At 41.2% G+C, this 57,671-nt stretch carries 54 protein-coding genes, 1 tRNA gene and 1 other annotated feature (2 of these 56 cut by a window edge); of the genes, 48 read left to right on the top strand and 7 right to left on the bottom strand.

The annotated features are described in order from the left end of the window. The 4 genes in view from pstC to pstB (CSV68_RS00505) are tightly spaced (at most 43 nt apart) and all read left to right on the top strand, a layout consistent with a single transcriptional unit that may run on beyond the window. Window positions 1-147 carry the end of a phosphate ABC transporter permease subunit PstC gene (gene pstC / locus CSV68_RS00520; protein WP_099632845.1) on the top strand. It extends 786 nt beyond the left edge of the window, so the window shows 147 of its 933 coding nt (coding positions 787-933); its start codon lies off the left edge, out of view; its stop codon occupies window positions 145-147. Beyond that, window positions 147-1,031 (top strand): phosphate ABC transporter permease PstA, encoded by an 885-nt coding sequence (gene pstA / locus CSV68_RS00515; RefSeq protein WP_099661225.1) that lies wholly within the window; start codon window positions 147-149, stop codon window positions 1,029-1,031. The genes pstC and pstA overlap by 1 nt, the downstream gene beginning before the upstream one ends. A 43-nt stretch (window positions 1,032-1,074) precedes the next feature. After that, window positions 1,075-1,875: a phosphate ABC transporter ATP-binding protein PstB gene (gene pstB / locus CSV68_RS00510; protein WP_199174997.1), complete on the top strand. Its 801-nt coding sequence runs from the start codon at window positions 1,075-1,077 to the stop codon at window positions 1,873-1,875. A gap of 11 nt (window positions 1,876-1,886) precedes the next feature. Beyond that, on the top strand, window positions 1,887-2,663 hold the full coding sequence (gene pstB, locus CSV68_RS00505) for a phosphate ABC transporter ATP-binding protein PstB (RefSeq protein WP_099661223.1): 777 nt from the start codon (window positions 1,887-1,889) through the stop codon (window positions 2,661-2,663). A 92-nt stretch (window positions 2,664-2,755) separates the two neighbouring features. Here the strand turns inward: pstB (CSV68_RS00505) and trhO are convergent, their stop codons facing one another. Next, window positions 2,756-3,730 (bottom strand): oxygen-dependent tRNA uridine(34) hydroxylase TrhO, encoded by a 975-nt coding sequence (gene trhO / locus CSV68_RS00500; RefSeq protein ID WP_099632849.1) that lies wholly within the window; start codon window positions 3,728-3,730, stop codon window positions 2,756-2,758. A gap of 402 nt (window positions 3,731-4,132) precedes the next feature. Here trhO and CSV68_RS00495 point away from each other — a divergent pair, with 402 nt between their 5' ends. Together CSV68_RS00495 and CSV68_RS00490 are read left to right on the top strand one after the other, a co-directional pair. Beyond that, window positions 4,133-5,509, top strand: a complete 1,377-nt coding sequence (locus CSV68_RS00495; protein ID WP_099661222.1) for a polysaccharide deacetylase family protein — start codon at window positions 4,133-4,135, stop codon at window positions 5,507-5,509. Window positions 5,510-5,701: 192 nt separating this feature from the next. Further along, window positions 5,702-6,517: a DUF368 domain-containing protein gene (locus CSV68_RS00490; RefSeq protein WP_099632851.1), complete on the top strand. Its 816-nt coding sequence runs from the start codon at window positions 5,702-5,704 to the stop codon at window positions 6,515-6,517. A gap of 49 nt (window positions 6,518-6,566) precedes the next feature. On the opposite strand, the gene CSV68_RS00485 is transcribed toward CSV68_RS00490, so the two are convergent. Further along, window positions 6,567-7,991, bottom strand: coding sequence for a catalase (locus CSV68_RS00485; RefSeq protein WP_233190372.1), 1,425 nt, complete (start codon window positions 7,989-7,991; stop codon window positions 6,567-6,569). A gap of 335 nt (window positions 7,992-8,326) precedes the next feature. Between CSV68_RS00485 and CSV68_RS00480 the strand changes: the two genes are divergently transcribed. From CSV68_RS00480 to cydC, 5 genes are all read left to right on the top strand, one after another. Further along, window positions 8,327-8,821 (top strand): hypothetical protein, encoded by a 495-nt coding sequence (locus CSV68_RS00480; protein WP_099661221.1) that lies wholly within the window; start codon window positions 8,327-8,329, stop codon window positions 8,819-8,821. Window positions 8,822-9,321: 500 nt separating this feature from the next. Next, window positions 9,322-10,725: a cytochrome ubiquinol oxidase subunit I gene (locus tag CSV68_RS00475; protein WP_099661352.1), complete on the top strand. Its 1,404-nt coding sequence runs from the start codon at window positions 9,322-9,324 to the stop codon at window positions 10,723-10,725. Beyond that, a complete protein-coding gene (gene cydB, locus CSV68_RS00470; protein WP_099661220.1) occupies window positions 10,712-11,728 on the top strand; it encodes a cytochrome d ubiquinol oxidase subunit II in 1,017 nt (338 codons plus the stop codon). The genes CSV68_RS00475 and cydB overlap by 14 nt, the downstream gene beginning before the upstream one ends. Continuing rightward, window positions 11,728-13,449, top strand: coding sequence for a thiol reductant ABC exporter subunit CydD (gene cydD, locus CSV68_RS00465; protein WP_099632855.1), 1,722 nt, complete (start codon window positions 11,728-11,730; stop codon window positions 13,447-13,449). The genes cydB and cydD overlap by 1 nt, the downstream gene beginning before the upstream one ends. After that, window positions 13,446-15,173: a thiol reductant ABC exporter subunit CydC gene (gene cydC, locus CSV68_RS00460; protein ID WP_099632856.1), complete on the top strand. Its 1,728-nt coding sequence runs from the start codon at window positions 13,446-13,448 to the stop codon at window positions 15,171-15,173. Before cydD ends, cydC begins: the two co-directional genes overlap by 4 nt. Before the next feature lie 151 nt (window positions 15,174-15,324). Here cydC and CSV68_RS00455 read toward each other — a convergent pair whose 3' ends face one another. After that, on the bottom strand, window positions 15,325-15,813 hold the full coding sequence (locus CSV68_RS00455; protein ID WP_099632857.1) for a DedA family protein: 489 nt from the start codon (window positions 15,811-15,813) through the stop codon (window positions 15,325-15,327). 17 nt (window positions 15,814-15,830) lie between these two features. Further along, window positions 15,831-16,610, bottom strand: a complete 780-nt coding sequence (gene asd / locus CSV68_RS00450) for an archaetidylserine decarboxylase (RefSeq protein ID WP_099632858.1) — start codon at window positions 16,608-16,610, stop codon at window positions 15,831-15,833. Between the two features lie 56 nt (window positions 16,611-16,666). On the opposite strand from asd, the gene pssA reads away from it, so the two are divergent. The 3 genes from pssA (at window position 16,667) to recQ (ending at window position 19,527) form a co-directional block, all read left to right on the top strand. Then, window positions 16,667-17,200, top strand: a complete 534-nt coding sequence (gene pssA / locus CSV68_RS00445; protein ID WP_099632859.1) for a CDP-diacylglycerol--serine O-phosphatidyltransferase — start codon at window positions 16,667-16,669, stop codon at window positions 17,198-17,200. Window positions 17,201-17,306: 106 nt separating this feature from the next. After that, on the top strand, window positions 17,307-17,723 hold the full coding sequence (locus CSV68_RS00440; protein ID WP_099632860.1) for a hemerythrin domain-containing protein: 417 nt from the start codon (window positions 17,307-17,309) through the stop codon (window positions 17,721-17,723). Between the two features lie 31 nt (window positions 17,724-17,754). After that, on the top strand, window positions 17,755-19,527 hold the full coding sequence (gene recQ, locus CSV68_RS00435; protein WP_099661351.1) for a DNA helicase RecQ: 1,773 nt from the start codon (window positions 17,755-17,757) through the stop codon (window positions 19,525-19,527). 695 nt (window positions 19,528-20,222) lie between these two features. Here the strand turns inward: recQ and CSV68_RS00430 are convergent. Next, on the bottom strand, window positions 20,223-21,392 hold the full coding sequence (locus tag CSV68_RS00430) for an MFS transporter (protein WP_099661219.1): 1,170 nt from the start codon (window positions 21,390-21,392) through the stop codon (window positions 20,223-20,225). A gap of 157 nt (window positions 21,393-21,549) precedes the next feature. Between CSV68_RS00430 and CSV68_RS00425 the strand changes: the two genes are divergently transcribed. The 5 genes from CSV68_RS00425 to CSV68_RS00405 all read left to right on the top strand — a co-directional run bounded on the left by CSV68_RS00425 (window position 21,550) and on the right by CSV68_RS00405 (window position 27,194). Continuing rightward, window positions 21,550-22,536, top strand: coding sequence for a diaminopimelate dehydrogenase (locus CSV68_RS00425; RefSeq protein WP_099661218.1), 987 nt, complete (start codon window positions 21,550-21,552; stop codon window positions 22,534-22,536). 48 nt (window positions 22,537-22,584) lie between these two features. Next, a complete protein-coding gene (locus CSV68_RS00420) occupies window positions 22,585-23,670 on the top strand; it encodes a M42 family metallopeptidase (RefSeq protein WP_099632863.1) in 1,086 nt (361 codons plus the stop codon). A 147-nt stretch (window positions 23,671-23,817) separates the two neighbouring features. Continuing rightward, a complete protein-coding gene (gene argF, locus CSV68_RS00415) occupies window positions 23,818-24,783 on the top strand; it encodes an ornithine carbamoyltransferase (protein WP_099661217.1) in 966 nt (321 codons plus the stop codon). 105 nt (window positions 24,784-24,888) lie between these two features. Continuing rightward, window positions 24,889-25,347, top strand: a complete 459-nt coding sequence (locus CSV68_RS00410; RefSeq protein WP_099661216.1) for a small multi-drug export protein — start codon at window positions 24,889-24,891, stop codon at window positions 25,345-25,347. 224 nt (window positions 25,348-25,571) lie between these two features. After that, a complete protein-coding gene (locus CSV68_RS00405; RefSeq protein ID WP_099661350.1) occupies window positions 25,572-27,194 on the top strand; it encodes a long-chain fatty acid--CoA ligase in 1,623 nt (540 codons plus the stop codon). 281 nt (window positions 27,195-27,475) lie between these two features. Here CSV68_RS00405 and sspI read toward each other — a convergent pair whose 3' ends face one another. Then, entirely contained in the window at window positions 27,476-27,691 is a 216-nt protein-coding gene (gene sspI / locus CSV68_RS00400) for a small acid-soluble spore protein SspI (RefSeq protein WP_099632866.1), read from the bottom strand. An 83-nt stretch (window positions 27,692-27,774) separates the two neighbouring features. Here sspI and CSV68_RS00395 point away from each other — a divergent pair, with 83 nt between their 5' ends. From CSV68_RS00395 to pheT, 3 genes are all read left to right on the top strand, one after another. Beyond that, on the top strand, window positions 27,775-28,545 hold the full coding sequence (locus CSV68_RS00395; RefSeq protein WP_099661215.1) for a TrmH family RNA methyltransferase: 771 nt from the start codon (window positions 27,775-27,777) through the stop codon (window positions 28,543-28,545). A 53-nt stretch (window positions 28,546-28,598) separates the two neighbouring features. Beyond that, window positions 28,599-28,836: a binding site (T-box leader), on the top strand. 73 nt (window positions 28,837-28,909) lie between these two features. Continuing rightward, on the top strand, window positions 28,910-29,947 hold the full coding sequence (gene pheS, locus CSV68_RS00390; RefSeq protein ID WP_099632868.1) for a phenylalanine--tRNA ligase subunit alpha: 1,038 nt from the start codon (window positions 28,910-28,912) through the stop codon (window positions 29,945-29,947). 12 nt (window positions 29,948-29,959) lie between these two features. Continuing rightward, window positions 29,960-32,371 carry a phenylalanine--tRNA ligase subunit beta gene (gene pheT, locus CSV68_RS00385; RefSeq protein WP_099661214.1) on the top strand — a complete coding sequence of 804 codons (2,412 nt, stop codon included), beginning with the start codon at window positions 29,960-29,962 and terminating at the stop codon, window positions 32,369-32,371. A gap of 63 nt (window positions 32,372-32,434) precedes the next feature. On the opposite strand, the gene rnhC is transcribed toward pheT, so the two are convergent. Beyond that, window positions 32,435-33,364, bottom strand: coding sequence for a ribonuclease HIII (rnhC, locus tag CSV68_RS00380; protein ID WP_099632870.1), 930 nt, complete (start codon window positions 33,362-33,364; stop codon window positions 32,435-32,437). Window positions 33,365-33,538: 174 nt separating this feature from the next. Between rnhC and zapA the strand changes: the two genes are divergently transcribed. From zapA to CSV68_RS00250, 26 genes are all read left to right on the top strand, one after another. Beyond that, window positions 33,539-33,799 carry a cell division protein ZapA gene (gene zapA / locus CSV68_RS00375; protein ID WP_099629713.1) on the top strand — a complete coding sequence of 87 codons (261 nt, stop codon included), beginning with the start codon at window positions 33,539-33,541 and terminating at the stop codon, window positions 33,797-33,799. Window positions 33,800-33,809: 10 nt separating this feature from the next. Continuing rightward, a complete protein-coding gene (locus CSV68_RS00370; RefSeq protein ID WP_099632871.1) occupies window positions 33,810-34,349 on the top strand; it encodes a CvpA family protein in 540 nt (179 codons plus the stop codon). Window positions 34,350-34,435: 86 nt separating this feature from the next. After that, window positions 34,436-36,142: a DNA polymerase/3'-5' exonuclease PolX gene (gene polX / locus CSV68_RS00365; RefSeq protein ID WP_099661213.1), complete on the top strand. Its 1,707-nt coding sequence runs from the start codon at window positions 34,436-34,438 to the stop codon at window positions 36,140-36,142. Window positions 36,143-36,158: 16 nt separating this feature from the next. Further along, entirely contained in the window at window positions 36,159-38,516 is a 2,358-nt protein-coding gene (locus CSV68_RS00360) for an endonuclease MutS2 (RefSeq protein ID WP_099661212.1), read from the top strand. Window positions 38,517-38,579: 63 nt separating this feature from the next. Further along, window positions 38,580-38,993 (top strand): DUF350 domain-containing protein, encoded by a 414-nt coding sequence (locus tag CSV68_RS00355; RefSeq protein ID WP_029052954.1) that lies wholly within the window; start codon window positions 38,580-38,582, stop codon window positions 38,991-38,993. Between the two features lie 435 nt (window positions 38,994-39,428). Continuing rightward, window positions 39,429-41,132 carry a long-chain-fatty-acid--CoA ligase gene (locus CSV68_RS00350; RefSeq protein ID WP_099661211.1) on the top strand — a complete coding sequence of 568 codons (1,704 nt, stop codon included), beginning with the start codon at window positions 39,429-39,431 and terminating at the stop codon, window positions 41,130-41,132. Between the two features lie 89 nt (window positions 41,133-41,221). Further along, window positions 41,222-41,806: a fatty acid metabolism transcriptional regulator FadR gene (locus CSV68_RS00345; RefSeq protein ID WP_099661210.1), complete on the top strand. Its 585-nt coding sequence runs from the start codon at window positions 41,222-41,224 to the stop codon at window positions 41,804-41,806. A 26-nt stretch (window positions 41,807-41,832) separates the two neighbouring features. Next, the gene (locus CSV68_RS00340) at window positions 41,833-42,606 is read left to right on the top strand and encodes an enoyl-CoA hydratase (protein ID WP_099632876.1); all 774 of its coding nucleotides are present in this window, start codon (window positions 41,833-41,835) and stop codon (window positions 42,604-42,606) included. 23 nt (window positions 42,607-42,629) lie between these two features. Further along, on the top strand, window positions 42,630-43,403 hold the full coding sequence (locus CSV68_RS00335) for an electron transfer flavoprotein subunit beta/FixA family protein (protein WP_099632877.1): 774 nt from the start codon (window positions 42,630-42,632) through the stop codon (window positions 43,401-43,403). A gap of 36 nt (window positions 43,404-43,439) precedes the next feature. Further along, a complete protein-coding gene (locus CSV68_RS00330; RefSeq protein ID WP_099661209.1) occupies window positions 43,440-44,414 on the top strand; it encodes an electron transfer flavoprotein subunit alpha/FixB family protein in 975 nt (324 codons plus the stop codon). Between the two features lie 85 nt (window positions 44,415-44,499). Then, the gene (gene trxA / locus CSV68_RS00325; RefSeq protein ID WP_029052960.1) at window positions 44,500-44,814 is read left to right on the top strand and encodes a thioredoxin; all 315 of its coding nucleotides are present in this window, start codon (window positions 44,500-44,502) and stop codon (window positions 44,812-44,814) included. A 52-nt stretch (window positions 44,815-44,866) separates the two neighbouring features. Further along, a complete protein-coding gene (gene uvrC / locus CSV68_RS00320) occupies window positions 44,867-46,669 on the top strand; it encodes an excinuclease ABC subunit UvrC (protein WP_099661208.1) in 1,803 nt (600 codons plus the stop codon). Window positions 46,670-47,063: 394 nt separating this feature from the next. Next, window positions 47,064-47,672 (top strand): succinate dehydrogenase cytochrome b558 subunit, encoded by a 609-nt coding sequence (locus CSV68_RS00315; RefSeq protein WP_099632880.1) that lies wholly within the window; start codon window positions 47,064-47,066, stop codon window positions 47,670-47,672. Window positions 47,673-47,721: 49 nt separating this feature from the next. Beyond that, the gene (gene sdhA, locus CSV68_RS00310) at window positions 47,722-49,476 is read left to right on the top strand and encodes a succinate dehydrogenase flavoprotein subunit (protein WP_099661207.1); all 1,755 of its coding nucleotides are present in this window, start codon (window positions 47,722-47,724) and stop codon (window positions 49,474-49,476) included. Continuing rightward, window positions 49,473-50,267, top strand: a complete 795-nt coding sequence (gene sdhB / locus CSV68_RS00305; RefSeq protein WP_198166058.1) for a succinate dehydrogenase iron-sulfur subunit — start codon at window positions 49,473-49,475, stop codon at window positions 50,265-50,267. The genes sdhA and sdhB overlap by 4 nt, the downstream gene beginning before the upstream one ends. 282 nt (window positions 50,268-50,549) lie before the next feature. Further along, on the top strand, window positions 50,550-50,999 hold the full coding sequence (locus tag CSV68_RS00300) for an acyl-CoA thioesterase (protein WP_099661206.1): 450 nt from the start codon (window positions 50,550-50,552) through the stop codon (window positions 50,997-50,999). Window positions 51,000-51,074: 75 nt separating this feature from the next. Beyond that, window positions 51,075-51,287 (top strand): helix-turn-helix domain-containing protein, encoded by a 213-nt coding sequence (locus CSV68_RS00295; protein ID WP_085428963.1) that lies wholly within the window; start codon window positions 51,075-51,077, stop codon window positions 51,285-51,287. Between the two features lie 192 nt (window positions 51,288-51,479). Continuing rightward, a complete protein-coding gene (locus CSV68_RS00290) occupies window positions 51,480-51,887 on the top strand; it encodes a MarR family winged helix-turn-helix transcriptional regulator (RefSeq protein WP_099633021.1) in 408 nt (135 codons plus the stop codon). 9 nt (window positions 51,888-51,896) lie between these two features. Then, window positions 51,897-52,685 carry a glutamate racemase gene (racE, locus tag CSV68_RS00285; protein WP_099632883.1) on the top strand — a complete coding sequence of 263 codons (789 nt, stop codon included), beginning with the start codon at window positions 51,897-51,899 and terminating at the stop codon, window positions 52,683-52,685. Window positions 52,686-52,814: 129 nt separating this feature from the next. Next, window positions 52,815-53,573, top strand: a complete 759-nt coding sequence (gene rph, locus CSV68_RS00280) for a ribonuclease PH (protein WP_029052969.1) — start codon at window positions 52,815-52,817, stop codon at window positions 53,571-53,573. Beyond that, window positions 53,570-54,184: an XTP/dITP diphosphatase gene (locus tag CSV68_RS00275; RefSeq protein WP_099661205.1), complete on the top strand. Its 615-nt coding sequence runs from the start codon at window positions 53,570-53,572 to the stop codon at window positions 54,182-54,184. Before rph ends, CSV68_RS00275 begins: the two co-directional genes overlap by 4 nt. Continuing rightward, on the top strand, window positions 54,181-54,672 hold the full coding sequence (locus tag CSV68_RS00270; RefSeq protein WP_099661204.1) for a metallophosphoesterase: 492 nt from the start codon (window positions 54,181-54,183) through the stop codon (window positions 54,670-54,672). The genes CSV68_RS00275 and CSV68_RS00270 overlap by 4 nt, the downstream gene beginning before the upstream one ends. Window positions 54,673-54,745: 73 nt before the next feature. Then, a tRNA-Arg gene (locus CSV68_RS00265) sits at window positions 54,746-54,819 on the top strand. Between the two features lie 734 nt (window positions 54,820-55,553). Then, entirely contained in the window at window positions 55,554-56,339 is a 786-nt protein-coding gene (locus CSV68_RS00260) for a 2,3-dihydro-2,3-dihydroxybenzoate dehydrogenase (protein WP_099661203.1), read from the top strand. 18 nt (window positions 56,340-56,357) lie between these two features. Further along, window positions 56,358-57,572 carry an isochorismate synthase DhbC gene (gene dhbC / locus CSV68_RS00255; RefSeq protein WP_099661202.1) on the top strand — a complete coding sequence of 405 codons (1,215 nt, stop codon included), beginning with the start codon at window positions 56,358-56,360 and terminating at the stop codon, window positions 57,570-57,572. Between the two features lie 44 nt (window positions 57,573-57,616). Continuing rightward, window positions 57,617-57,671: the beginning of a (2,3-dihydroxybenzoyl)adenylate synthase gene (locus CSV68_RS00250; RefSeq protein WP_099661201.1), read on the top strand. Its footprint extends 1,562 nt past the window's final position; 55 of the gene's 1,617 nt are visible here — the first part of the coding sequence; it begins with the start codon at window positions 57,617-57,619; the stop codon falls past the right edge of the window.

The following is a 57,671-nucleotide window of genomic DNA, read 5'->3' as shown; positions in this document are numbered from 1 at the left end:
ACTAGTATTTTAACAATGGGCATGGGATATACCGTGATGGGACAAGCAGAAAATAATGCGCTTTGGTCACTAGCACTTGTACTTTTACTAATGTCGCTTTTCTTCACGATCGCCGTGCGAATGATTGGAAAGGGGAAAAGTAGCTAATGTCTGCTAAAAGGAAAGATCAACTCGCCACGGCTGGATTATATGTCATTGTAGGCATCATCATTACAGTTCTGGCAGGATTGCTTGGATTTGTCTTTGTAAAAGGTGTTCCTCAACTTAGCTGGCAATTCATCACGTCTCCACCTCAGATTTTCAAAGAGGGTGGCGGGGTGGGACCTCAACTATTTAATTCCTTTTACTTATTAGTTTTGACACTTATAATTTCGGTGCCGATTGCAATTGGGGCAGGTATTTATTTAGCGGAGTATGCAAAAGACCACTGGCTCATTCGTTGTATTCGCGTACTGATTGAAGTGCTGTCTTCATTACCTTCCATAGTGGTAGGATTATTTGGATTTCTCTTCTTCGTTTTGTATATGGGCTGGGGCTTTTCCATTTTGTCAGGTGCCTTCGCACTTTCGGTATTCAATTTGCCGTTACTCGTGCGGGTCATTGAGCAGTCTATTCATAACGTGCCGAAATCACAGCGCGAAGCAGGCTGGGCGCTTGGTTTTTCAAAATGGGAAACCATTACGACCATCATACTTCCGGCGGCACTACCTGGCATTGTGACCGGTATCATACTGGCATCAGGAAGAGTATTCGGAGAGGCGGCCGCCTTGATTTATACAGCAGGAATGAGCACACCAATTATAGATTTCACCAACTGGAATCCGTTGTCACCAACATCTCCTTTACATCCATTTAGACCGGCTGAAACCATGGCGGTTCACATTTGGAAAATTAATGGGGAAGGAATTATGCCGGACGCAGCGGCAATCTCTGACGGTGCGGCGGCATTATTGATCATCTCAATTTTATTCTTTAATTTCACATCACGCTTTATCGGGAACTTATTGTTTAAAAAAATGGGTGCTAACTAAAAGGAGGATCTTTATGCAATCGGTCGCTTTACAGCCTGTCACAATGAAGACGAATAGGATTAAACAAGCTGACAGTCCCGACTTACAATACAGTTCCGTGTTACAAACTACTAATTTATCGGTATATTATGGCGGGCATTGTGCTGTGGATCAAGTCAGTCTATCATTTCCAAAACAATCCGTTACGGCATTAATCGGTCCGTCGGGCTGTGGGAAATCCACTTTTCTGCGTTCTATTAATCGAATGAATGATGATGTCGACTCCTGTCGTACAGAAGGAGCAATCTATTACGAAGGGGTAGATCTGCACTCACCCCATGTAAATTTACATGAAATACGTAAACAGATTGGAATGGTATTTCAAAGACCCGTACCGTTTGCCAAATCTATTTTTAAAAACGTAGCAGCTGGACCCATGCGCTACGGAGTGAAAGATAAGAAGGAATTACAAAGAATTGTAGAAGAGAATCTGAAAAAAGCAGCACTATGGGAAGAAGTAAAAGATCAATTACATACATCTGCTTTGCGCCTTTCAGGTGGGCAGCAACAACGTCTTTGTATCGCCAGAGCACTTGCACTGCAGCCAAGCGTTTTATTACTAGATGAACCTGCATCTGCACTTGACCCAGTCTCGACAGCAAAAATCGAAGAACTGATATCACAATTAAAAAAAGACTATACGATTGTAATCGTTACACATAATATGCAACAAGCCGCACGAATCTCGGATGAAGTAGCGTATTTTTATATGGGGCGTGTCATTGAGCATGGACCCACTGAACAAGTTTTTACTAATCCACGTCATGAACAAACCGCACATTATATTAACGGACGCATTGGATAGGGGAGATTGAAATGAATGTAGCGGAAACTATCGAACAATCAGTCATACAAACAGAAAATCTGCAATTCTATTATGATACCCACCATGCACTAAAAGATATCAATCTGAAGTTTGAAGAAAAGAAAATCACTGCGCTCATAGGGCCGTCAGGATGTGGAAAATCAACTTTTTTGCGGACAATGAACCGTATGAACGATTTAATTCCTGGAGTGAAGACCGAAGGAGCAATTTGGATCGGTAAAGAAAATATAATAGAATCATCTATTGATCCAGTAGAATTGCGAAAGAAGGTTGGAATGGTATTTCAACATGCCTCGGTCTTTCCGTTTTCGATTTATGAAAACATTGCATATGGGCCTCGTATTCATGGAGAAAGAAATAAAAAAGTACTGGATGAAATTGTGGAAGAGAATCTGCGCGCAGCTGCTTTGTGGGACGAAGTAAAAGATCACTTAGACCAGTCTGCTACAGGACTTTCAGGCGGGCAACAGCAACGCTTAACCATTGCACGAACTTTAGCGACCAAGCCGGATATATTATTGATGGATGAACCTACTTCAGCTCTAGATCCAATCTCTACTGCTAAAGTGGAGGAACTAATCCAAACGTTAAAAGAGCACTATACGATCATCATCGTCACGCATAATATGCAACAAGCTGCACGAATATCTGATTTCACAGCTTTCTTTCTAAATGGTGAAGTAAAAGAGTATGGGCAGACAGCCACAATATTTAACAACCCATTAAATTCTGAGACGAAAGATTATATTGCAGGCAAGTTTGGTTGAAGGGTTGCAGAGCAACAAATGGAAAGTAGTGTAAGTCGTTACATAATAAAGAAAAAGCCAGCTCCTATAAAAGGATGCTGGCTGTTCATGTATTAAGAAATGGTTTCGTGCGTGCGTGCTTCTTCAATTTTTGCCATTCGTGCGTCGTATTCATCCACTGTCATATCGTGTTCCACAAAATAACGGTTACGAGGATGTGTACGGCAATCGTCTGAACAACTGCGCATATAGAAGTGCTCGTTCTCTTCCGAGCATAGAATCTTCGCATTACACTCAGGGTTTGCACAGTTTACATAGCGTTCACATGGTGTGCCATCAAAATGATCGCGGCCTACGATGACGTGTTCTACTTGGTTAATTGGAACTGCAATACGCTCATCAAATACGTAGCATTGACCGTCCCATAACTGTCCTTTTGCTTTAGGGTCTTTACCGTAAGAAACGATACCGCCGTGCAAATGGGCTACATCTTCGAATCCTTCACGTTTCAACCAGCCAGTGAACTTCTCACAACGAATCCCACCCGTACAATACGCAAGAATTTTCTTACCTTCAAGTTGTTCTTTGTTTTCAATTACCCATTCAGGAAGATCACGGAAGTTTTCGATATCCGGGCGGATTGCGCCACGGAAATGACCTAGGTCATACTCGTAATCATTACGAGCATCTAATACAATTGTGTTCTCATCTTGCATTTGCTGTAAGAACTCTTCAGGTTCTAAATATTCACCCGTAATTTCCAACGGATTGACATCTTCAGGTAAGCTAAGATTGACAATCTCTGGACGGAAGCGAACGTGCATTTTCTTGAATGCGTGGCCATCTGTTTCATCAATTTTAAACCATACATCAGCAAAACGTGGATCGGCTTTCATATGCTCCATATACGCATCCGTTTGTTCGATTGTTCCGGAACAAGTACCGTTGATGCCTTCTGCTCCTACAAGGATACGTCCTTTTAATCCAGTTTCCTTACAGAATTCCAAATGTGAAGCCGCAAACTCTTCAGGTTCCTCAATCGTTACATACTTATAAAACAATAATACTCGATAGTCTTTCTTTTCCATGTAAATTACCGCCTTCTGTTTGATCTTTGCAATAGACAACAGCCGAGATCGGTGTGTACAAAGGGATCGTGTGTCCCTTGAACCCGAATTTGCAAGAATCGGGCCCAGAATAGTATAGCATAATTTCATTTTCGAGCAAAGGATTCAAAAAGCTATTTCACCAAAATGCCCTTTTTGAAAGCGAAACACAACTAAACACCGCTTTGTATCATGACTAATTTGTTGTATACTAGGAGATGGAAATACTTTCATACATGTCGATTATAATTAAAGATAGCTCATTGTAAAATGTATGAGTTGAATACAGAATACTTTTTGATCGTAAAGGGTATAGTAGTTCTGTCGCTAGTAAACTGTAATGTTCAATCAGTGCTAGGCAGTGAGTAGTAAAGGAGTCCTTTCATGAAAGATTCAAATAAAAGACGTCGATCAGTATGGATCGATAGTGCGTTAATTATCACAATCATAACATTGGTATCTATTACGCTACTATTAATAGTGAATGTAATGAAAACTAAAGATACTAGCTCTACTAAACAGGTAACACATGAAGTCATACCTGCACCGAAGCAGAAAGTGTCGGTAGAGTCGAGTACATCACCCTACCCAGGTATAAAAATTTTATCTGAGAAAGCCAGTGAATCACAGTATCCTTTTGTCATTCGTTATCCGCAAACAGAGTACGATGGCTTTAATCAGCAAGTGTTAGACTCTGTAGAGGAATTGAAAACGGCCTATGCCAATAAACAACAAAAGAAAAATAGAGTGTCTAAGTTAGATGTATCTTTTGAAACACTCCAGCATCTTTCGGGAAATTATTCTTTTGTTATGCAAGCTGTTACGTACTTTGCTGATCAAGATAGTCACAAGGAAATACAAACATTTCATATCAATCCTGAAACAGGGGACGAACTAACGATTGAAGATATTGTAGATCATGATCTGGAAAAGCTAAAACGAATGGCGAGTGTAGTGCGTAACGAAATATATCATAGTCCGTCACTGCAAGATGATGTGATTAAGGAAAGTGTATGGCAACCTACTGAACCAATGTGGGTAAACTATCGTAACTTCGCTTTAACAGACGATTCATTAATTCTTTATTTCGGAACTGGTGAATTTACAAAGAAGCAAGCTGGACCGGCAACAGTAGAAATCCCACTACGAAAATTGAATTCCTTCTTAGCAAAGGAATTTCAAGTGGCGACTGAAGACGAGAAGAAAGATAAAACCATTGCTTTGACGTTTGATGATGGTCCCGATCCAAACTATACCGTCAGGATTTTAGAGACGCTCGAGAAATATAATGCAAAAGCTACATTCTTTATGCTGGGCAATAGAGTTCATTCATATCCTTCAATTGCCAAGAAGGTAGCTGAAGCTGGACATGAGATAGGTAACCATTCTTGGAATCATCCTTCCTTGACAGGGGTTACTGATGTTGCACTTCAAAGTGAAGTGAAAGGTACATCCGATATCATTGAAGCGATAACAGGACAACCTGCAACTGTTTTCAGACCACCATATGGGGCTGTTGATGATCGAGTACGAGAAAGTACGAAATTACCTGTAGTGTTATGGAATGTGGATACATTGGACTGGGAGCATCATGATCCAGAGCTGTTATTAGAACATGTCACGGAAGCTACCCGTGCAGGAAGTATTATTTTAATGCATGATATTCATAAATCCACAGCGGATGGACTAGACGCGGTACTCGAAAATCTACAGTCTCAAGGCTATAAATTTGTAACAGTATCTGAAATGGATGATTATTAATGTGAAGTTGTTTCATTGTTTTTGTCTAACAATGGAACAACTTTTGTTTTGTAAAGTCCTATTTACGTAAAGAAGTTCATATGCTGTCCAAATAGCTGTAACATATAAAGAAAATAAGTAGTGGTGAACTATTATTAGTACAACACAGCATGATATACTAAACGGAATGAAATCATTGGGGGAACAATTAGCATGGAATGGAGAAATTTATACCGCGGTTTTTTAATGGGCATCAGTGACCTGGTTCCCGGAGTAAGTGGCGGAACGATAGCATTTATATTAGGGATTTATGATCAATTACTTATTTCGATAAGTGGATTTTTTAGTAAAGACTGGAAGAAACATATTGGGTTTCTCCTTCCTCTTGGTATCGGGATGGGAGCGACGATCATTCTATTCAGTAAAGTGATCTCGTATTTACTGAAGCATTATCATGAACCAACGCAATATTTCTTTTTAGGATTAATTGTTGGTGTCATTCCATTTGTTTCAAAGCAAGCAGGACTGAGAAAAAACTTTAAATTTCATCATGTTTTGTTGATGGTAGTAGTGGCAGCAGCATTAGCTTCTACAGCTTTTATGAATCCTATTGATCCCATTACGATTACACATCTAACAGTGAAAAATACCATTATCCTTTTCCTATCAGGCTGGGCAGGTAGTATGGCGATGCTGTTACCAGGTGTCAGTGGATCATTTATTCTCCTGTTGTTAGGCGTTTATGCCTCAGTCATTACGGCAATATCAGACTTTAACATACCAATTATCATCGCGACGGGTTGTGGGATAGTCTTTGGGTTTGTAATTAGCAGTAAATTAATACGCTATCTTCTTGCCAATTTCCATACCGGAATGTTTGCCATCATCATGGGATTAATCATCGGTTCGATTTTTGTGATTTACCCTGGTATGCCTGAAAGTGGTACACCGTTTGTCATGAGTGTTATCGCCATCGTCCTTGGCCTCTTAATTGCCAATATATTAAATGGTGTAGGGGATAAAGCATAAAATACAAAAACCGCTTGGAGATTTGCTCCAAGCGGTTTTTTATATGATTTTATTGTTCTACAATTGTTGTTGTATTTTCAATATCTACATCAGCCATCGGAATATCCAATGCTTTCGCTACACCTTCACCGTATTTCGGGTCTGCTAAGTAACAGTGACGAATATGCTTGATTTTGATCTCTTTCGGAGCGTCACCCATATTCCGTGCAGTGTTCTCAAATAAACGCTGCTGCTCTTCTAAGTTCAAAATATTGAACAACTTACCAGGCTGTGTGAAGTAATCATCGTCATCTTCACGGAAGTCCCAGTGATCGGCGTCGCCGTGAATTTTTAGTGGTGGCTCTTTGAAGTCTGGTTGTTCTTGCCACTCACCATAGCTGTTTGGCTCGTAGTGAGTAGTAGAGCCCATATTGCCATCCACACGCATTGCACCATCGCGGTGGAAACTATGGAACGGACATTTTGGTGCGTTAACAGGAATCTGGTGGTGATTGACACCTAAACGATAACGTTGCGCATCGCCATAAGAGAATAGACGAGCTTGTAACATTTTATCAGGTGAGAATCCAATACCCGGAACGACCGCTGCTGGTGTAAACGCAGCTTGTTCTACTTCAGCAAAGTAGTTTTCAGGGTTGCGATTTAATTCAAATTCACCGACTTCAATTAGTGGAAAGTCTTTTTTATACCAAACTTTTGTTAAGTCGAATGGATTGTATGGCATTTCCATTGCTTGTTCTTCTGTCATCACTTGAATGTACATTTTCCATTTAGGGAAATTGCCATTGTCGATATTAGATAGCAAATCGCGTTGTGAACTTTCACGATCTGATGCAACTGTTGCTGCAGCCTCTTCATCTGTCATGTTTTCAATACCTTGCTGGGAACGGAAGTGGAACTTCACCCAGTGGCGTTCATTGTTTTCATTGATCATACTGAATGTATGGCTACCAAAACCGTGCATTTCACGGAATGAACGAGGTATACCGCGGTCGCTCATGACAATAGTGATTTGGTGTAATGCTTCAGGAAGTCCAGTCCAGAAATCCCAGTTGTTTGTTGGACTACGTAAGTTTGTACGTGGATCACGTTTTACTGCGTGATTCAAGTCAGGGAATTGCAATGGATCACGGAAGAAGAATACAGGCGTATTGTTTCCGACCATGTCCCAGTTTCCTTCTTCAGTATAGAACTTCAAAGAAAATCCGCGGATATCGCGCTCTGCATCTGCTGCACCACGTTCACCTGCAACAGTGGAGAAACGTGCGAACATCTCCGTCTGTTTACCAATCTCTGAAAATAACTTTGCTTTCGTATACTTTGTAATATCATGCGTTACAGTGAAAGTACCGTAGGCTCCAGATCCTTTTGCGTGCATACGACGTTCAGGAATCACTTCACGGTCGAAGTGCGCTAATTTTTCAAGTAACCATACATCTTGTAATAGAAGTGGACCTCTTGGACCCGCTGACATAGAGTTTTGGTTATCAACTACAGGTGCACCCGCAGCAGTCGTCAATTTTCTTTTTTGAGAATTATTATCATTGTTGTTCAAAATACATTCCTCCTCGATTGTTGGTTTATAACCTATAAACACTATTATACCAGAGCTAAATTTAAAAAGAAAGCCTTATTTATAATAGTTATTAATTAATAATAGTTATTATTAAGTATAGGTTATTATGTACTGTATATTCATCATAATTTGTTACCAACTATTTGTCTAGAAATACGAATTAGATTAAGTATAATTGTAGAATGATGTATAATAATGATAGAAAATGTTTTGCATAGAAAGGACATCAATATATGAGCACTATGAAAAAATGGTTTCTTTATGCCATTGTACTAAGCTGTTTATCAGTAGTATTAGTTGCATGCAATGATAAAGAAGAAACAGCACCACCAGCGACATCAACCGAACTGACTCCTGAAATTCCAGAAGAAGAGGAAGTCATCGTTGCAGCAGTGGATGATGAAGAATTATATCAAAAAGTAGTGAGTCAGCTAGAACAGGTGGGTTTAACAGTAAGCGAACCAGATGAAGCTGCGATTGATATGTTCAGAGCGGAAAGTGGCATGGTATTAACGATCAATGGAGACGCTTTACTTCCATTACATCTCTATAAACTAGATCCATCTGACAAGCGCCTTGATATAGTTGAAGAAACCGGCAATCTTCCGGTGTATATCGGCAGTAAGACCGAGCAGTTGGCCGTAAAAAAGGTAGATCACTTCATTATATATCTCCACAAAGGACATCCTGATTATGATGAGATTATGAAAACAATAGATAACATCTAATTAAAACGACTGGCTTCCTATTTAATAAAGGGGAGCTGGTCGTTTTTTCACATTGGAGGATTATCGTATTGTAAGGGGGCATAGTGAATTTACAAATGATCATAGTAACGTCTTACCCGCTCAAAGCTTTCGTCAATCGCTCATAGTTCTTGCATACCCGCTCTATGGCATGTTCTAACCGCTCATACCTACGAAACACCCGCTCTATAATACTCGTTACCCGCTCAATTTAGTCCTTTTCCTAATAATGGAATATAAAGCACTCGCAACTACAACAGAAATCCCAGCTTACAACCGTAGAGTGTAAGAGGAAAATCACTGAAATCGGGTCGAATCTCCATCTTATCTGCGTTGTTACAAAGCCGCCATAACTTCTAGACGATTTCGTCATAAGTTTGCAGGTTTGTAACAGGAATATCGTACATAGTTCACGAACTAATTTTCGTTCTGCGTTATTCTAGGTAGTAGAAAGACAGTTCGAAAGGAGATCAACAAAAATGATGGAAGAAGTTTTATTAGCGAGAATCCAATTCGCATCTACCACATTGTTTCATTTCATTTTCGTCCCTTTGTCCATCGGCTTGGCGCTGATTATCGCGATCATGCAGACGATGTATGTAGTGAAGAAAGATGAAATCTACTTAAAAATGACGAAGTTCTGGAGTGTTTTCTTTCTGATCAACTTCGCGATCGGTGTAGTGACTGGAATCATTCAAGAGTTTCAATTTGGGATGAATTGGTCAGCTTACTCTAGATTTGTTGGAGACATCTTTGGTGCTCCACTAGCTGTTGAAGCGTTACTAGCATTTTTCCTAGAATCTACGTTTATCGGAATTTGGATCTTTGGTTGGAACAAGCTACCGAAGAAATTACACTTAGCTTGTATTTGGTTAGTATCTATCGGAACGGTCATGTCCGCATTCTGGATTCTGGCAGCTAACTCATTCATGCAAAATCCAACAGGCTATGTATTACAAAATGGCCGTGCGGAAATGAATGATGTGGTCGCCTTGCTGACAAATGAAAAGTTATGGGTTGCGTTCCCACATACGATTTTCGGAAGTTTTGCTACCGGTGCATTTTTCGTAGTCGGTGTTAGCGCATGGTATTTGATTAAAAAACGTAATGTAGACTTCTTTAAAAAGTCTCTGGCAATTTCATTAGTCATCGGTATGTTGTCAGGTCTCGGAATTGCATTTACGGGTCACGCACAAGCTCAGTACTTGATGCATGCACAACCAATGAAGATGGCAGCGGCAGAAGCGCTATGGGAAGATAGTGGAGATCCGGCTGCATGGACATTGTTTGCAAAGATTGATGTGGAAAATCGAGAGACAACGAAACGAATTGATATACCTTATATGTTGAGCTATTTAACATACAGTGAGTTTAAAGGGAAAGTACAAGGTATGAACGCGTTGGAACAACAAATGATTGAACAGCACGGAGAAGGGGAGTATCTTCCACCTGTTAAGACGACATTCTGGAGTTTCCGTATAATGGTGGTTACAGGCGGTACACTACTTGGGTTAGGTGCACTTGGTTTGTTCCTAATGTTCCGAAAGAAAATTGTGGAGTCCGTGTGGTTCTTACGACTTCTAGTAGTGGGGATCTTCCTACCGTTTATAGGGAACTCATTTGGTTGGATCATGTCTGAAATGGGACGACAGCCATGGGTAGTCAACGGTTTGATGAAAACGGCGGATGGTATTTCACCAAACGTTTCAGCAGGGCAGATTCTGTTTTCACTCATATCCTTCTCTACTATATATACGATCCTTGGAATCATCATGGTCGTATTGTTCGTGAAATTCATCCAGCGTGGTCCGGAAGAACAACCGGAAGAGGATGTATCAGCAACAGATCCGTTTGAAACAGGAGGTGCGGGACATGCCGTTAAGTGATATTTGGTTTATATTGATCGCTGTCCTATTCATAGGGTTTATCTTCTTAGAAGGATTTGATTTCGGTGTCGGAATGAGTACGAAATTCTTGGCACGTAATGATTTGGAAAAAAGAGTTGTCATGAATACGATTGGACCTGTTTGGGATGCGAATGAAGTATGGCTAATTACTGCGGGTGGTGCGATGTTCGCTGCATTCCCACACTGGTATGCAACAGCATTTAGTGGATTTTATTTACCGTTTGTTATTTTATTGCTAGCCTTCATCATACGGGGCGTAGCATTCGAGTTTCGTAATAAGGTTGATTCGAAAGCCTGGGTCAAGACGTGGGACTGGGCAGTATTCATCGGTAGTATTTTACCGCCATTCCTATTTGGTGTATTCTTCACGAGTTTAATTCGCGGATTACCGATTGATGGAGATATGAACATGTATGCAAGCTTTACCGATTTTATAAATGTCTACACAGTGATTGGTGGTGTAACGTTTGTTCTGTTATCGTATCTCCATGGTTTGCTGTTCATCGGCTTAAAAACTATAGGGGAGTTACGTGAGCGAGCGAATGCAACTGCACGTAACGTGTATGCATTGACTGGTGTATTCCTCATATTGTTTATCATCTTTACGTATTTGGATACAGATGCCTTTACAGATCATGGAGCTATTTTGATTCCAACGTATGGTCTGGCAGTTATATTGTACGGTTTACTGTTCTTCTTCTTAAAATCAAAACGAGAAGGACTGAGCTTTACGATGACTGGTTTAGTGTTAATCATTATCATGGCTAATTTTTTCATCGCGCTATTCCCGAATGTCATGATCAGCTCAATGGATCCTGCATTTAATATGTCGATTGCCGATGCGGCTTCAGGAGACTATTCATTGAAAATCATGACAATCGTAGCGTTTACTATGGTGCCAATCGTTTTGGCGTATACAATTTGGAGTTATTACGTGTTCCGTAAACGGTTGACGGGTGATAAGGAGCATCTAGAATACTAATGGATAAATACTTGCTTCAATACAAAGGAAGTAAACAAGTGATGGTATGGATTGGACTACTTACTGTAGTTCAGTCCATCGCCATTGTTATTCAAGCGATCTATTTAGCAAAAGCGATTACACAATTGTTCCAAGGTGCAGACTGGAGTGAAGCACTTCGGTCATTTGTGATTTTTGTCGTAGCAAACAGTGTACGTCATGTGATCCAATGGGCGAAGGAACGTATTTCGTATCGCTTTGCCGATCTAACAGCAAAGGATTATGAGCAACAATTATTAAAAAAAATCTTTGATTTGGGTCCTCAAGTAGTGGGGAAATATGGTTCTGGACATTTAGTGACACTTGGTTTAGAAGGTGTTCCGAAGTTCAGAAAGTATGTAGAATTGCTCATACCACGGACGTTAGCGATGGCTATTGTTCCGTTTGTCATTGTCGGATATGTCTTTACTTTAGATATTATGTCGGCTGTGACACTCATTATAGTTTTGCCGATTCTCATCATTTTCTTAATTCTGATCGGATTGGTTTCGAAGAAGAAAATAGATGAGCAGATGGATACGTACCGCTTACTTTCACGGCACTTTGTCGATTCATTACGGGGAATTGTGACACTGAAATACTTAGGACGTAGCCGAGCACACGAGGAATCTATTGCTATAGTCAGTAATAAATATCGTATCGCGACGAATCGATCATTGCGCTACGCGTTTCTGTCTTCGTTTTCATTGGATTTCTTTGCTAGTCTTTCCGTAGCAGTAGTGGCGGTTGAACTGGGTCTGCGTTTGATTAATGGACAGATTCTTCTTGAACCGTCACTTGCTATTTTGATTTTGGCGCCAGAATTTTTCTCGCCTGTTAGAGAGTTAGGGAATGACTTCCATGCTACAGCTGACGGCAAGGATGCAAGCTTACAAATCCACAGTATTTTAGAAGAGGAAACAGTTGTTCAGCCAGTGATTGTTTCGCCGATTGCTACTTGGAACGACAAGTCAAAGATCGAGTTACGAAATGTCGAAGTCAAAATCGATGAACAAACTATTTTTGAAGGGTTGGATTTAGAGTTACAAGGATTCACAAAAGTTGGCGTCATTGGTCATTCAGGAGCGGGAAAATCGACACTTATTGATGTCTTATCCGGTTTCACATTACCGACTGATGGAAGTTGCGTACTGGACGGACAAGAATTACCGCATTTAGCTATTGCTGATTGGCAAAAACAAATCGCTTATATTCCACAACATCCTACGATTTTTCCGGATACTGTTATCGGAAATATTCGCTTCTATGAACCAGATGCTACATTGCAGGAAGTACAAGATGCGGCGGAGCGGGTAGGTCTGGATCTTTTGATCGCAACGTTCCCAGCAGGTTATGAAGAACGGATCGGAGCGGGTGGAAGAGTTCTGAGCGGTGGAGAAGAACAACGGATAGCGCTAGCTCGTTCGTTACTGCAACGTCGTCAAATATTATTATTCGATGAGCCGACTGCACATTTGGATATTGAAACAGAGCATGAATTAAAGCAGATGATCTTACCACTTCTTGAAGATAAACTCGTTGTGTTTGCTACGCATCGCATTCATTGGATGCAAGAAATGGATACGATTGTAGTCCTGGAAAATGGTAAAGTGGTAGAAACGGGCTCTCACGAACAATTATTGCAACAAGACGGAGCCTATTGTCGTTTACTTGAAGCGCGTGGAAGGGGGCATGCTGTATGAACTTGTACCAACAACATATACTTCCCTATGCCCGTAAATATAACAAAACCATACTATCTACTATACTTCTCGGAACACTGACTATTCTTTCAGCTGCGATGTTGACCTTTACATCAGGATATTTAATATCCCGTACATCCGAAAGGCCTGAAACGATATTACTTGTTTATATTCCGATCGTGGCAGTTCGGACATTCGGTATTTCGCGTGCAGCCTTACGATATGTAGAGCGTTTGCTTGGCCATAATGCCGTATTGAAAATTATTGCCGATATGCGGGTACAGCTATATCACGTACTGGAGCCGCAAGCATTATTCATTCGTTCACGTTTTCAGACGGGCGATTTACTTGGTGCACTAGCGGATGATATTGAACATTTACAGGATGTCTATATCCGTACGTTGTTTCCGACTGTCATTGGATTATTCTTATTCAGTTTCTCTGTGATTGTACTGGCTGTCTATGACTGGAAATTTGCGCTTATTATGGCTGTGTTACTAGCCATCGTGACGTTTATGTATCCTATGCTTTCACTTTATATGATGAAGAAAAACCAGTTGCAATCGAAAAAACTTCACAGTCAATTGTATAATACGATGACAGAAGGTATTTTTGGTTTACGTGATTGGATCATCAGCGGCAGAAAACAACAATTCCTTGCGTCATTTAAAGAAGAAAGTCATGCAAGCCACGCCATTGATAAAAAACTGGCGTATTGGCAACAATCTCGGACGATGCAATTGCAAGTTTTCTCAGGATTACTAGTCTTAGTCGTCGGAGTTTGGGCAGGACAGCAAGCTGCAGCAGGTTCGTTGGCACCTACGTATATCGCTGCATTTACATTGGTTACGTTGCCGATTTTAGAAGGCCTGATCCCAGTGTCATTCGCGATCGAACGTTTACCTGCTTATGAAGCTTCTTTGCAGAGGATTGACGCTATTCATCAGCAAAACACTGCAGAGGAGCCAATCGCAATGGAGCTTAGTCGAGCAGATCAAGTTTCTATCGTTCTCGACAATGTTGGTTATCGTTATGAAGGTCAGAAAGAAAATGCAGTTCAAAATATTTCACTGACGATTCAACCAGGAGAAAAAGTGGCAGTACTAGGAAAGAGTGGTGCAGGAAAGTCCACTCTTATACAGTTATTACTTGGCACCGTTCAACCGACAGAAGGACAGGTACATGTCAATGAACAAGCCGCTTCACTCTATGGAGATTCTATATTTGAAATTATGAGCGTTTTGAATCAAAAGCCATACCTTTTCGCAACAACAGTTCAAAATAATATAAAACTTGGTGACGCATCTGCTACTTTCGAAGATGTGCAGCGGGTAGCTGAACAAGTTGGTTTATTTGAGTATTTGCAATCACTTCCAGAAGGCTTGAAAACTCAAATGGAAGAAACAGGACAACGATTCTCAGGTGGAGAGCGTCAACGGATTGCTTTGGCACGAATTTTATTGAAACAAACGCCAGTTGTCATTTTAGATGAGCCGACTGTCGGTTTAGATCCGGTGACAGAGCACTCTCTTGTAGAAACACTTCATCACTCTTTAGAAGATAAAACGGTCGTATGGATCACACACCACTTAATGGGCATGGAAAAAATGGATCGTATTATTTTCATGGATGGCGGGGAAGTCATTATGAACGGAACACATAAAGAATTATTAGCTACAAACGAAAGATATCAGCAGCTATATGCATTAGATCAAGGTATATAAACTTCTTGAATTACGGTGACTATCATGAACCAGTGAAAAAACGACGATGCCCTTTCTGTAACAGAAAGCACATCGTCGTTTTAATCTTTAGATTCAGTGTAGAAGAGGCACTGTACCCCCATTCCACTCTCTACTAACATCTTTCTATCGCTTAGAAAAAAGGTAGATGGATGAAATAGCCAAGTAACAAGCAAATCGTAGTTGAGACAATGACACCCGGTATAGCAAACAACACATATCGTTTAACACTCATACCGCTCATTCCCGAAACATAACAAATGAAATGGCGCATACCAGGAACAAAGTAACCGAATGTCACCGTCCAGGAGCCGTAAGTCATAAACCATCGCTCGACCTTGTGCATACGATGGGGCGTGAGGAATAAGTGATTTCCAAAACGATGAATCAATGGTTTACCAAGTTTTCTGCCAATCATATAGGTGAACAATGTTCCGACCATGACTCCAGATAGTGTGAAAATGATTGTGAAGACAAACTGGAACGTACCTGCTGAAGTTAAATAACCGGCGAATGCTACAAGCACTTCATCCGGCAAAGGAAGCCCGAAAATACCAAGAGCCAAAAAGAAAAATATAGAAAGATAGCCATACTGCACTATATATTCTTGAAGATGTTCCATCAGAAAACCTCATCTACTTAAGATTGCCATTCTCCGATCCTATCACCAACTTGAACTTCCGTAAACGACATTTTTTCTGGCTTAAATACGTCATTTTGTTCAATGAATAAAATAACAGTAGATCCAAATGCAAAATGACCAAAATCTTGCCCTTTTTCACAAGTAGTTTCAGAATTTGCAATGCGGACACTGTTTACATTTAAGGCGCCTACTTTGACGACAGCTACATGTCCGAAATCAGTCAAGAGTTCCGAAATGACCCTATGGTTAGAAGAAAACACATCGTTACGCATACGAATTCCTAAATCATTTACTGGATATGAAGTAGAACCTAATGCATAGCGATTTATCAACGTTCCAGAAATAGGATAATGGAAATGATGATAATGTCTAGGAGAAAGATAGAATAGATAATAATAGCCATTCGTATAGCGAGCAGCTTTTTCTGTGCCGCCAAGCAATGAAGCTAGACTGTATGTTTTATCTTTCACGCTAAATTGTTGTTGTGTATCAATAATGCCTGAGTCGCTCAAAACACCGTCAACTGGAGAGATTAACGTCTTTTGATTGCTATCAATTGGTCTCTTACCAGTCTGTAATGAACGGGTGAAAAAGTCATTGAGACTTTTATAATGTTCTATTGGGTATTCCGCTTCGTCTATTTGAATATGATAGAATGACGCAAAAGGCTTTATTAACGGTTTACTAATACGTGAGGTAGTGACTTGTTTAAGCAAAGCCGAACTGACCGGTGATCCAGTTAATTCAACAAATGATTTAAAAATACGTGTTTTCATCTTTTCTTCCTTTCATTTAAAGCATATACTAAAGAAGTGTACGAGGAGGTCGTAACTTGTTTTCATCTAGATATTTTAATTATACTAAACTAAAATCCCAATTGGCGAATATCATAACACTTTTTAATTTAAGTTTAGGGATTATAGCGATATTACTTGTGCTTCAAGGTCATGCACATATGAGTCTGATGTTCATATTCTTCGCTGCATTATTTGATCGGTTCGATGGAATGGTAGCCAGGCATTATCAGGCAGAGTCGGCATTTGGTAAAGAACTTGATTCGCTCAGCGATTTAGTTTCATTCGGCGTAGCACCTGCTATTCTACTCTATGACACCGCGTTGACTGATACGATGTGGATTGGTTTGTCCGCTGTAATTTTTTATATTTTAGCAGGCGCAGTCCGTTTAGCCCGCTATAACGTCGAAGAGTTCGATGGCTCCTATTATGGCCTGCCTATAACAGCGGCCGGTGTTTTACTTACATTGAGTTACTTCGTAGTTCCGTATTTAATTGCACCTTACATTGTGATTTATATGTGTGTACTTGCATGGCTTATGGTCAGTCGTATTCGTATAGCGAAAGTGTGAAAAGTGTCTTGCAGAGAATTTTCTGTAAGGCTCTTTTCATTGTAGGAAGCTATCACTGACTCAGAAATTCTGTTATGCTTAAGGAAAACTAGAAGGAGTGGTCAGTATGTCAGGACCCGCATTAAGACAGCTTCATTCACATAAAGCAATTCATGAAGGTGGACTTTCTGGTGCCGTAATGAAAACAGATGATTTACTAGAATATGTAGAACAAGGTGAAACGGAAATGGTTCAGCAGGCTTGCGATCATTTACTAGATTATTGGAAGACACGCGTGATCAGTCATGCGGATGCTGAAGAAGAAGGCTTTTATAAACAAGTTCTAGAAGAGAAGCCAGAGCTTGCGCGAGACATTATCCAGCTTACCCGTGACCACGATTTGATGCGAATACTCGTTGCAGATATCGAGGCATTACGTGAGGAAGATCCAACCGTCACAACTGAAATTATGCAGAAATTCAACGGTTTGATCGTGGTGAATGAATTACATAGCAGAGAAGAAGAACGTTTATTATTTCAATAACAAAACTAGTAACTAAGGGAAGGTGGTGGCGATCATTCAAAATCCGTTAGATATATTGGAAAAGTATTTTGGTTATTCAGCATTTCGAGAAGGGCAGCAGCGAGTTATTGATCAAGTACTACAAGGTGATGACTCACTTTGCGTCATGCCAACAGGTGGTGGTAAGTCGGTCTGTTATCAAGTACCTGCGCTAGCGATGGAAGGAACTGTTCTTGTCATTTCGCCGCTGATTTCTTTGATGAAGGACCAAGTCGATGCATTGCATCAGTTGGGTATTCCAGCAGCGTATATTAACAGTACATTATCATCAGAAGAATATTTTGGCACGATGGATAACGCACTTGAAGGAAAATATAAACTGTTATATGTGGCTCCAGAGCGATTGGATTCCGAATCCTTTCTTAATCAATTACAGCGGATGACGATTCCGCTAATTGCGATCGACGAAGCGCATTGTATTTCACAATGGGGACATGATTTCCGGCCGAGTTACCGAAATATCCATCGTATCTTTGATTATTTAAACAACCGGCCCATTGTTCTTGCACTAACCGCAACGGCTACACCCGAAGTACAGGATGATATATGCCAGCAATTGCATATCCCGCCTGTAAGTCGCGTCGTAACTGGTTTCGAAAGAAGCAATTTGGTGTTCTCTGTAGTCAAAGGTCAAAATCGAGACCAATTTGTTAAAGAATATGTTCAGAAAAACAAAAATGAATCGGGCATTATTTATGCCGCGACTAGAAAAGCAGTGGAGCAAGTTTATGTATTACTTGAAAAAAGTGGTATCCCAGCTGCAAAGTATCATGCAGGATTACCCATTGATGAACGCCAACAGCAGCAAGATCGATTCATCATGGAAGATGCACGCGTGATGGTCGCAACTAACGCGTTCGGTATGGGAATCGATAAATCCAATATTCGCTACGTCATTCATTATCAAATGCCGAAGAATATGGAAAGTTATTATCAGGAAGCTGGAAGGGCAGGGCGTGATGGGCTCGACAGTGATTGTTATTTGTTATTCTCTTCGCAAGACGTCTTAACACAACGCTTCCTCATCGAACAGTCTCCAGATCCTTCCCGTGTATCGAATGAAATCAAAAAGATGCAAGTGATGGTAGATTACTGCCATACGGAAGGTTGTCTGCAAAAACACATCATCAAGTATTTTGGCGAAGATGATGTGGAAGATTGTGGTCGTTGCGGCAACTGCACCGACACGCGCGAACAGTTTGATGTAACAGTGGATACGCAAAAAGTGCTTTCCTGTGTTATCCGTATGGGGCAACGCTTTGGTAAGACGATGGTTGCGCAAGTACTGACAGGATCGAGAAATAAGAAGCTCAAAGAATTAAACTTTGATGAGCTAACGACATATGGATTGATGAAAGGACGCAATGCCAAAGACGTGGCAGATTTCATCGAATTTTTGATTTCAAAGAATTACCTACAAGTTGAAAGTGGGCCGTATCCAACTATTTTCGTCAGTGAAGATGGGAAAGATGTCTTACTAGGAAAAGTAAAAGTCTGGCGTAAAGGCGAGATGGTGACAACTATCGTCGCTAAGGACGATCCGTTATTCAATGAACTTCGAGCGATGCGCTTGAAACTAGCACAAGAAGCTGGTGTCCCACCATTCGTTATTTTCTCGGACAAGACATTACGCGACATGGTAGCGAAAATGCCTGCTACCAATGAAGAGTTATTAACCGTGCAAGGGGTAGGCGAAACAAAGCTTGAACGTTACGGCGAAGTGTTCCTTGAGATTATCGATTCATTTTCAACACAGCAAGCGTAAATAGGAAACATCACAAGAAGTCGTTGCTTTACGACTTCCTGTGATGTTTTTTAAAATTTAAGATTATGATAATGAAGTAAAAAGAATAGGAGTGGTGTTGGGTTTGGGATTGGCGGTAGGAAGGACTGCTTTCCTGCGGGGTCTCAAGGCTCATGCTATTCCCGCGGGAGTCTCCACTCCGTAGCGCCAATCCCTTGCAGTGTAAGAAGATAATACTTTTTATTGCATATTGAAATAAGTGTTTTAATGAATTTTGAACTTCTAGATTTGAATTTAAATAAGTTAAGATAAAATAATAATTCACACGCTACCTTCATTGAGTGATACAAGTATCTCCACTATCAATGTAGGATGGAAGCGGAAGTTGGGGGCGAAGTGCAAAGATGTGCTCCTAACGCTTCGCTTTTACTCGCAAAAGCCGTTCTTCGTAACGGCTCTTCCCGATGGATCAGCCCGATCAGGTGAGACAACCAAAGAGAGCAAAGCGAACTGGTTGGCTCACCGCGGGCCCATGGGAAAGCGTCCCCCAACTGGAGCTTCCATACCTTCGTACTAACTAAGTAACTCACTTTTTCCCCGCGCTTGCTTTTGAACTTAACGAGTTTAAAAATCACTTATTAATCGACAATCTCCATATAAAAAGGTATGCCCATTAAAGTCAAATGACTTCAACAGACATACCTTTTTTATACTATTTACTGTGCAGAGCGTTGACCCTCGACTGGACGAGTATCTTTTCGCAAACCGATTAATGTGAAAATGGCTGCGATTAACAAAATCGCACTTGCAAGCATGAAGGCATGATGGAATTCCAAGTCCAATATACCAATAGCGCTAGATCCTACTACTACGCCAAAGGAGAAGAATGCATAGAAGAATCCATACGCTTTCCCTCTTGTTTCGGGTTCCGTGGAATCAATTAGCAATGAGTTAATAGAAGGGAACAGGAATGCGAACCCAGTTCCATAGACGACCATCGCCAGCATCATCAAAGATAGTTCGTCAACTTGTGATAAGAACAACATACTGCCACTCATCAAAATCAAGCCGACTGCCAATGTGACCATCGGACGGGCGATATCAAAAATACGGTTGATCGGCAAAACGAAAATCAACACAGCGACTAGACCGAAAACACTTAGCAGCATACCCGTCGTTTTTGCATCAAACTGAAGGTACTCGACTTTTAGTGGGAGTACTAAGGCTAACACACCTTGTGAGAACATCAGGAAGAATGCGCCAAGAAAAGCTCGGATGATACCTGGGTGGCGGAAAAACGCTAACGGCTTCACTGCTTTTTGTTTCGCTGTTTTTACTTTTCTTACGTATGTAAACGAACGTAAAAAAATAACGGCGCCAATGGTTAGCAAAACCATGAAGACCCCATTGATGGCCATGATGGTCACAACGCTTGTCTTAACGGAAACGATTCCGCTATAGGCAGGTCCGAAAATGGCAGCAAGTCCGACAAACGCACCAGAGATCGCAGCATTTCTACCCCGCTTAGAACGTTCGGAACCGTTAGCTAGAAACGTGAAGGCAGCTGGAATGATTAAACCTTCCGTTAAGCCGTGCACAAAACGAATGCCGATTAATGATCCTGAACCAGAAATCAATCCATATGAGAACAACGACAAAGCGGATGTGAACAAACCAAATAATAAAATATAGAATGGTCCTCTACGATCTGTCAAAATACCTGAAATGATATTACCGAAAATATTCGCAAACGAGTAAATACCGACCGATAATCCGACGATAAAAGCAGAAGCACCGAGACCTGTAGCGAACGGACTCATGATCGGCAACTGTGAAAATAAATCAAAGAACGAGAAGAAAACAATTAGATAGACAAAAAAGCGCATAAAAGATCCTCACTTTACAAAAAATTCAACTACTATCTATTTTAACATGAAACTTTTCGAATAGAACCGAACTGCTCAAAGATAAATATTCGCAATCTATCATCCTTCACGGTAAAATGAAAAACGTAAACAACAAAGCATAAGGGGATGAGTGATCTTGACGAAAGAAATTCGAGTAGGAATCGCTGGTTACGGTAATTTAGGGCGTGGAGTAGAGTCAGCAATCAGTCAAAATAAAGATATGACATTAGTTGGTGTATTCACGCGCAGAGAGCCGAAAGACGTACAATTACTTTCAGAACAAGTACCTGTTCTTAAGCTGGATGAAATAGAATCATTTAAAGAGGATATTGATGTCTTGATTTTATGCGGTGGTTCTAAAAATGATTTGCCAGAACAAGGGCCAGCCCTTGCGAAACACTTTACAACGGTAGATAGCTTTGACACGCATGCCAAGATTCCAGAGTACTTCGCGGCAGTTGATGAAGTAGCTAAAGAGGCAGGAACAACAGCTATCATTTCTGTTGGATGGGATCCGGGTTTATTTTCGATCAACCGTTTAATGGGTGAATCCATTTTGCCAGAAGGTGAAACGTATACGTTCTGGGGTAAAGGATTAAGTCAAGGTCACTCCGATGCAGTGCGTCGTGTTGACGGCGTAAAAGCAGGCGTTCAGTACACATTGCCAGCTGAAGATGCGATCAATCGTGTGCGTAACGGTGAGCACCCTGAGCTTTCGACAAAAGATAAACATACACGTGAATGCTATGTCGTTCTTGAAGAAGGAGCTAGTGCAGATCAAGTACGTGAAACGATTGTTACGATGCCTGATTACTTCGCAGATTACGATACGATCGTTCATTTCATTACGGAAGAAGAACTTCGTCTGGACCATGCGAAGATGCCACATGGCGGTTTCGTCATTCGCAGTGGCAACACGGGTAAGCACACAGATCAAGTCATAGAATTCTCGCTTAAATTAGATAGCAATCCCGAATTTACATCAAGTGTCCTTGTCGCATATGCAAGAGCGGCTTATAAATTGCAGCAAAAAGGCGATACTGGAGCGAAAACAGTTTATGACATCGCACCCGGCTTGTTATCACCTAAATCACCTGCAGCTATTCGTAAAGAATTACTGTAATACCTGGTAAATTATTTTGGAATGTAGAATGAGGAGGCAGAATCTTTTATGAAACTGGATGAGACATTAGAGATGCTAAAAGATTTAACAGATGCACGAGGAATTCCGGGCAATGAGCGCGAAGCACGGGATGTCATGACGAAGCACATCAAACCCTATGCAGATGAAATTGATCATGACGGACTAGGTTCACTGATCGCTAGCAAAGAAGGCGATGCAAACGGGCCGAAGATCATGATCGCTGGGCACTTGGATGAAGTAGGCTTCATGTTGACACGAATCGATGATAAAGGCTTCGTATACTTTCAGACAGTAGGTGGCTGGTGGTCACAAGTTATGCTGGCACAACGCGTTTCCATCGTGACACGTTCAGGTGAGACGATTACAGGCGTAATTGGTTCAAAGCCGCCACATATTCTGCCACCTGAAGCTCGCAAGAAACCTGTCGATATTAAAGACATGTTCATTGACGTAGGCGCAGAGTCAAAAGAAGAAGTTCTGTCATGGGGCATTCTCCCAGGAGATATGATCGTGCCTTACTTCGAATTCACTGTTATGAAAAATGAAAATTACTTACTGGCAAAAGCATGGGATAATCGGATCGGCTGTGCCATCGCCATTGAAGTGATGAAGCGGTTGAAAGATGAAAAGCATCCGAACCGTTTGTATAGTGTTGGTGCGATTCAAGAAGAGGTTGGTTTGCGTGGAGCGAAAACCGCAACGAATAAAATTCAGCCGGATATCGGTTTCGCGGTTGACGTAGGTATTGCAGGGGATACACCGGGTATTACAGCAAAAGAATCTGTTGGTACAATGGGTGACGGTCCACAGATCTTGTTGTATGACGCTTCAATGGTATCTCATAGAGGATTACGCAATTTCGTAGTCGATACAGCAGAAGAGCTTAATATTCCGTATCAATTCGCAACGATGTCCGGTGGCGGAACGGATGGTGGGTCAATCCACGTGAGCGGAACAGGGATCCCTACATTGGCTATCTGTATCCCAACTCGTTACATCCACAGTCATGCGGCAATGCTTCACCGTCAAGACTTTGAGAATACAGTGAAACTGTTAGTTGAAATTGTTAAGCGTTTGGACGCAGAAGCAGTGAAAAACATCACATTTGAATAAATTATATGATCACTCAGCGGTGCCGAAAAAGCATCGCTGTTTTTTAATGAAATAATATGATAAGTTATAAAAATTCATTTGACTTCATAAATATACAATTGTATACTAGTTTATACACACTTCAAATGGATGGTAGGGGATCAATAAATGGTAAAGACAAATCAAACAACGACAAGTATAGACAAAGATAGCTTAAAAGGACGCGACTTTCTAACACTACTCGATTATTCTAGCGAAGAAATCGCGTATCTCATACAACTGGCATATGACATGAAGCAAGATACATTGGCAGGTAAGACGCCGGACATCTTAGCGGGTAAAACACTCGGCATGATATTTGAGAAGAATTCCACTCGTACCCGTATTTCATTCGAAGTGGGCATGATTCAATTAGGCGGACATGGTCTGTTCATGAATGCTCGAGATTTGCAGATTGGACGCGGGGAATCTGTTTCAGATACTGGGAAAGTATTATCCGAGTTTTTAGACGGCGTGATGATTCGTGCGAAGTCTCATAAAATGGTGGAAGAGTTGGCAGAACATACTTCAGTTCCAATTATAAACGGGTTGACTGATCTATTTCATCCGTGCCAAGCGATGGCAGATTTACTTACAATCAAAGAAGTGAAAGGCGATTTGAAAGGCTTAAAACTCTCTTATATTGGAGACGGGAACAACGTAGCACATTCATTAGTCATTGCTGGTGCGCATATGGGCATGCACGTTTCTGTGGCGACACCTAAAGGCTATGAATACCACTCAGGCTTGTTTGAAAAGGCGAAGAAAATTGCCGAGTCAAATGGTGGAAGCGTGACGTCAACGTATGATCCAGTTGAGTCTGCCACAGATGCAGATGCAATTTATACGGATGTTTGGACAAGTATGGGGCAAGAGGAAGAAGCAGCGAAGCGTTTAGTCGATTTTAAAGATTTCCAAATTAATGATCACTTAGTCGGTCATGCAAAGAAAGATTATGTGTTCTTGCATTGTCTTCCAGCACACCGTGAAGAAGAAGTATCGACTTCTGTGATCGATGGTAATAACTCGTATGTATTCCAGCAAGCCGGAAATCGTCTGCACGCACAAAAAGCAATTCTTGCATCGTTACTATAATAAATCGATCAACTGCTTTCCATTTATTTGGAAAGTGGTTTTTTTTATGTTCTGCTATCTTTCGTTTGATATACTGAATGGAATCGAAATAGGGGAGGAAAATAGTTGATTACATATTTGCTTGTATTTCTTGCCGGTGCAGCACCGGGATTTGAAGTTCTAGTGGCGGTTCCTTTAGGGATTCTGCGTGGGATGTCCCTAGCAACTGCTGTCGTGGTTGGTTTTGCAGGAAACGCTTTAACAATAGTATTGGAAATTTTAGTTTTTCAGAAATTAAAAAAATGGTGGGAAAGTAAGAAGAAAACCGACGTGAAAACACCTTCAAAGCGTACAGCTCGTGCGGAGAAAATTTGGACACGCTATGGTGTTCCAGGTCTAGCTTTGCTTGGGCCTGTTTTAATTGGCTCCCATCTGGCGGCGTTCCTAGCACTTGCCCTAGGCTCATCTAAATCACATACCGCCATCTGGTTGTTGCTAAGTCTAGCTATCTGGTCGATTGTATTTGGCACGCTAACCGTTCTCGGAGTAGATGCATTCTTTTGGACGCGTCAAAAAGTGGGATAAGCGATATACTACCGATTTATGTAGACAGAATAGTTAGACAACGTATATACTATATTCAGAAAGTAACGTTAGTAAGTATTCATAGAGTAATTTGTTTGCGCATAGAGTACATCCTGAGAATCATTCCATCTGCGCATTGATTTCATTGAAATGAATAGTACATGCTTTGAAACGTGCACGACGGATTGATAATTTCACTTCTAACGAAAGAGGAGCGGATGGATATGATGCAAACACCACTAATTCTATCTACATTTATCACACGGGCAGAACGGTTTTTTCCGAATAAGATGGTCATTTCACGAACAGGAGAACAGCGCATACAGCGTTTTACGTATCGTGAATGGGCAAAGAGAACGCGGAAACTATCAAATGCACTGACGCAGCTAGGCATGGAGCATGGTACGAAAGTTGGCACATTTGCATGGAACCATCACCGGCATTTAGAAGCTTATTTCGCGGTGCCTTGTACGGGTGCAATCCTTCACATGATCAACATTCGCTTATCGCCTGAACATATTATGTATATTATCAATCACGCAGAAGATGAAATTTTGCTCGTGGATGCAGAGTTTTTCCCTCATCTTGAAAAAATGGCGCCGATGCTAAAGACGGTAAAACATTTTGTGATCATGGGCGACAGTAAAGATATACCTGAGACTACATTAGAAAATGTGCATTCCTATGAAGCGCTTTTAGAAAATGCGTCAGATGAGTACGATTATCCACAAGACTTGGATGAAAATACTCCAGCGGGTCTGTGCTACACATCAGCTACTACAGGATTACCGAAAGGCGTTATATATACGCATAGAGGATTGGTTCTGCAAAGTTACGCACTTGGATTATCGGATGCAATGGGTGTGTGTGAACGGGATATTGCCATGTCTGTTGTACCGATGTTTCATGTTAATGCATGGGGAATTCCTTTCGCTGGCGTTTTCTATGGCACGACACAAGTCTTGCCCGGTCCAGGGTTTAATCCAGCCGTTCTACTCGATTTAATTGAAAGTGAAAAAGTAACAATTACTGCAGGCGTTCCGACGATTTGGCTCGCTGTACTGAAAGAATTGGAGCAGAATCCACGAGATATCTCTTCACTGCGTGGTATTGTTTGTGGCGGCTCTGCTTCGCCAAAAGGCTTAATTCGAACGTTTGAAGAGAAGTACAAAGTTCCATTCATTGTCGGCTACGGCATGACGGAAACTTCGCCGCTTGTCAGTTTATCAGTGCTAACATCTTCCATGGATAATTTGACGACAGATGAGAGAATCGATATGCGTGCGTTGCAAGGGTTGGTTATGCCGGGACTCGATATCCGTGTAGTCAATGAAAACGGAGAGGTACCGTGGGACGGTGAAACGATGGGTGAGTTGACTGTCAGAGGCCCGTGGATTGCTAGTGAATATTACAAAGATGAGCGAACGGAAGAAGCCTTTAAAGATGGTTGGCTGTATACAGGTGATATTGCAGTGATGACAGAGGACGGCTATCTGAAGTTGACGGATCGCACGAAGGATTTAATCAAGAGCGGTGGCGAATGGATTTCTTCTGTTGACTTGGAGAACGCGTTGATGTCACATGATGATGTGTATGAGGCAGCAGTGATCGCTGTTCCGCATGAAAAGTGGATGGAGCGCCCGTTGGCTTGTGTCGTGTTGAATGAGAATGTGGCAGAGGATGACGCGAAGGTACAGGAGTTGAAAGATTCGCTAAAGGTGCAGTTTGCGAGTTGGTGGATTCCGGATGAGATTTTGTTTGTCAAGGAGATTCCAAAGACGTCTGTTGGGAAGTTTTTGAAAGCGGCTTTACGGGATCAGTTGAAGGAGCATTATACGAAGAAGTAAGTAAAGATTAGTGAGACTGGATAGGGAAAGGCGCCGTTGATCGACGTTTCAGGCGGACGCTTTCCCGAGGGCGTGGCTTGAGCCTCCTCGTCACTAGCGTTCCTGCGGGGTCTCAAGGCACACGCTGATCCTCCGGGAGTCGCCGCCTTACACTTACGATCAACTAGTTTAGTTTTCTTTATGTGTGATTATAATTAGATAAAACAAAAACAAAAACAAAAACAAAAATCAAAAGCCCTTCACTAAATTAGAGAAGTGAAGGGCTTTTGTTTGGTTTATCTTTATTGTGCTTGTGCGAATGCTTCGGATAGTTCGTTGGTGATTTCTGCTTTTTCTGTTTCGTCTGCGCGTTTCCATAGTTGCTCGAAAAACACACCTAATCCTGGTAATAGATGTTCTTCGCCTCGTTGAATGGCATCGTCGATCACACCTCGTACGTCAGTGGAGCTATTGTTTGTCATGTTTGCTGAGATGGCATCGCGTATTTGGAAATTCATGTTCTTCAGCCTCCTTTATTCTCATCTTTTCCACAAAAGTCGCTAAATATACGCTGGTTTGATACACTAAAAAGAAAAAAAGGATGTTCAGCCTCTTGAATAAACGAATTGAATCAACTCAGAACTCATTAGTGAAACATTGGAAGAAATTAGTTACGACTCGAAAGGAACGAGATCAGACGAAAGAGTTTCTCGTGGAAGGTTTCCATCTTGTCGAAGAAGCTATTAAACAGCCGGATTTAGTTATTCAATTACTTGTACGCGAAGATATTGAAATTCCGACACATTGGACGGCACCGATTATTGAACTGACAACTGCAGTTGCAAAAGAAATTTCTGAAACAGAGCAGACACAAGGTGTTTTCGCTTATTGTAGACAGCCTCAGTACGAAGAAACAGATCAACATCAGTGGAAGCGAGTGTTGCTAATTGACGCTGTACAGGATCCGGGGAATATCGGTACGATGATCCGTACTGCAGACGCAGCAGGTTTAGATGCGGTAATTTTAGGTAAAGGATGTGCGGATCCATTTAATCCAAAAACGGTTCGCTCTGCGCAAGGTTCTCATTTCCATATTCCTGTTGTACGTGAAGAGTTGACAGTGTGGATAGATCGTTTGAAAGCCAATCAAGTCCCGATTATCGGCACAGGTTTACAGCAAGCCGTTTCACTTAACGAATTAGAGGCACAAACTTCATTTGCACTGCTTGTAGGGAATGAAGGAAGTGGTGTTGATAGTGAATTACTATCCCAAGCTGATCATGTAGTGAAAATTCCGTTATACGGTCAGGCTGAATCACTGAATGTGGCAGTTGCGACAGGTATTTTGCTGTACACACTTCGACAGCACTGACATCTCTATTGAAGGCGTAATCGATTTACGGTATACTAGAAGGCGAATGAAAGAAAACAGCTATGACCGGGAAAAGTAAATGGTGAGATGCGTTCTCAGGGATTTCACACCTTGACTGAAAGTGTGAAAAACGATGCTCCATTGAAGTTCACCCCGCGAGCTGCACGCTTGGACCAGACATGTAAAGGCGTGCCGGCATAGGACCGTTATTCCAATTTAAGTGATTTTGCATCGTCGTTTTTTGATGCAAACTAATCAGGGTGGTACCGCGAAATCGACCTCGTCCCTTTTATAGGGGCGAGTTTTTTTGTTTTCCGGAAAGTTTAGCTACGTAACCGCCAAATAGAGAGAGGAGCAAGTACACATGAAAGAACAGTTACATGAACTGAAAGAACAGGTAATGCTGAAAATCAAAGAATCCCATACTGTCAAAGAATTGAATGATGTGCGCGTAGCGTATCTCGGGAAAAAAGGTCCGATTACCGACCTACTAAAAGGGATGGGTAAACTGCCGGCTGAAGAACGTCCGAAGATGGGGGCGCTCGTCAATGAAATCCGTGAAAGTGTAACGGCAATCCTTGAGGAACGTAAAGAAATCCTCGAACAGCAAGCAATCCAGGAACAATTGGAAAATGAATCGATTGATGTTACATTACCAGGCCGTCCAGTAGAACTTGGTAATCATCATCCTTTAACGCGAGTAGTAGAGGAAATTGAAGACTTTTTCATTAGTATGGGCTATGAAATCGCAGAAGGACCCGAAGTAGAAAAAGATTATTACAACTTCGAAGCGTTGAACTTGCCAAAAGGTCACCCAGCTCGAGATATGCAAGATTCATTTTATATTACAGAAGACATTTTATTGCGCACACATACATCTCCTGTCCAAGCTCGTACGATGGAAGCGAAAGATGGAGCTGCAATCAAAATCATTTGTCCGGGTAAAGTATACCGTCGAGACTCGGATGATGCGACGCACTCTCATCAATTTACACAAATCGAAGGGCTTGTTGTGGGCGAAAATATTCGCATGAGCGACTTGAAAGGTACACTTGATCTCCTTGCGAAGAAATTATTCGGCGCTGAGCGTGAAATTCGTTTGCGTCCAAGTTTCTTCCCATTCACGGAGCCTTCAGTTGAAATGGATATTTCTTGTTTCAAATGTGGCGGAACAGGCTGTAACGTTTGTAAGAAAACAGGCTGGATCGAAATTTTAGGAGCGGGTATGGTCCATCCTAACGTTTTGGAAATGGCTGGCTACAACCCGGAAGAAGTCACAGGATTTGCATTCGGCATGGGGCCGGAAAGAATTGCGATGTTAAAATACGGAGTGGAAGATATTCGTCATTTCTATACAAATGACATTCGGTTTATTTCACAATTCCACCGGTCAGAGGCATAAGGAGGAATATTGATGTTAGTATCAACAAATTGGTTAAGTAATTACGTAGATTGGAATGAACTTTCCATAGAAGAACTGGCAGAAAAAATCACTCGTGCCGGAATAGAAGTAGACGGCATTATTGATCGTTCATTCGGTATGGATCATATCGTCATTGGACACGTAAATAGCTGTGTAAAACATCCTGAAGCGGATAAATTACATATTTGTCAAGTCGATGTAGGAGGAGAGATTTCACAAATTATTTGTGGAGCACCAAATATCGCAGAAGGGCAAAATGTTATTGTCGCACGTCCAGGAGCAGTGTTGCCTGGTGGAATGAAGATCAAGAAAGCGAAACTTCGTGGTGAAGAGTCTAACGGCATGATCTGTTCACTACAAGAACTCGGTATAGAAGGAAAGTTGGTTCCAAAAGCGTATGCTGAAGGAATTTATGTTTTACCGAATGATGTACGTGCTGGTGATAGCGCATTGACGCATCTCGGTTTGTACGATCGTATTTTGGAATTTGATTTAACACCAAACCGTTCTGATGCATTGAGTATGCTCGGTGTTGCGTATGAAGTAGGGGCGATTTTATCGAAAGATATTAAGCTGCCGGAAATTTCTTATTCAGCATCTGCAGAAAAAGCGCAAGACGTTTTGAAACTTTCCGTAGAGGCAGCAGAAGACAATCCCATGTACGTGGCAAAAGTAGTGAAGAATGTCAAAGTTGCCGAATCACCTCAATGGTTGCAAAACACGTTAATGTCTGCTGGTATCCGACCGCATAATAACGTAGTTGATATTACGAACTACGTATTGATGGAGTATGGTCAGCCCCTTCACGCATTTGACTATGATCGTCTCGAAACGAAAGAGATCGTCGTGCGTCATGCCCGTGAAGGTGAAAAGATGGTGACGCTTGATCAAGTAGAACGGACTTTACATGATCATCAACTAGTCATAACGAATGGCAAAGAGCCGGTTGCACTTGCGGGTGTAATGGGCGGCGCTAATTCAGAAGTGTATGAAGGTACTACAACTGTTGTTATTGAGTCAGCTTATTTCGCGCCAGGTTCTGTTCGTCAAACTTCTAAAGAAGTAGGCCTACGCAGTGATGCGAGCACACGTTTTGAAAAAGGTGTCGATCCGAATCGTGTAGCAGAAGCAGCAGAGAGAGCGGCTCAATTGATGGCTGAACTTGCTGGTGGAGAAGTTCTTGAAGGGTCCGTTACGTTCGACGAACTCGACAAAACACCTGAGAAAATCATTCTTTCACCGGACTATGTAAATAATCGTCTAGGTATGAAAATTGCTATGGATGAAATGAAAACGATTATGGACCGTTTGCAGATCCCGACGGAATTAATCAATGGACAACTCGTGATGGATATCCCGACACGTCGTCAAGATTTGAAAATCAAAGAAGACATGATTGAAGAAATCGCGCGTCTATATGGTTATGATGAAATCCCAAAAACATTGCCAGTCGTAGAAAGTACACCAGGCGGTTTGACTCCTTATCAGGCGAAGCGTCGCATTGTCCGAAGATATCTTGAAGCGGCAGGACTATCACAAGCTCTGACGTATTCATTGGCTTCACCGAAAGACGCGCAAGCTTACGCACTGGAGACAGCTCCAGTAACGAAATTGCTAATGCCGATGAGTGAAGAGCGCAGTGTTCTTCGTCAAAGCATAATTCCGCACCTTCTTGATGCAACAACGTACAATGTGGCTCGACGAAATGAGTCGATTGCACTTTACGAAACAGGATCTGTTTTCCTTGGTATCGAAGAAGATGGTTTGCCGAAAGAAGTAGAACATGTTGCAGCCGTATTGACTGGCAAATGGGTTCATCATGCGTGGCAAGGTGAAACGAAAAAAGTCGACTTCTTCGTCATGAAGGGAATTGTAGAAGGGTTGTTTGAGCAATTAGGTTTGCTTGAAAGACTACAATTCACAAAAGCGACAGTGGATCAAATGCACCCAGGTCGAACAGCGACAGTATGGTTGGATGATCAGTCAGTGGGGATCATCGGTCAAGTGCACCCGACTGTTCAACATCAACGTGACTTACAGGAGACGTATGTCATGGAAATGAATTTGCAGTCTATTATGCAAACTGCAACAGAAGAGCTGTTGTATGAAGCCGTTCCACGCTATCCTTCCATCTCTCGTGATATTGCCTTAGTTGTGGATCGAGACACATCTGCTGCGAACTTGGAGAAGATTATCCAGCAAGCAGGCGGTAAATTACTGAAGAAAGTTCAGTTGTTTGATTTATACGAAGGAAAGAACGTAGAAGAAGGAACAAAATCCGTTGCGTTCTCTCTGACGTACTTCGATCCTGAGCGTACGTTGACGGATGACGACGTCGTCAAGGCACATAGTAAAGTATTGGATGCGTTAACTGTACAAGCGAACGCACAACTCCGATCATAATAAATAAGCAGGCTACCTATCAGTTTTCTGATGGGTAGCCTGCTTTATTTTACTGCAGTCACATTATTTTTTATAAGCGAGTTTCAATGCCTTTTGTGTATTGGCAAAATGTACTTTCGTAATGGTGTGTAGAAATGGCTCTCCCTTTTTACGGATGAGCTGACAAGCTACTTGGTCAACTTTGGGGCCCGCACCTTTAGGCAATGTTACACCCGCTTTACTGCTTAATTGATCCATTGCTTCAAGGAATGCAACCCGTGCCAATATAGAAGCAGTAGCTACCGATACGTGAAGGTTTTCAGCTTTTGTCGAAAAAAGTACTTTGTCTCGAATGATACTAGATTCATCCTTTAGATAATTAAAGTAGACACGTCGCTCCGCAAACTGGTCAATGAGTATATGTTCCGGTAGAACAGGACGCATCTGATCCAGTACTTCCTGAAGTGCTTGGTTATGAAGAATAGCCTTGATCTTCCCTTGCGACCATCCTGCGCTTTGAATTTCATTGTATTTGACGTTATCAAGCGTCAGGACGGAGTAGGTTACAACTTGTTTCAAATCCTCTGCGATTTGTTGCATATACGCATCTGTAAGTTGTTTGGAATCTTTTACTCCCAGTTCTTTTACCAACTCAATCTGGTCACTACTAACATAACAGGCGGCTACAGTAATGGGGCCGAAGAAATCGCCAGTACCTGTCTCATCCGAGCCGAGAACGGATAACGATGCGAAGTTTGCTGGTAATGTATCTCCTTTGGCTCCAGACGGCGTCACTTTCGTTACTGTACCTATAGTCCCCCAGCGTGCAGCCTCTCTGTCTGCGCCTGCTCCTTGAAACAACACTTTACCTGACCGGTAAGCGGTAATGGAGGTGTCAGCAATCTTGGCTGCGAAGATGACACCTGGTGCATTACGGGTGACTTTATTTGTTTCATAGAAGCGAACAACTTCCGGCATTTCTTTTTCAGACAGGACAATGACCTGATTACTCATTTATTTACCCACTCCTTGAAATGATCTATTCCTCAGTATACCTGAAACTAGAGTTTCAAATGAAAGATAATGTCTAAAATTCTAACCTAGTGTCAGTTTGAGGCATAATTGATTCACAAGTAATTGATTTTCATGGTATGATTATGAGAGGGTTTTTAGAGGGAGGGCATAAAAATGGCGGACAATAAAAAAGCAAGAGTGACAGTTGAAATCTACGGACAAACATATACGGTTGTTGGTACGGAACCATCTTCACATGTGCGTTATGTAGCCTCGCTCGTTGATGAAAAAATGCGCGAAATCAGTAAGCATAATCGACATCTCGACAGTAAAAGAATTGCTGTCCTGACGGCGGTAAATAATGTGCATGAATTTCTAAAACTACAAGAAAGAGTAAAAGAATTAGAAGATGAAGTGAAAAAAATGAAGGGTTGAGGGGCGAAATATGATAGATTTACTCATTATTTTACTGCTTGTAGGCGGCTTGATTGCAGGCTTTAGACGCGGATTCATCGTACAGCTCATCCATATGTTAGGGTTGATTGTATCGGTAATCGTGGCGTATAAATTCTACAAGCCATTTGCAGAAAAATTAATATTATGGATACCTTATCCAGGGGCGACTGCAGCAGATACACTGAGCTGGTCGTTTGAAAACTTGGATATGGATATGACGTTTTACCGATTGATTGCATTTATTTTGATTTTTGTCGGAATGAAGCTGATTTTGCATTTAGTTGGTTCCATGCTGGACTTTATCAAGCATATTCCAATTCTTGGTTTCGGCGCACGTCTGATTGGCGCAGGACTGGGCTTTATTGAATTCTACGTTATCATCTTTTTCGTATTATCATTACTTGCGATGCTTCCTGTTGAAGTCATTCAAAATTCATTAGGTCATTCATTGCTGGCAAAAGCAATGTTCGAACACACGCCAATTATTTCCTCGGCAATAAAAAATTGGTGGTTCGTTTATATAGGCTAACGCTTGTAAATAATGTACTGTACATATGAACCAAAAGCTTCCCGAACGCGTGGAAGCTTTTTTAACAGAGTGGGGAGGATACTGACTTGAATAAAAAGACTATAATTCGTACATTTGAAAAAATTGCATTGTATATGGAGTTACTTGGAGAAAACCATTTTAAGGTAGCTGCGTTCAGGAAAGCCGCTTCGATTCTGGAATTGGACACAAGAAGTCTCGCTGAAATGGATGATATCTTGTCGTTGAAGGGAATCGGTAAAGGAACCGGTGCAGTCATTACTGATTTAATGGAAAAAGGAACTTCAGATGTTTTGACGGAACTTGAAGAGAAGGTTCCAAAAGGTTTGATCCCTCTCTTGAATATTCCTGGACTCGGTGGCAAGAAAATAGCCAAACTACGCGAAGCGTTGAATATAGATTCGATTGAATCACTTCAAGCAGCTTGCGAAAGACAAGAGGTTAGTAAAATTCCGGGATTCGGTAAAAAGACAGAAGAAAACATATTGCGTGAAATTGAAATACTCTCAAGTCGTTCCGGCAAGACACCAATTTGGCAAGTAACAAAAATCGTGGATATCGTTCAGGCTGAATTACAATTGATTGATGAAATTCAGAAGTTTCAAGTAGCAGGCAGTTATCGTAGGCGCGAAGAAGAAAGTTCGGATGTGGACTGGATTCTCGTAACGGACGAACCACAAATCGTACGTGAAAAAATCATGGCTGCGTTACCGATCGAAAAGGTGATCGCAGCGGGCGATGCTAAACTATCGATTTCGCTTGATACAGAACATCCAATCGATGCAGATTTTCGTTTTGTCACGGAAGACCAATTCGCAACAGCACTTCATCACTTTACTGGCTCTGCTGCGCATAATATACGGATGCGTCAGTTGGCTAAAAATCGTAAACAGAAAATTAGTGAGTACGGTGTAGAAGATGAAACAGGACATGTGCAGACATTTACTAGTGAAAAAGAATTCTTTGCACATTTTGATTTGCCATTCATTCCACCAAGTATTCGCAAAGACGGTACGGAACTCGACCGGGCAAGTGAGATTTCTACACTTGTAACACCTGAACTGATTCGTTCCGATCTTCATATGCACACTACTTGGTCGGATGGCGGGCATTCCATAGAAGAAATGGTGCAAGCCTGCCGTGCAAAAGGCTATTCACATATGGTTATCACCGATCATTCACATTATTTAAAAGTAGCTAATGGTTTAACACCTGAGCGTTTAGTAAAGCAAATTGAGGAAATTCGCGAAGTGAACGCGAAATATGATGACATCGAAGTATTCTGCGGAACCGAGATGGACATTCTTCCGGATGGGACATTAGATTTTGATGATGAAATTCTTGAGCAACTAGACTTTGTCATTGCGTCGATTCACTCAAGTTTCAATCAACCACAGGAGCAAATCATGGAGAGATTGCATGCTGCTTGTCAAAATCCACATGTGCACATGATTGCACACCCAACAGGCCGTATTATAGGTCAGCGTGAAGGGTATAATCCGGATATCGAACAGCTCATTAAGTGGGCGAGCGAATACGGCAAAATACTAGAAGTGAACGCAAGTCCATATCGTTTGGATTTACGCACGGAACACGTTATCCAAGCGATGGAAGTTGGTGTCAATATTGCGATCAATACAGATGCGCATGCGATAGAACAACTTGACATTATGCCGATTGGCGTAGAATACGCCCAAAAAGCTTGGCTTCCTGCTGAACAGGTAGTCAACACATGGACACTTGAAACATTTATTGAGAAAGTGATTCGTAGATGAAAGGAAGTGTAAGACATTGGAAAAGCGTGTCTTAAAAACACTTGAATTTGATAAAATCATTCAACAAGTAGCGGCACAATGTACGTCCATTGCGGGCCGTGCACATATAGAGCAGTTAGTACCTTCAACAAACCTTGAAGATGTCAATCGGTTACTTGAAGAAACAGACGAAGGGTTGGCACTTTTACGAATTCGCGGCAATGTCCCGATGGGTGGAATCCACGATATTCGATCCCACGCTAAACGAGCACAAATTGGCGGAATGTTAAGCGCCATGGAACTAGTGGAAATTGCAGACACGATCCGGGCGAGTAGAATTCTACGTCAGTTTTTAGAGGCTGTTATGGCTGAAGGTGAGATTTCTATTCCCCATTTAATCGCACGTAAAGAAGCAATGCCGATCCTGACAGCAATCGAACATGAAGTCAATGCGGCAATCGATGATAATGGTCGAGTGATGGACAGTGCTTCATCCGCGTTACGTTCAATTCGCCAGAGCTTACGTATTCAAGAAAGTCGCGTGCGTGAACGTCTTGAAAGTTATACGAGAGGGAAGAACGCATCGAAAATGTTATCTGACGCAATCGTCACGATGCGTAATGATCGGTATTGTATTCCAGTTAAAGCGGAATATCGTTCTCACTATGGCGGTGTAATTCACGATATGTCTTCATCTGGCCAAACACTATTCATCGAACCAGATGCAGTCGTACAAGCGAATAATGAGATTCGTGAACTGAAAGTCAAAGAGCAAGAAGAAATCGAAAAGATTTTGCTTGCCTTGTCAGCCAGTATTCAAGAGATCGCTCATGAGCTATTCACATTAGTGCAGCTATTAGCAGAAGTAGATGTCATTTTAGCAAAAGCCAAATACGGTACTGCAAATAAATGTACAAAACCAGCAGTTAACGCAGATGGCTATATGCGACTCTCTAAAGCGCGTCACCCACTTCTACCAATTAATGAAGCAGTAGCGAATACAATTGAATTCGGTACAGATGTTACAACGATTGTGATCACGGGTCCGAATACAGGTGGTAAGACAGTTACGTTGAAAACAGTTGGCCTTTGTACATTGATGGCGCAATCAGGTCTGCCAATTCCAGTACTCGATGGTTCTGAAATTGCAGTCTTTGATTCTATATACGCAGATATCGGTGATGAGCAATCGATCGAACAGAGCTTAAGTACATTTTCATCCCATATGGTCAACATCGTGGATATATTGAAAAAGTTCGATGATCGCTCTCTATTATTGTTTGATGAATTAGGCTCAGGGACAGATCCTCAAGAAGGTGCTGCTCTTGCCATTTCCATTTTAGATGAAGTGCATGGAACTGGCGCACGAGTGATGGCGACCACACACTATCCGGAACTAAAAGCGTATAGCTTTAACCGGCCAGGTGTAACCAATGCAAGTGTTGAATTCGATATCGATACGTTGAGCCCGACTTATCGTTTACTGATCGGTGTACCGGGACGAAGTAATGCATTTGAAATTTCCAAACGACTAGGTTTACAAAGTCATGTAATCGATCGTGCAAAGAGCTTTACAGGAGAAAATCGTGGAGAAGTAGATTCTATGATCGCCTCACTTGAAACGAGTCGTGTGCAATCTGAAAAAGACGCTGAACGTACACATGACGTACTTTTAGAAACAGAAAAGCTGAAAAAAGAATTACACGATAAATTACAAGAATTTGAAGAGCAAAAAGACCGTTTAACAGAAGTGGCCAAAGAGAAAGCGAAAAAAATCGTGGATCAGGCCAAAGCAGAATCTGAAGCGGTTATTTCAGATCTACGTGCTCTACGAATGAATGCAGGAGCTAGTGTGAAAGAGCATGAATTAATCGAAGCGCGAAAACGTTTGGAAGGCGCTGCACCTGAAGAGAAGAAAAAGAAAACCATTAAAGCGCAAGCAGGACCTCGTCCGTTACAACAAGGGGACGAAGTGAAAGTACTCGCATACGGACAAAAAGGAACACTTGTCGAAAAAGTATCAGAAAAAGAATGGATCGTACAAATTGGTATTTTGAAGATGAAACTACCGGAATCTGGATTGCAGTATACGAAGCCTGAAAAAGAAAAGAATCATGTTACAGTCTCAGCAGTTAGGGGTCGTTCCGAACATGTGAAAATGGAGCTTGACTTACGTGGTGAACGATATGAAGATGCTCTTGTGCGAACCGAGAAGTATATTGATGATGCGTTATTGTCCAACTACCATCAGGTAAACATTATTCACGGTAAAGGAACGGGTGCACTTCGACAAGGCGTTCAACAATATCTAAAAAAACATTCACGCGTGAAATCCTATCGCTTTGGTGAAGCAGGAGAAGGCGGAAGTGGCGTTACTGTAGTAGAATTAAAATAAATGAAACCTTTCAGCTGCTTGGACCGTATGACAAGCAAGAGAATATAAAGAAGGTGCAGCGTTATGAATCATACGGGATTTTGGAGTCATCCATTAGTTGAGACGGCCGGGTATTTCAGTGTCGTTACACTGTGCTTGATCGTGTCGATGGTGCTATTTGAAATCGTAACAAAATATAAAAACTGGGAAGAGATCCGTAAAGGAAACTTGTCAGTGGCGATGGCGACAGGCGGAAAAATATTTGGTGTCGCCAATATTTTTCGCTATTCGATCGAGCAGCATAATAGCTTGCCGCAGATGATGGGTTGGGGCCTATTCGGTTTCGTACTTCTCGTCTTTGCCTATTTGCTGTTCGAATTCCTGACACCGAAGTTCAAGGTGGATGAGGAGATTCAGGCGGACAATCGCTCAGTTGGTTTCATCTCGCTCTGTATTTCGGTAGGTCTGTCATTCGTCATAGGCGCCAGTATTTCATAGGAGACTGCATATTATGGAAAGATTAATTAAAATACTATTAGTAGTCTGTGTACTCTTCGTCCTCGTCGGAGTCTACTGGCTATTCAACAACACACCTTGACCTCGGTCTTGGTGTGTTTTTTAGTATTTGAAATATGTGAGAGCAAAAACAAACAGGGGATAGGTACATAGGTATTGCGAGGGGATCAAAGCTTTAAGTGGCGGATGCCTTCGCGCGGGACCGCATTTCTTCTGAAGCGGAAATCCCAACGCAAAATAATATTAATCTCTCTATTTATAAAATGTATAAAGCTAATTACTCTCACATAGACTAAGAGGTATGTATGCAAACGAATAAAGCGCTTTCATATTTATCTTGTAAACTAATTAGTTTATCGATATACTAATGAATAAGGAATGTTCGAACAATTACATTAACGTAAAGGAGTTGTATAGATGACAAAAAAACCTTGGCTTGCTGCATATCCGAAAGAAATTCCGACTACTTTAGAATATGAAAATATTCCATTGCAAGACTATCTAACGAGGTCTAGCAAAAAGTATTCAAATAACACAGCGATTCATTTTATGGGGAAAGATATCACGTTCAAAGAATTTCACGAGTCCGCTCTAAAATTTGCAACCTATTTGCAAAAATTAGGGGTTGAGAAGGGTGACCGCGTAGCTATCATGCTTCCGAACTGTCCACAAGGTGCTATCGCATACTTTGGAATTCTCTACGCAGGTGCTATTGTAGTACAGACAAATCCTTTGTATACAGAGCGGGAATTGCACTACCAACTTTCTGATTCAGGTGCAAAAGTGATTATCTCACTGGATATTTTGTTCCCTCGCGTCACGAAAGCAATGAATGGAACTGCGCTTGAAAATATAATAATTACGGGGATTAAAGATTATCTCCCATTCCCTAAAAATCTAGTATATCCATTCATTCAGAAAAAAGAGCATAAGTTGACGGTTAAAGTGGAGCATCGTGGTATACACCATTTATATACCGAAATAATGAAAACAACACAACCTGATCCGATTCATATAGCGTATGAGAAAGGGGATATTGCATTATTGCAGTATACCGGAGGAACTACAGGACCGCCAAAAGGTGTGGAACTGACTCATACCAATTTAATTAGCAATACTGAGATGTGTAGTGCCTGGTTATACAAAACAACAGATGGCGAAGAAACGATTATGGGGATTCTACCGTTTTTCCACGTATATGGTATGACGACGGTTTTGATTTTCGCAGTAATGAAAGGTCATAAAATGGTCTTGATTCCTAAATTTGATTTTAAGACTGCATTAAAAGATATTGATAAACAAAAACCTACATTATTCCCAGGTGCACCGACGATCTATATTGGTCTGTTGAATCATCCTGATTTGGAAAAGTACGATCTTTCTTCTATTAAAGCTTGTATCAGTGGATCTGCTGCATTACCCATTGAGGTGAAAGAAAAGTTTGAAGCGGTAACCGGTGGAAAGCTTGTAGAAGGTTATGGTTTAACAGAGACCTCTCCAGTAGCTATGGCGAACTTTGTGTGGGATGGACTAGAAAAGCGAGGCTCTATCGGTGTTCCGTGGCCTGATACAGATGCATGTATTCTTGGACCAGGCTCATCAGAATCGTTACCAATAGGAGAAATTGGAGAAATTGCGATAAAAGGACCTCAAGTAATGACAGGTTATTGGAATCGGCCGGACGACACACAGGAATCATTCCGTGATGGATGGTTTTTGACAGGGGATCTAGGGTATATGGATGAAGACGGTTATTTCTATGTTGTTGACCGTAAAAAAGATATGATTATCGCAAGTGGATTCAATGTCTATCCACGTGAGATTGAAGAAGTCCTATATGAACATCCCGCAATTCAAGAATGTATCGTAGCAGGTGTACCAGATCCTTACCGTGGTGAAACAGTTAAAGCTTATATTGTTTTAAAAGAAGGATATTCCATAACGGAAAAAGAATTAGATACGTATTGCAGAAAGCAGCTTGCTGCATTTAAAGTTCCAAAGCATTATGATTTCCGCGAAGATCTTCCTAAAACAGCAGTAGGTAAAATCTTGCGTAGAACATTAGTAGAGGAAGAACGAAGAAAATTAACGGAAGTTCAAGATTCATTAAAAAGTTCATAACAAAATGCTTGACTATAACCCAAAAGAATATTAATATGAAAATATGAATGAATCATCATTCATATTTTCTTTTTGGTGGTGAATCATTAATGAAGCGAACAAAACCTAAATATAAACAAATTGTAGATGCTGCAGTAATTGTTATTGCAGAGAATGGATACCACCAAGCACAAGTCTCAAAAATAGCTAAAGAAGCTGGAGTTGCGGATGGAACCATTTATTTGTACTTTAAAAATAAAGAAGATATTCTCATATCCGTATTCAGAGAAAAAATGGCGATTTTTGTAGAAAACATTGAAGAAATTTTAAAGAAAGATCTTCCAATCGCAGAAAAACTACAATTAGTTGTAGAAAATCATTTTACAGTACTACAAGAAGATCCTCATTTAGCGATCGTCACACAATTGGAACTCAGACAGTCAAATAAAGATCTGCGATTCCAAATCAATAATGTGTTGAAAGAATATATGGTTTTGTTGGATACTTTGCTTGAAGAAGGGGTAGAGAAAGGAGAGTTATCTCCTAAACTTGACCTTAGGCTAGCAAGGCAGATGCTATTTGGCACAATGGACGAGACAATTACCTCTTGGGTGATGAACGAACAGAAATTTAATTTAATTAGCTTAGCACCAAAAGTTAGCTACATGCTATTGCATGGCTATGAACAACAGTAAGCATTGCATTAAAGGAGAGATAGTAGATGACATTGATTAACTTGGAGAAAGACGGACATGTCGCATTAGCGAAAATTGACCATCCACCGGCGAACGCACTGTCTTCGAAATTGATTGAAGAAGTGGATCAGCTGTTAACCAGCGTAGAGCACGACGACGATGTTCGCGTTGTTGTTCTATATGGTGAAGGTCGATTCTTCTCAGCGGGTGCAGACATTAAAGAATTCACAACGGTCGACACAGGCGCAGCATTCTCGAACCTTTCTAGTAAAGGACAAGAAGTTTTCGAGCGATTAGAAAACTTCCCTAAACCTGTAATCGCTTCCATTCATGGAGCAGCACTTGGTGGTGGTTTAGAGCTTGCGATGGCTTGCCATATCCGCTTAGTTACGAAGAGTGCAAAGCTAGGCTTACCGGAATTGCAATTAGGCCTTATTCCTGGATTTGCTGGTACGCAACGTTTGCCACGTTTGGTTGGTGTAGCGAAGGCAGCAGAAATTATGTTGACGAGTGATCCAATCTCAGGTGAAGATGCAGTACAGTGGGGACTTGCAAATCATGCATATTCAGATGAAGAACTTTCAGCTGAAACTTTGAAGATGGCAAAGAAGATTTCTCAGAAAAGCCCGATCGCAGTGAAACATGCATTACGTATGCTTTCCTACTCAAAAGATCAGTCATTTTATGAGGGTGTGGAAGAAGAAGCGAAATCATTTGGAGAAGTTTTCGTCTCTGAAGATGCCAAAGAAGGTATTCAAGCATTTATTGAAAAACGTCAACCTACATTTAACGGGAAGTAATTATCGAATAGGAGGTTCTATTAATGAACATTTATGCATTAGTAAAAAGAACATTTGATACGGAAGAAAAAATTTCAATTTCAAACGGTGCCATTGCTGAAGATGGTGCAGAATTCATTATCAACCCATACGATGAGTACGCAGTAGAAGAAGCTATTAAACTACGTGACGAACACGGTGGGGAAGTAACTGTACTATCAATCGGAGACGAAGATTCCGAGAAACAACTACGTACAGCATTGGCGATGGGTGCAGATAAAGCAGTACTCATCAATATTGAAGACGACATTGATGATATTGACGAATACACATCAGCGAAAGTCATTGCAGATTACCTAAAAGACAAAGATGCTGATCTAATTCTTGCAGGTAACGTAGCAATCGATGGCGGTTCAGGACAAGTAGGACCACGTGTAGCAGAATTGCTTGGCATTAACTATGTCACGACAATTACTGAATTAACGATAGACGGAACGAACGCAACCGTTGTACGAGACGTAGAAGGGGATTCAGAAACCATTGAAACATCCCTGCCACTTCTTGTCACAGCACAACAAGGTCTGAACGAACCACGTTACCCTTCTTTGCCTGGTATTATGAAAGCAAAGAAGAAACCTCTTGAAGACCTAGAGTTCGATGATCTAGATTTAGAGGAAGATGACGTAGAAGCGAAGACTGAAACAAAAGAAGTCTTCCTACCACCTGCAAAAGCAGCGGGGCGTGTACTTGAAGGAGAGCCAGCAGATCAAGCGGCTGAACTTATAAAATTATTGCGTAACGAAGCGAAAGTAATTTAATTCATATAGAGAACCGTAATTAGGAGGGACTACATTATGTCAAAGAAAATGTTGGTTTTAGGTGAAGCACGTGATGGAGAACTACGTAACGTATCATTTGAAACAATTGCAGCGGCAAAGAATATTTCAGGCGGCGGAGAAGTTGTCGCTGTTCTTATAGGGGACCAAGTTCAGTCACTTGGCGAAGAAATGATTCATTATGGGGCGGATCGTGTAGTAACGGTTGAGCACCCACATTTGAAGCATTACACGCCAGACGGCTTTGGCCAAGCGTTCCTAGCAGTCTACGAAGACGAATCTCCCGACGGTGTCGTATTTGGACACACAGCTATGGGTAAAGACTTATCACCGAAAATTGCAAGTAAGCTTGGAACTGGATTAATTTCAGATGTGACTAAGATTGAAGGAGAAGGCGACGATGCAGAATTCATCCGCCCAATTTATTCTGGTAAAGCATTTGAAAAAGTAGAAATTAAAGAAGGTTTGCAATTTATCACAATCCGTCCGAACAACATTGAGCCGTTAACACATGATGCAAGCCGCTCAGGTGACGTAACAGCGAAAACTGTAGACATTACAAACCTACGTTCTATTATTAAAGATGTAGTACGTAAATCTACAGAAGGTGTAGATTTATCTGAAGCTAAAGTTATTGTAGCTGGCGGCCGTGGAGTCAAAGGACCTGAAGGATTTGAACCATTAAAAGAATTGGCAAACCTTCTAGGCGGCGCAGTCGGTGCTTCACGTGGAGCATGTGACGCAGACTACTGTGACTATTCACTACAGATTGGACAAACGGGTAAAGTAGTTACTCCAGACTTGTATATTGCAGCAGGAATTTCTGGAGCGATCCAGCACGTAGCAGGTATGTCCAACTCGAAAGTCATTGTGGCAATCAATAAGGATCCTGAAGCGAACATCTTTAAAATTGCAGACTACGGTATCGTAGGGGACATTTTCGAGATTATTCCCATCATGATTGAAGAAATTAAAAAGATCAAAGTCAGCTAATGAATTGAGATAGGCATTTTTTTAGCTCCTTCTATACCTCCATGATATAATACGGATATAGTTAAAGACTAAGGAGGAAATTAGAATGGCGATTATCAATGCAACTGATTCGAACTTTGCAGAAAACGTAAAAGAAGGCGTAGTACTAGTAGACTTTTGGGCACCTTGGTGTGGTCCATGTAAAATGATCGCTCCTGTACTTGAAGAACTTTCAGGAGAACTTGAAGGGAAAGCGAACATTGTAAAAGTAAACGTAGATGATAACCAAGCAACTGCTAGCCAGTTCGGTATCATGTCGATTCCAACACTACTTCTCTTTAAAGATGGAGAAGTAGCTGAGAAGGTAGTTGGCTTCCAACCTAAAGAAGCACTTGCACAACTAGTTGAAAAACACGCATAAATACAAGAGACCGGGCCGCAAGAGCAGCCCGGTCTTTTAGTAGGTGAAAATAATGAATGAAATTATTGAACATAAACTTTCGATCCTCCCTGAATTGCCGGGTTGCTATTTAATGAAAGATCGTCAAGGTACTGTCATCTATGTTGGGAAAGCAAAAGTGTTAAAAAACCGTGTACGCAGCTATTTTACGGGTTCCCATGATGGCAAGACACAGCGGTTGGTAGGAGAAATAGAGGATTTTGAATATATAGTAACCAATTCTGAAATCGAAGCTTTAATTTTAGAATTAAACATGATTAAGAAATACGATCCAAAATACAATATTATGCTTAAAGATGACAAAACATATCCTTACTTGAAAATTACTAACGAACGTCATCCGAAGTTAATCATTACACGTAAAGTTAATAAAAAATCAGGCAAGTATTTTGGGCCGTATCCAAATGCAACGGCCGCTCATGAAACGAAAAGATTACTGGATCGCTTATATCCATACCGCAAATGTCAGACTATACCTACTCGAGCATGTCTGTACTATCATATCGGTCAATGTCTTGCGCCTTGTATTAAAGAAGTGCCTGCGGATGCATATACTGAAATGATCGCAGACATTACAAGATTCCTCAATGGTGGTTATAAGGAAGTGAAAAAAGAACTACAACAAAAAATGAATGAAGCAGCGGAAGAATTAGAATTTGAACGAGCGAAAGAATATCGCGATCAAATAACTAATATCGAAACCGTAATGGAAAAGCAGAATATGAATGCAAATGATTTTACAGATCGTGATATTTTTGGCTATGCAGTTGATAAAGGCTGGATGTGTGTGCAAGTGTTCTTCGTCAGACAAGGTAAAATGATAGAACGCGATGTATCCATTTTCCCAGCTTATCAAGATCCTGAAGAAGAATTACTGACGTATCTCGGCCGTTTCTATGGAGAAGCTCAACATTTATTGCCGAAAGAAGTACTTCTTCCGGAAACCGTTGATTTTGCGTTAGCCGATCAATTGCTTGATACGACTGTGTTAATACCACAACGTGGAAAGAAAAAAGAGCTTGTCAAACTCGCTGCCAAAAATGCGTCTATTGCATTAAACGCCAAATTCCAAATAATTGAACGTCAAGAAGAACGTACAATTGGTGCGTGTGAAGAGCTTGGTGAAGCGATGAATATCAGTACGCCTCTTCGCATTGAAGCGTTTGATAACTCCCATACACATGGCGTGGAACCGGTATCCGCGATGATAACCTTTGTAGACGGAAGACCAAATCGCAAAGATTATCGAAAGTATAAAACCAAAACTGCAGCAGCCCATGATGATTATGGTGCAATGCGTGAAGTCGTTAGACGACGCTATACACGAGTATTAAAAGATCAGTTGCCTTTACCAGACTTAATTGTTATTGATGGTGGGAAAGGGCAGATGGAGATTGCTCGGGAAGTGCTAGAAGATGAACTCGGACTTTCTATTCCGATAGCTGGACTGGCAAAAGACGATAAACATAATACAGCGCAATTGCTGTACGGTCATCCACCAGAGATAGTTCCATTAAAGAAAACAAGTGAAGCATTTTACTTATTACAACGTGTTCAAGACGAAGTCCATCGATTTGCTATTACGTTCCACAGACAGCGAAGAGGAGCATCTTCACTAACTTCTTCACTTGATGGAATTGAAGGCGTTGGACCGAAACGTAAACAGCAATTACTAAAACACTTTAAAACAGTGAAAGCCATTCGTGAAGCAACACCTGAACAATTAAAAGAAGCAGGGATGCCAAAAAAAGTAGCTGATGAGTTACTCGCTCATTTTCAGCAACCTGAAACAACCGAAAAGCCCCTGACTGAGTAATAAGTCAAGGGGCTTTCATTGATATATATAGTTTAATTTTCAGTATATTTTATTTAATTAGCCAGTTAACGGAATTAGAGATAAAAATTCCAGAAATAAATAAGTTGCGTAGCATAATAAAGCGAAAAGCTACATGCTCAAACCCTTACTCTTATGGGCTTCGAACTATGTCAAGCGTTGTCGGATCATAGGAAAAAGCATTGTGTGATTCGACGTTTTTAGAAAAATCATAATCTACTATGAAAAGCACACAGCGTCTTGACCTGTCCTATACAGAGGAGTACAATATACATGTTATCATATTGTACCATGAAGAGAGATACTGGTGAATGCGAACCAAATAGAGAACCGCATCACTACAGTATAATCTCAGAAATAAGGGAGGGTAAAAGACTTGTCGAAAGAAACAGATTTTTTCTTACGCCGTCTACATTCGTTGCTTGGTGTAATTCCAGTTGGACTTTTTGTTGCCCAACACTTAGTAATTAACCATTTTGCAACACGCGGTGAGGAAGCATTCAACACAGCATCTAATTTTATGGGGAACTTGCCGTTTGTATTTTTCTTGGAATGGTTTATTATCTACATTCCACTCATGTTCCACGCGTTTTACGGAGTGTACATAGCTTTCTCAGCGAAATACAACGTGGGCCATTACAGTACTTTCCGTAACTGGATGTTCACGCTCCAACGGTTCACAGGCGTATTCCTAGTCATCTTCATTGCATGGCATGTATACGAAACTCGTATTCAAAAAGCGCTTGGAACTGAAGTAGACTTCAACATGATGGTCGATATCTTGTCGAATCCATTTATGCTTGTATTCTATATCCTAGGTGTTGTTTCTGCTACTTTCCACTTAGCAAATGGACTATGGTCTTTCTGTGTTACTTGGGGAATTGCACAATCACCAAGATCACAAAAAATCGTATCGTACATCACAATAGTTATATTCTTAATACTTTCTGTAATTGGAATTCAAGCACTTCTAGCTTTTGTGTAAAAAACTAACTAACTAATGAAATTACGTATAATTGAGGAGTGACACAATAATGGCAAAAGGCAGATTGATTGTCGTCGGTGGAGGACTAGCTGGACTAATGGCTACCATCAAATCAGCAGAAGCTGGTGTACCGGTTGACTTGTTCTCGCTAGTACCAGTAAAACGTTCCCACTCCGTATGTGCCCAAGGCGGCATTAACGGTGCTGTAAATACGAAAGGTGAAGGCGACTCTGTCGACATTCACTTTGATGATACAGTTTACGGTGGAGACTTCCTAGCGAATCAAAAACCAGTACAAGCAATGACGGCAGCAGCTCCTGGAATTATCCACTTATTGGACCGTATGGGTGTTATGTTTAACCGTACACCAGAAGGTCTTTTGGATTTCCGTCGTTTCGGTGGTACACTTCACCACCGTACAGCATATGCAGGTGCGACAACTGGACAACAATTACTGTATGCTCTTGATGAACAAGTGCGTTCTCACGAGGTAGCAGGACTAGTACAAAAATATGAGCACTGGGAATTCCTCGGAATCATTAAAGATGAAGAGGGTACATGCCGTGGAATCAAAGCTCAAAACATGAAGACAATGGAAATCCAAGCATTTAAAGCAGATGCTGTCATCATGGCTACAGGCGGCCCTGGTATTATCTTTGGTAAGTCTACTAACTCTGTGATCAATACAGGTTCTGCAGCTTCCATCGTTTATCAGCAAGGTGCAAAATATGCAAACGGCGAATTCATTCAAATTCACCCAACAGCGATTCCTGGAGACGACAAGCTTCGTCTAATGAGTGAATCTGCACGTGGTGAAGGTGGACGTATTTGGACATATAAAGATGGTAAACCTTGGTACTTCTTGGAAGAGAAATATCCGGACTATGGTAACTTAGTTCCACGGGATATCGCAACACGTGAAATTTTTGACGTGTGTGTAAACCAAAAACTGGGTATTAATGGAGAAAACATGGTGTACTTGGATCTATCTCACAAGGACCCTAAAGAACTTGATATCAAACTTGGTGGAATCATCGAGATTTATGAAAAGTTCACAGGTGATGATCCGCGTAAATTGCCAATGAAAATCTTCCCGGCTGTTCACTATTCAATGGGCGGACTCTGGGTTGACGATCATCAGCAAACAAGTATCCCAGGTCTTTTCGCAGCAGGCGAATGTGACTTCTCACAACACGGTGCAAACCGTTTAGGTGCTAACTCATTACTTTCTGCAATTTACGGTGGTATGGTCGCTGGACCGTACGCAATCGATTACATGAAGCATCTGAAGCGTACTGCTGATGAACTTCCTGAAACGATTTTCGAAGATGCAGTGAAAGAAGAGCAACAGAAATGGGAAGACACTCTTAAGATGGACGGTACAGAGAATGCGTACGTTCTTCACAGAGAGCTTGGCGAGTGGATGACTGACAACGTAACGGTTGTTCGTTTCAATGATAAGTTGAAGCAGACAGACGACAAAATTGTCGAGTTACTTGAGCGCTATGAAAATATTAACATTACGGATACACAGCTATGGTCTAACCAAGGAGCTATGTTTACACGTCAATTGAAAAACATGCTATATCTAGCACGTGTTATCACTTTAGGTGCATTGAATCGTGATGAGAGCCGTGGCGCGCACTACAAGCCAGACTTCCCTAATCGTGACGATGAGAACTTCTTGAAAACAACAATTGCGGAATTTGACGGAGTATCTGCACCAATTATTACGTATGAAGATGTAGATACATCGATCATTCCTCCACGTATACGCGATTACTCAGCGAAGAAAGGAGATTGACAAAAGTGAGCGAACAACAAACAGCAACTGCTACAAAAACTGTCGTATTTGACATTCATCGTCAAGATACTGCCACTTCAAGCCCTTATGTAGAAAGATTTGAAGTTCCTTATCGCCCGAATATGAACGTAATTTCGGCTCTAATGGAAATCAGACGTAACCCAGTAAATGCCAAAGGTGAAAAAACGACTCCTATTAACTGGGATATGAACTGTTTGGAAGAAGTTTGTGGTGCATGTTCAATGGTTATAAACGGCCGCCCTCGTCAGTCATGTACTGCGCTGGTTGATCAGTTAACACAACCTATTAAACTTGAGCCTATGCGTACATTCCCAGTCGTTCGTGACTTGGTTGTTGACCGTGAATTCATGTTCGATTCGTTAAAGCGCATCAAAGCATGGGTTCCGATCGATGGTACGTATGATCTTGGTGAAGGTCCACGTATGCCTGAACGTAAACGTCAATGGGCATATGAATTGTCTAAATGTATGACTTGCGGAGTATGTCTAGAAGCTTGTCCAAACGTAAACGACAAGACGAACTTCATGGGACCTGCATTGATGTCACAAGTTCGACTATTCAACGCACATCCAACTGGTGCAATGAACAAAGATGAGCGTTTAGCTACTGTTATGGGAGACGGTGGAATCACTGAGTGCGGTAACTCACAAAACTGTGTAGTTGCTTGTCCTAAAGGAATTCCATTGACGACTTCTATTGGTGCAATTGGTAGAGCAACAACAATCCAAATGTTCAAGAACTTCTTCGGAAGTGACCACCAAGTAGATTAATTGCTATACACAAAGCTGTCCAGGAAGTCTATGACTTTCTTGGACAGCTTTTTTGATATGTACAGCTTTTAGAAAATGTAAGAACGTAGGGGAGAGTTGAGAGCAATCGATATAAGCGGAAGACTCCTCCACTTGAATGCCTCGTGAGATTTGATTACTCACTCCCCTTGGCTACTAACTGACTCTGTGATTCCGGTAGCAAAACAATCCGATTTGACGTTAATTTGTATTTTGATATAATAAAGTAATGAATAATCATTCATTTTGAAGGGGTGCATGTAAATGAGAGAAAGTTATATTGAAAATCTAGAGGAATGGGTAGAAGGATTTCATTTTCATGCCGACGTTTCAGTTCGTTTTTCAGAGACGGATATGTATGGACATTTGAATAACACGAAAGTATTTGCCTATTTTGAGTATGCAAGAATTGAGTTTTTGAAACATCTAAACCATATGGCGAAGTGGATCGATCCGAAGGGCACAACCATTCCAATCGTAGCGGATTTGCAATGCGATTTTGCGAAGCAAGTGTACTTTGACGAAAAGCTACAGATCCATGTGAAAGCTAATACTATGGGCACGAGTTCAGTTGATCTGCACTATATGGCTAGGAATGAACGCGATGAAATAGTCTTTACAGGTAGAAGTGCTATCGTTCAAATTGGAAAAGCTGATGGAAGACCTGTTGCATGGACAGAAGAAGAAAAACGCATGTTTCTAGAAAACTCGTAAAAGCCTACACAGCCGCCCTTACGCTTACATATCCTAAGGGGAAAGCGTAAAGAGGAGGGGCGCATCTTGGATGAAATGCAAAACCGTTCTTTATTAACAAATCGGGAACGACAAATTTTCACTTTGCTGGTAGATGATTTTACAACAAAAGAAATTGCTGGACAGCTGACCATTAGTGAGAAGACCGTACGAAATCATATTTCGAATACGATTCAAAAGCTAGGTGTATCAGGCAGAGCACAGGCAATCGTTGAATTATTGCGATTGGGAGAGTTACAGCTGAATTAAAAATGATGCCCTGCTTAGGATGATAGACCAATTTTGTGCAATCAGTGTCAATTACTTCTTCTCTAACATAAAATCGAGGGAAAAAATGTTGCGTTCATCAACGAAAACGGTACAATGAAAAGATAGGACTCATTTCAGGGAGCTGATTTTTTGTTGAATGAACAGAAAAACGTACCAACTGATATCGTAAAGATGGAAAAAGACTTACGATACATTGCGTCCATCATTAAGGAACAAGGTCGAAAAATATTAAAAAAATCTACAATTACACCTCCTCAATTCAGCGCTCTTCAATGGTTGTTGGAACATGGTGATATGACCATCGGAGATCTATCGAATAGAATGTTCCTAGCATTTAGCACCACGACGGATTTAGTAGACCGAATGGAAAGTAGTCAACTAGTGAAGCGGGTGAGGGATGAAAAGGATCGTCGAGTTGTCCGTGTTCATTTATTACCTGAAGGAATACGGATTATTGAAGAGGTCATACAGAAGAGACAAGAGTATTTGCAAGATGTTCTTGTGAATTCAAATGAGCAGGAAATTCAGCAGTTTTCAGGATTGCTGGCTACACTACATGAACAGATGACAAGAGATTGAGGGATTACATTGAACGCACCTATTGGAGTAATTGATTCGGGAGTTGGCGGACTGACAGTTGTAAGAGAGTTGCGCAACTACCTACCGAATGAACCTATTATTTATATTGGCGATGATGCACGTTGTCCGTATGGTCCACGGCCTGCGGAAGAAGTGTTGCAATTTACAATGGACATGGTAAACAGTTTGGCGCAAATGGGTATAAAAATGCTCGTTATTGCGTGTAACACTGCGACTGCTATCGCACTAGAAGAAGTACGAAAACATTTTGATTTTCCTGTTGTCGGTGTTATTGAACCAGGGGCTAGAGCAGCTGTCAATGCGTCACAAACAGGTGAAATTGCTGTGCTAGGTACAGAAGGCACTGTGAAAAGTCAAGCGTATGATCAAGCGATTCAAGCTCTGAAACCCGAAGCCAAAGTCCATTCACTCGCGTGTTCGGAATTTGTGCCAATTGTTGAAAACGGAGAATATCGTACACAGGCAGCAAGGAATATAGTCGACAAGACGTTATTGCCCTTGCATAGCTATTCGTTTGATTCTGTAATTCTTGGCTGTACACATTATCCATTATTACAAGAACATATTGAAGCGCATTTCTCCAATCAAAAGAATGTTATTTCTTCAGCGGCGGAGACTGTGATTGATGTTGAACGGATTCTTGAGGCGAAGCAATTACTATCGATTTCAGCAGAAGAACCCATATTTTATACAACAGGATCGATGGATAAGTTTCAAGTCATCGTTGAAGATTGGCTTGCCATTCCTCAGCCTGACGTACGCAAGCTAACTTTTTAACATGTATAGCAGTACCCGGAAACAGTACGTCGTTTTCGGGTTTTTTGCTGTGAATATGGTAAGATGGATTGAACGTAGACTGGAAGAACTGGTCACACCAAATAAATGGATCAAAATGGAGGATATTGCATGCGACATGATGGAAGAGCAACAGAAGATATTCGTACAGTAACAATCGAGAAGGATTATTTGATTCACCCAGAAGGTTCCGTACTGATTTCAGTTGGAAATACGAAAGTGATTTGTACAGCGACGATTGAAGATCGTGTACCACCCTTTATGCGAAATAGTGGAAAAGGTTGGATCTCTGCTGAATATTCTATGCTGCCACGCGCTACAGGACAACGGACAATCCGAGAGTCTTCCCGCGGTAAAGTAGGCGGTCGTACGATGGAAATCCAGCGTTTGATCGGACGAGCTTTGCGTGCAGTCGTTGATTTGGATGCAATTGGTGAGCGTACGATTTGGATCGACTGTGATGTCATTCAAGCAGACGGTGGAACGCGAACGTCTTCCATTACAGGTGCATTTGTTGCATTGGTTATCGCTGCGAATAAATTACAAATCGAAAAGAAACTGCCCGTATTCCCGGTTCGTGACTTCCTTGCTGCTACAAGTGTAGGGAAATTGGCTGACGGTCAATTGATCACGGATCTTGACTACGTAGAAGATTCTTCAGCTGACGTCGATATGAATGTGGTGATGACGGGGCAAGGCCAATTCGTGGAACTGCAAGGGACAGGCGAAGAAGCTACTTTTTCTCGCGCGGAAATGAATGATTTATTGACGCTGGCTGAATCGGGAATTGAGCAATTGATTGCAATTCAAAAAGAAGTGTTGGGTGAATTGGCGGATAAGATCGGACAACAGGTAGGCGAAGCACAATGAATGAAGTATTAATCGCAACGAATAATAAAGGCAAGGCGAAAGATTTTGAAGTTCTCTTTCGCCCTTTAGGTATCACCGTGCTGACATTGCAAGATATCGAAGAATCGATTGATGTAGAAGAAACGGGGACCACTTTCGTTGAAAATGCCATACTAAAAGCAGAAACTGTTGCAAATTTACTAGGAAAAGTAGTAATTGCCGATGATAGTGGCCTAGAAGTCGATGTACTAAATGGCGAGCCAGGTGTCTACTCTGCACGCTATGCGGGCGAGCCATCGGACGATGAAGCGAATATCGATAAGTTGCTAGCTAAACTTGTTGAAGTGCCTGAAACGGCGCGTCAGGCACGTTTCCGATGTGTTCTGGCGATTGCCGGTCCTGGTATCAAGACAACTACTTATTCTGGCAGCTGTGAAGGTATCATTACGGATGAACGTCAAGGAACGAATGGATTCGGCTATGATCCAATATTTTATGTACCTAATAAAGAAAAGACGATGGCCGAATTATCCGCAGAAGAGAAAAGTGCCATCTCTCATCGCGGTGCGGCACTAGCTCAGCTAAAAGAACAGCTACCAGAATTTATCACGAGGTTAGGTGAAATAAAATGAAGCTGATTGTTTTAAGTGATTCACATGGCGACTTGAATACAGTGGAGAAGATTAAATCGCTGCAAGCAGACGCAATATTCCATTGTGGCGACAGCGAATTATCGGCAGAAGATCCATTGCTTAATGGAATTCATATTGTTCGTGGTAACTGTGACGGTGATGATCAATTTCCAGCAACCATTGTACAGAAAGTGGGCGATGAGACTATATTCATCGTCCATGGCCATGAACACGACGTCAAGCGTTCTATGCTTACCCTTTCTTACGCAGCAGCTGAGCAACAATCAACCATTGCTTTATTCGGACATTCTCATTTATATGGGGCTGAGATGATCAACGGTGTATTATTCATTAATCCGGGAAGCACGACTCAACCACGTGGCGGTAGGGTAGCGACATACGCAGTCATCGAAATCGACGATGCTTATACTGTGAGTTTTTATAGCATGAACCACGAATTAATAGACCAAATTATATTAAATAAATAGTTTTATGAAATAGTGTTGACTTATCTTTGGATTATGCATATAATAGTTCTTGTGCCTGTGGTTGCAGGTGTTTGTCTCAGTAGCTCAGCTGGATAGAGCAATGCCCTTCTAAGGCATCGGTCGGGGGTTCGAATCCCTCCTGGGACGTAATGAAGTGAAATCTAGATAAGAATAAAAAACACCGTAAACATTGTTAAAATCAATGTTTACGGTGTTTTTTTGGTTGGAATTAAATTAGCAACACTTAATCGTGAAATTTTTTCAAATATATTACACTCTATACTCAAATTTCACGCATATTTGCATTCAAATGTCCTCAAACATCTTTACTGTGCTAATTGCATCTTCGGTTCTTAACTCCTTTACAATGTGTGCAAAATGTTGGGGTTCCCTTGCAATCGGGTTATGCCTTCGTTAATGAAAAAAGTATGAACTGGTAAATAACAGTCGATGGATATATTCAAAAAACGTCTAAAAGTGAAAATATACGGCAACTTGAAAAGAAAAGCAGACTGAAAGGGTATCGAGCCAAAGAGCTAGGTATATTTACTTTCGGAATGCTTTTTTTGTTTATGCTTTTTATTTTATTACCATTGCGTTCAAGGAGTTGAATACCGGCAATGAAGCGGTGATTACCAGGTAAAAAAGCCTTTACCTAATGAGGCCGTTAACTATTTAGAGTTGTTCTAATATATCTTTTCCTATGTAAAAGATACAAATAAAATGTTAACTATATCAAAAAATAAATATAGGTCTTAATTCTTAAAATTCAAAAACGCCTTGATTGTTGTCTTTAATTAAATTAGCATGAGGTTAGTAATTGATAACGATTATCATTATCAATATCAATTGCAACTCCTTAACTCGAAAGGAATGGGACAATGAAAGAGAGTCAATTAGAAGGTAAAATAGCTGTTGTCACGGGAGCATCCGGCGGTATAGGCCGATTAATAGTTGAGCGGCTAGCTGAACATGGGGCGGTGATAGCGGCGATCGATAAGGACAAAGATGAATTAGTTAAAGGTATTAGAAAGATGCAAGAAAGAGGATATCCAATTACAGCTTTTCCTTCAGATGTTACGGACCCAGTGATTGTAGAAGAAGTTATTTCTACAGTTGAGTCTGAGCTTGGACCGATAGATATATTGGTGAATGTGGCAGGATTACTGAAGTTAGATTTAATAGATAACTTAGATGTGGCGGATTGGGATGCAAGTTTTTCTGTGAATGCAACTGGTGTATTCCATATGTCAAAAATAGTCAGTAGGCAAATGATTCCACGTGAAAAGGGATCGATTATTACGGTAAGTTCCAACGCCAGCCACATTCCTAGAATTGGAATGGCGGCCTATGGAGCTTCGAAGGCGGCAGCAACAATGTTCACAAAATGTCTTGGTTTGGAACTTGCGAAGCATAATATACGCTGTAATGTTATTTCGCCTGGATCTACTGATACAAAAATGCTAAGAAAACTTTGGAGTAATGAAGAGGGAGAAATAGAAACGATAGACGGACAATCTGAGGTATATCGAGTAGGTATTCCACTTGGTAAAATTGGAACGCCATCTGATATTGCGAATTCAGTATTATTTTTTGCGTCAGATGATGCATCACATATAACCATGCACGATATGGTTGTTGATGGTGGAGCCACACTAGGTGTTTAACGAGGAGGAAACAGAAATATGAGTAAAGTGAGTATGTCAAAAGTAAAATCGATTTTAGATGAATATGAATCAGGTGATTTCTTTTTATCATCGTCAAAGCAAACGATTATGGGGAAAGGCGTTTTCTCAGTTGTAAAGGAGACGTGGAAGACTAAAAATCAAATATGTAGTTTACCGGATAGGGTGGAAGAGGCGATTGAACAGGCGAAACGAGCAGGACATCCGCATCCGATCGTTGTGGGTGCAGTTCCGTTTGATTACTCGGAAGCATCAAAAATGATCATACCTGAGGAAGTAAAAGTATCTACCGCATTGGTAAAAGATAGTGTCCAACTAGAAAATATTCCTTTGCAGCCGTATGAAATTCAGCATATTCCGGAGCCAGCAGAATATATGAAATGTGTAAATCAAGGCCTAGATAAGATTTCGTCAGGACAAATAGATAAGATAGTTGTTTCTAGAGCCTTGAATTTTAAAACGAAAGAGCAGATTGATGTAAAACAGATTTTAAAAAGGTTGGAACATCATAATAAGCAAGGATACACATTTGCTGTTGATATATCAGACGTTAATACGATTAGTAATAAGGAAACGGTATCAACAAATGGGAAACGTATATTAATTGGTGCGAGTCCAGAATTGCTTGTGTCTAAAAACGATTCAATATTATTCGCAAATCCATTAGCAGGCTCGAGACCTCGGTGTGATGATCCAATAGAAGATCAGCGTAGAGCGTTAGAACTGTTGGAATCTGAAAAAGATTTATATGAACACGCTGTGGTTGTCAATATGGTAAAAGAATCATTAGCTCCTTTTTGTGAATCGATGGATGTTCCAGAAATACCATCATTAATTAAGACAGAAGCAATGTGGCATCTGTCAACAGAAATATATGGAACGTTAAAACAGGCACAAACATCTTCTTTAGAATTAGGTATGGCGTTACATCCTACACCGGCGGTATGTGGACATCCGACAGAGTTAGCACGTGAAGCCATTTATGAGATTGAGCCGTTTAATAGAGGTTTTTTTGCTGGAATGGTCGGCTGGTGTGATGAAAATGGGAATGGAGAATGGATAGTCACGATTCGTTGTGCTGAAGTTGAAGAAAACGATATACGATTATTTGCGGGTGCAGGTGTAGTTGCTGGCTCCATTCCCGAGGAAGAATTGAATGAGACTGGAGCGAAGTTCAAAACAATGCTGGATGCTATGGGTATTGAAAAACTATAAGGGCATAGATATGTCAAAAACAAAGTAAACAGGGAGGAATACTTATGGAAGGGTGTCAACCATGGCCTGATGAAATAGCTGCATTTTATCGTGAAAAGG

Source organism: Sporosarcina sp. P29, assembly GCF_002743265.1.
Classification (GTDB): domain Bacteria; phylum Bacillota; class Bacilli; order Bacillales_A; family Planococcaceae; genus Sporosarcina.
This window is presented reverse-complemented; position numbering and strand designations above follow the sequence as displayed.

Bases quoted from the DNA above. Each gene is read 5' to 3' on its own strand.
- uvrC (WP_099661208.1), top strand. From the start codon at position 44,867: ATGAATGAAATTATTGAACATAAACTTTCGATCCTCCCTGAATTGCCG.
- rnhC (WP_099632870.1), bottom strand. From the start codon at position 33,364: ATGAGTAATCAGGTCATTGTCCTGTCTGAAAAAGAAATGCCGGAAGTT.
- CSV68_RS00270 (WP_099661204.1), top strand. From the start codon at position 54,181: ATGAAGCTGATTGTTTTAAGTGATTCACATGGCGACTTGAATACAGTG.
- pstB (WP_099661223.1), top strand. From the start codon at position 1,887: ATGAATGTAGCGGAAACTATCGAACAATCAGTCATACAAACAGAAAAT.
- CSV68_RS00480 (WP_099661221.1), top strand. From the start codon at position 8,327: ATGAGCACTATGAAAAAATGGTTTCTTTATGCCATTGTACTAAGCTGT.
- pstB (WP_199174997.1), top strand. From the start codon at position 1,075: ATGAAGACGAATAGGATTAAACAAGCTGACAGTCCCGACTTACAATAC.
- cydB (WP_099661220.1), top strand. From the start codon at position 10,712: ATGCCGTTAAGTGATATTTGGTTTATATTGATCGCTGTCCTATTCATA.
- CSV68_RS00345 (WP_099661210.1), top strand. From the start codon at position 41,222: ATGAAGCGAACAAAACCTAAATATAAACAAATTGTAGATGCTGCAGTA.
- CSV68_RS00330 (WP_099661209.1), top strand. From the start codon at position 43,440: ATGTCAAAGAAAATGTTGGTTTTAGGTGAAGCACGTGATGGAGAACTA.
- pheT (WP_099661214.1), top strand. From the start codon at position 29,960: ATGTTAGTATCAACAAATTGGTTAAGTAATTACGTAGATTGGAATGAA.
- CSV68_RS00395 (WP_099661215.1), top strand. From the start codon at position 27,775: ATGTTCAGCCTCTTGAATAAACGAATTGAATCAACTCAGAACTCATTA.
- zapA (WP_099629713.1), top strand. From the start codon at position 33,539: ATGGCGGACAATAAAAAAGCAAGAGTGACAGTTGAAATCTACGGACAA.
- CSV68_RS00370 (WP_099632871.1), top strand. From the start codon at position 33,810: ATGATAGATTTACTCATTATTTTACTGCTTGTAGGCGGCTTGATTGCA.
- CSV68_RS00485 (WP_233190372.1), bottom strand. From the start codon at position 7,991: ATGTCAGCGGGTCCAAGAGGTCCACTTCTATTACAAGATGTATGGTTA.
- CSV68_RS00405 (WP_099661350.1), top strand. From the start codon at position 25,572: ATGATGCAAACACCACTAATTCTATCTACATTTATCACACGGGCAGAA.
- rph (WP_029052969.1), top strand. From the start codon at position 52,815: ATGCGACATGATGGAAGAGCAACAGAAGATATTCGTACAGTAACAATC.
- CSV68_RS00335 (WP_099632877.1), top strand. From the start codon at position 42,630: ATGAACATTTATGCATTAGTAAAAAGAACATTTGATACGGAAGAAAAA.
- CSV68_RS00430 (WP_099661219.1), bottom strand. From the start codon at position 21,392: ATGCGCTTTTTTGTCTATCTAATTGTTTTCTTCTCGTTCTTTGATTTA.
- CSV68_RS00490 (WP_099632851.1), top strand. From the start codon at position 5,702: ATGGAATGGAGAAATTTATACCGCGGTTTTTTAATGGGCATCAGTGAC.
- CSV68_RS00260 (WP_099661203.1), top strand. From the start codon at position 55,554: ATGAAAGAGAGTCAATTAGAAGGTAAAATAGCTGTTGTCACGGGAGCA.
- CSV68_RS00290 (WP_099633021.1), top strand. From the start codon at position 51,480: ATGGAAAAAGACTTACGATACATTGCGTCCATCATTAAGGAACAAGGT.
- CSV68_RS00455 (WP_099632857.1), bottom strand. From the start codon at position 15,813: ATGGAACATCTTCAAGAATATATAGTGCAGTATGGCTATCTTTCTATA.
- cydD (WP_099632855.1), top strand. From the start codon at position 11,728: ATGGATAAATACTTGCTTCAATACAAAGGAAGTAAACAAGTGATGGTA.
- CSV68_RS00355 (WP_029052954.1), top strand. From the start codon at position 38,580: ATGAATCATACGGGATTTTGGAGTCATCCATTAGTTGAGACGGCCGGG.
- cydC (WP_099632856.1), top strand. From the start codon at position 13,446: ATGAACTTGTACCAACAACATATACTTCCCTATGCCCGTAAATATAAC.
- CSV68_RS00300 (WP_099661206.1), top strand. From the start codon at position 50,550: ATGAGAGAAAGTTATATTGAAAATCTAGAGGAATGGGTAGAAGGATTT.
- dhbC (WP_099661202.1), top strand. From the start codon at position 56,358: ATGAGTAAAGTGAGTATGTCAAAAGTAAAATCGATTTTAGATGAATAT.
- CSV68_RS00340 (WP_099632876.1), top strand. From the start codon at position 41,833: ATGACATTGATTAACTTGGAGAAAGACGGACATGTCGCATTAGCGAAA.
- CSV68_RS00420 (WP_099632863.1), top strand. From the start codon at position 22,585: ATGAAACTGGATGAGACATTAGAGATGCTAAAAGATTTAACAGATGCA.
- CSV68_RS00440 (WP_099632860.1), top strand. From the start codon at position 17,307: ATGTCAGGACCCGCATTAAGACAGCTTCATTCACATAAAGCAATTCAT.
- CSV68_RS00350 (WP_099661211.1), top strand. From the start codon at position 39,429: ATGACAAAAAAACCTTGGCTTGCTGCATATCCGAAAGAAATTCCGACT.
- CSV68_RS00275 (WP_099661205.1), top strand. From the start codon at position 53,570: ATGAATGAAGTATTAATCGCAACGAATAATAAAGGCAAGGCGAAAGAT.
- pstA (WP_099661225.1), top strand. From the start codon at position 147: ATGTCTGCTAAAAGGAAAGATCAACTCGCCACGGCTGGATTATATGTC.
- pheS (WP_099632868.1), top strand. From the start codon at position 28,910: ATGAAAGAACAGTTACATGAACTGAAAGAACAGGTAATGCTGAAAATC.
- CSV68_RS00295 (WP_085428963.1), top strand. From the start codon at position 51,075: ATGCAAAACCGTTCTTTATTAACAAATCGGGAACGACAAATTTTCACT.
- CSV68_RS00495 (WP_099661222.1), top strand. From the start codon at position 4,133: ATGAAAGATTCAAATAAAAGACGTCGATCAGTATGGATCGATAGTGCG.
- argF (WP_099661217.1), top strand. From the start codon at position 23,818: ATGGTAAAGACAAATCAAACAACGACAAGTATAGACAAAGATAGCTTA.
- sspI (WP_099632866.1), bottom strand. From the start codon at position 27,691: ATGAATTTCCAAATACGCGATGCCATCTCAGCAAACATGACAAACAAT.
- sdhA (WP_099661207.1), top strand. From the start codon at position 47,722: ATGGCAAAAGGCAGATTGATTGTCGTCGGTGGAGGACTAGCTGGACTA.
- trxA (WP_029052960.1), top strand. From the start codon at position 44,500: ATGGCGATTATCAATGCAACTGATTCGAACTTTGCAGAAAACGTAAAA.
- CSV68_RS00475 (WP_099661352.1), top strand. From the start codon at position 9,322: ATGGAAGAAGTTTTATTAGCGAGAATCCAATTCGCATCTACCACATTG.
- trhO (WP_099632849.1), bottom strand. From the start codon at position 3,730: ATGGAAAAGAAAGACTATCGAGTATTATTGTTTTATAAGTATGTAACG.
- asd (WP_099632858.1), bottom strand. From the start codon at position 16,610: ATGAAAACACGTATTTTTAAATCATTTGTTGAATTAACTGGATCACCG.